This window comes from Ruegeria sp. AK4 (genome assembly GCF_056541025.1).
In genome coordinates this window covers 166,816-221,195 of record NZ_JBQFXS010000003.1, presented here as the reverse complement: position 1 = coordinate 221,195, position 54,380 = coordinate 166,816, and the positions used below count along the sequence as shown (strand labels likewise).

Genomic DNA, 54,380 nt, shown 5'->3' with positions numbered 1-54,380 from the left:
CATTTAAGAACAAAATGAGAACATTTTGATGTCTGCCCGATGCCCAAACGCCGAATACTCTCGTTGTGGTTCCCCCGTCTGGGGGCTGAACGGCTGATCCGCGCCGCGCGGGGCCTGCAGGACGGGCCGTTGGCCGTGGTGGCCGAGCAGGCGAACATGCAGGTCGTGAGCTCGCTGAACGCGCAAGCCCAGGCCGCTGGTCTGCGGGTCGGCCAGCCGGTGCGCGACGCCCATGCCATGTGCGCGGCGCTTGTCACCCGCCCCCGCAACGCCCCGGCCGAGGCCGCGTTTCTGACCGCACTGCGCCGCTGGGTGGGCAAGTTCAGCCCCTGGGTCGCCGAAGAAGCGCCGGACGGGCTGATCATCGATCTGTCGGGCTGCGCGCATCTGTTCGGCGGGGAAGAGGCCTTGCTGAACGTGATTGAGGCCGACTGCGCCGATATGGGGCTGAGCGTGCAGATGGGCATCGCCGACACGCTGGGTGCCGCCTGGGCGCTGGCGCGTTATGCGGGGCAAGAGGCGACCTCGGACCGTACCGGAGACGCCATCAGCCAGGAGGCGCGCGCCACCCGCGCCCGCGCCACCAAGCGGCGGCACTGGACCAAGGGCGGGGCCGCGCCGCAGGTGATGGCGCTGGGCGGCGGTGCCCGGATCGCCGCGCCGGGGCAATCTTATGGCGCGCTCAGCCCGCTGCCCATCGCGGCGCTGCGGCTTGAGGATCAGGTGGTGACCCAACTGAACCGTCTGGGCCTGCGCCGGATCGGCGATCTGCTGGGCCAGCCGCGCGCGTCGCTGGCGCGCCGCTTCGGACGCGGATTGGTGCTGCGGCTGGATCAGGCGATGGGCAGCGCGCCGGAACCGGTCTCACCCGCCCGCCCGCCGCATCACTTTGCGGTGCGGATGACCCTGCCCAACCCGATCGGTCTGGTCGAGGATGTGATGGCCGCCATCGACCGGGTGCTGCCGACACTCTGCGCCAGGCTCGAGGAAAAGAGCCGCGGCGTGCGGGTGTTGCGGCTCGAGGCCCATCGCGCCGATCAGGCGGCTGAGGTCATCGAGGTCGGTCTGGCCCGCCCGACCTATGACAAACACCGCATTCGCCCTTTGTTAGAGATGAAAATCGATCAGATCGACGCAGGTTACGGCATCGACATGCTGCGGCTCGAAGCAATCCGGACCGAGCCCATCCACGCCCGCACCATGGCCGGCCATGCCGAGGCCCGCCGGGCCGTCCAGGACCGGCTGGAAGGCAACACCGCCGTCGAGGACCTTACAGCCAAGCTGGGCGCGCGGGTCGGGCTGGACGCGATCACACGGCGGCATCCCGCAGCCTCGCATATCCCCGAGAAGACCGCGCAGGTTCTGGCGGCGGCATGGTCGGAACCGGCGCGCGACTGGCCTGCGCCGCCGCGCCCCCGGCCTTTGCAAATGTGGCAGCCCGAACCGGTGATGGCCCCGGAAAGTCCGGATGTGCCCAGCGCCTTTCGCTGGCGCGGCCGCGACTGGCAGTTGGCGCAGGCCACCGGGCCGGAACGGATCGCGCCGGAATGGTGGCTGGACGACCCCAACTGGCGCAGCGGCGTGCGCGATTACTGGGTGGTGGTGACGGAACAGGGCGAGCGGCTGTGGCTGTTCTACGGCCATGGCGGCACGATGTCGGCGGGCTGGTTCTGTCAGGGGCAGTTTGGCTGAAAGCCCCTTATCAGAGTCTATTTTCCGCGATAGACCAGCCAATCCGGCAGATAGTCGATCAGCCGGACCACCCATGAAAACGGGGCCGGGAAATCGGTGCGAAAGCGGCGGCGCGTCATGGCTCTGACGACCCGATCCGCCGCATCCTCGGCGCTCATCAGCATCGGCATCTTGAACGTATTCTTCTCGGTCAGCCGGGTCTTGATGAAGCCCGGATTGACGATCCGCACGGTCACGCCCGAGCCTGCAAGATCATGCCGCATGGTCTCGGCCAGCGAGATCAGCGCCGCCTTGCTGGCCCCGTAGCCAACCGCCGCAGGCAGACCGTGATACCCCGACAGCGATCCGATCAGGGTGATATCCCCCCGCCCCACACGGATAAATCCGGGCACGGTTTCCCCCAGAACCCGCAGCGCGCCGGTGTAATTCACGTCGGTCATGGTCAGAACGGCCTGCGCATCCCACTCCGCCGTCCGCATCGGCTCGTAGGCGCCGGCATTGTAGACCAGCCCGTCGACCTCTCCGGCCTCGGCCACGGCGCGGCGCACCGCCTCTGTGTCGGTGACGTCAAAGGGAACGGCGCGGGCGTCGGGCAAATCGGCACACAGCTCGGCCAGCCGCTCGGAATTGCGGGCAGACAGGATCAGACGCGCGCCCTGAGCGCCAAGCGCCTGCGCCAAAGCGCGGCCCAGCCCTTCGCTGGCGCCGATGATCCAATAGGTTTTTCCGTCAAAGCTGCTCATGATCCGACCGTTTCAATCTGTTTAGTGTTTTACGGCCCCGCAATTGCGTTGGATCACGCCCCGAAACGATGAACGGGTCGTGACGCGAAGTCACAATATAGTGCAACGCCGAAAAACTTCTAATCCGATTGATCCACCGCCGCCTATCCTGCGTATCCTATTGTAAAATGTCACATAACGAGGCTGGAATGTTTGACGAAACCCGGGGCGTACGGAAGAAAATCGCAATAGTAGGTGCAGGCATTTCGGGTCTTTCCGCCGCGTATTACCTGTCAGAAGACCACGATATCACCCTGTTCGAGGCCGAACCCCGGCTGGGCGGCCATGCCCGCACCGTGATGGCGGGCAAGAACGGGGACCAGCCGGTCGATACCGGGTTCATCGTCTTCAACTACGCCACCTATCCTTATCTGACGACGCTGTTCGACGAGTTGAATGTGCCCGTGGTCAAGTCCGAGATGAGCTTTGGTGCCACCATCGACAATGGCCGCATCGAATACGGGCTGAACAACCTGCGCACGCTGACCGCGCAAAAGCGCAATCTGGCGCGCCCCGCCTATTACAAGATGATCGCCGACATCCTGCGGTTTTCCAAGGAAGCCCCAGACGCCGCGCGCGACGATGACACCACGATCGGTGAGCTGGTGGATCAGATGCGTCTGGGCCACTGGTTCCGCCACAACTACCTGATGCCCATGTGCGGCGCGATCTGGTCCACGCCGGTCGAGTTCGTGGATCAGTTCCCGGCCCGATCCTTGGTGCAGTTCTTCCGCAACCACGCGCTGCTGGCCTCGGGCCGCGCCAAGCAGCATCAATGGTGGACGGTCAAGGGCGGCAGCATCGAATATGTCCGCCGCATCGACGCCGCCCTGAGCGCCCGGGGCTGCGAAATCCGCCTTGGCGCGCCGGTCGATCACATCCGCCGTGACGATGCTGGCGTGACCCTTCACAGCCAGGGTCAGGCCGATCTGTATGATGAGGTCATTCTGGCCACCCATTCCGACCAGTCGCTGGCCATCCTGGGTGAGGCCGCAACGCCTGCGGAAAAATCCGCCCTTGGCGCGATCAAGTATCAGCCCAACACCGCCATCCTGCATTGCGACCCGAACCAGATGCCCCGGCGGCGCGCGTGCTGGTCCAGCTGGACCTATCGCTCGCAAGCCGGGAATGTGGGTGTGACCTACTGGATGAACCGGCTCCAGAACATACCCGACAGCGATCCGCTGTTTGTCACGCTGAACGCATCATCGGAAATTCCTCAGGATAGGGTCTTTGATCAGGTCGAATTCGCCCATCCGGTGTTCGACAAGGCGGCGCTGCGGGCGCAGGGGCATATCCGGGCGATGCAGGGGCAGAACCGGACCTGGTTTGCCGGGGCCTATAACCGGCACGGATTTCATGAAGACGGGATTACCAGCGCGATGCATGTCGTCGACCGGATCAAAGGCACCCCGCACACCATCGGAGCTGACAATGGCCGTTCTGAAACAGACCCGTCCATATCTGTTGCGGCGGAATAGCGGGTTTTTCCACGCCGCGCTGCTGTCGCTGGCGCTGCTGGTCCCCGGCGGAGTGGCGGCCTCGCCACTGTCCAACTGGCTGAGTAATCCCAAGCAGCTCGGCAGCTCGACCTTCCGCTTTCTGGGCCTGCCGGTCTATGACGCCAAGCTGTTCACCCCGAACGGCGCGGCTTTCAGCTGGGCCGAGGATTTCGGTCTGCAAATCACCTACCGCAAGAATATCTCGCAACAGACACTGGTGAACTCGACGCTGGACGAGATGGCGCGGCAGGGCAACCCTGCCCCAACGCAAGCCCAGCTTGAGGCCTGTTTTCGCTCCATCTCCAAGGGCGACACCTATCTGGCCATCTCGGAAGGACCGAACAAGGTCGGGTTCTGGCTGAACGGGGCTCAGACCTGCACCCTGACGAACACAGGCATCAAACGCTCGTTCATGTCGGTCTTTCTGGGCGACAACACTCGTTCTGCCAGCTTTACGCGGCAGTTGAAGGGGCAATGATGCTGTACCCGCGTGTCAGCCTCTATGCGCTGATGCTCGCTGCGGCGGGTATTCCGCTTTATATTCACCTGCCCCGGTTTGCGGCGGTGAATCTGGGGATCGGTCTGGGCGTGATCGGAACCGTCTTGCTGGTGATCCGGCTGGTGGATCTGGTGCAGGACCCGGCGATTGGCTGGGCGATTGACCGCTGGCCCGGTGCTCAGATGCTGTTCGCCGCATTGGCGGCCATCGGTCTGGCCATCGGGTTCCCCTTGTTGTTTTCCCTGCCCCAAGGGGCAAGCGTCGCGGCGCTGGTTGCCATTCTGGTGCTGCTGTTTTCGGCCTATAGCCTCGGGACGATCCTGCTTTATGGCCGCAGCGCCACGCTGGCGAAACATCCCGCCCCGAAAGAGCTGATGACACTGGCCGCCTATCGCGAAGGCGGGCAACTGACCGGTGTGATCATCGCGGCCAGCGCCCCCGCCCTGTTCGTGGCCTTTGGCGCGCAGGCGCAGGGCTATCCGGCCTTTGGACTGTTTCTGGGCCTGCTGGCGGTTCTGACCCTGGCCCTGACCCTGCCGATGTGGCGGCGCACGCCGATCACCGGGCATGGCCTGTCCTTTTCCGAACTCGGTCAGGCCGGGGCGCTGCGCCTGCTGGCGCTGGCGCTGGTCAACAGCCTGCCCGTGGCGATCACATCGACCCTGTTCCTGTTCTTTGTCGAAGACCGGCTGCAACTGCCCGGCAAGGCAGGCCCATTGCTGATCCTGTTCTTCCTCAGCGCCGGGGCCAGCGTGCCGCTCTGGGCGCGGCTGAGCAACCGGATTGGCCCGAAACAGACTCTGATCATCGCCATGCCGCTGTCGATTGCGGGCTTTATCGGCGCCGCCACCCTGTCTGCCGGAAACCTCGGCGGATTTGCTCTGATCTGTCTTGCGTCCGGAGCGGCGCTTGGGGCGGATATGGTGGTTCTGCCCGCCATGTTCTCGGTGGTGCTGACGCGCGCGGGGCTGAATGCCTCGGCCGCGTTTGGCATCTGGTCTTTTGCAGGCAAGCTGGGCCTTGCGCTGGCTGCCTTTTTCACTCTGCCGCTGCTGGAACGCAGCGGCTTCACACCCGGTCAAACCAATTCCGCGCAGGCGCTCGAGACGCTCAACCTGGCCTATGCGGTGCTGCCCTGCATCCTGAAACTCGGGGCGTTCGGAATGGTTCTGACCCTGCCGACAGAGGTCACACGCACATGAACACCATCGTCCTCCTTTTGCTCGCTGTCCTTGCTGCCCTCATCGCGCGCAGCCGCCTGCTGAGCTTTCGCGCCCAGTCGCCGGCGGATTACACCGGCACCGGGCCGGAGTTTTCGCTCAGCACCCATCTGAACGGGGATATCCTGTCCGAAGGGCTGATCTATGGCCCCAATGGCAAGGTGTCGAACAGTTTCGTGGCCCGCATGGTGGGCGAATGGGACGGCAACACAGGCACGCTGGCCGAATATTTCACCTATTCCAACGGCAAGCAGATGACCCGGAAATGGTATCTGACCATGGGGACCGGAAACATATTCACCGCCAAAGCGGACGATATCGTGGGTGAGGGCAAGGGCACGATTTCAGGCTCGACGGTCAAGCTGACCTACCGGATCGTCCTGCCCAAAGATGCGGGCGGACATGTTCTGGATGTCACCGACTGGATGTACCTGACCGAAAACGGCGCGATCATGAACCGGTCCGAGATGCGGAAATTCGGCATCAAGGTCGCCGAGCTGATCGCCACCATGCGCCCGGCACCCGTCCCCCAACCGGCGCATCTGAACGGCGCAAACGGCTATGATGCCGAGGCCGAGCCAAGGCCGCTGCAATGACGGTTTACCGGTCCCTGATAACCCTCCTGGCCATTGCCGGCCTTGCCCTCCTGGCAGCCTGTTCCGCCAAGCCGAAGGTTCCCAAATCCTTTCTGTCCGACCGGCAACTGAACCTGGAAGAGTTCTTTGAGGGTCAAACGGTCGCCTACGGCCAGTTTCAGGACGTCCTGGGCAATGTCCCGCGCCGCTTTACGGTCGAAATCGACGGCACATGGGACGGCGAAACTCTGACGCTGGTCGAGGATTTCGTCTATGACGACGGCGCCACCGAACAGCGTATCTGGACCCTGACCAAAACCGGCGATGACACCTGGACCGGCACCGCCCCCGGCGTTCTGGGCACGGCCACAGGGGTCGAGCGGGGCGATACCTTCAACTGGACATACAAGATCGACCTGCCGGTCAAGGACGGCACCATGCGGGTGAATTTCGACGACTGGATGTGGCTGCTGTCCGATGACCGCCTGCTGAACCGCGCCTATGTCTCGCGCTACGGGATCCGTCTGGGTGAGGTCATTCTGTTCTTTGAAAAGAAATAGACGGTCCTGCGCCACAAACTCAGGCTACCTAAATACAAACTCGTCAATCGCCAGCGGTGGGGTGCCCTCGGCTACCGCAGTGTCGGATTTCGGCGGATCGACCGGATCAGGCTGCCTTGGAAGCCCCAGACGCGCACGCTCAAGCTCGGCCCACAGGAAAAACAGGGCATCCCGTTTGCCCCTGAGGGGTTCGGGCACCGTTGTCCGCACAACGCGCGGCGATCTGAAGGGGCTCTGCTCGATCTTCGCCTCCGGTGGGTTTGCTCTTTTTTCGCACCCTATCAAACCTCGCAAAACTTAACAAATTGATTGAGCCGCGCGTTACTCGCCTTGCAATTGATTTGATTGCACTTTTCGCGCGCGCCGCACAGGCAGATCATTCTGCTTCTCATCCAGCACATTGCGAAACAGTATCGTCAGTTCCGATCTGCGGACCAGCGGGCGCCCGTCGGCGGGCGTGGGGTTATCCTGCGCCGTGCTGCGATCGGGTTTCGCACTGTCAAAGCGTTTCAGGATTGATTTGATTTGCATCTTCATAGTCCTTCAACGTCAGAGTTACGATTTTGCCGCTGCGGATCGGATCCGAACCCGTGGTAAGGGGCTCGAGGATCGAAAAACCGTGAGTGGTAATCCGCAGCGACAGCGCTCATCTAAGAGGTGGTTTCGCCAGCGTAAGGGGGAAGAAACCCGCCAAATACATCATATTTGACCGTGCGGTAAAAATTCCTGAGTGTATTCGGCATCCTAGGGATCAGCCTTAAAGTGTGAACGGTTTTTGGCGACGTAGCGTCACAACGAGACCATCGGCTGAGAGCCCCTGTTTTTCAGGCCGGATGGGGCCGTGCCATAGGGATATGCCTGCCGACCAACAGAGCTGTTTGCGCTCGGAAACATACGCAAACCCGGCCGGTCCGTTTTCTGGACAAGTCTTAATCTTTGTGACGGCTCACGCTCATCTGCGCATCCCATACTGATGTCATGACGTGTTCACCCGACGAACGGAGGTCCTGAAATGTCTTATGCAAACAGCGGCTCTGGCAGCTTTTTTAAAGGTCTGTTTTCGACGGCGGAAGAAAGACGGGCCCGACGCAAACGCAGGGCCGAAGAGCGGCGGAAACAGCGGGAAGCCGACCTTGAATCCGCAAAAGACCTGCGGGACAGTGGCTATTACGACGATCACCTGCCCGACGCCGTTTTCTATCGCCACTACTATTTCTGAGGCAAAGCGACCCGGCGTGAAGGATGCCTTAGCGGCAACGAAAATAGGGCGCGCCACCACCAGCGCGCCCCAGTCACAGGGAGGATAATGAAAATCCGCGCCCAAAAAACCGAACACAGGCGCAAACTAGGTAATGACTGTCATCATGCCATGTCTTGCCGGGCGGGTCAGTGATCCGGATCACATAACTCAAAACCTGCCGACGCTTTTCGCAGCGCGCAGTCCGGGTTGTCCCGCCAGTAGCTTTGGGCCGTGAAACACCCGCCGGACCACCGGCTTGGGCGAAAAAAACTTCACGCTACGGGAAACCCCCAATTTCGCAGGGATGAATTGGCCGGTAGGGTCTGGGTAACGGACCACTCAACTCAATCCGTTGCAACATGATAAGGGGCTGACAAACCTACCCCCTCACTCACGTCAGCCCCTCACATCATCCGATCAGTTCAGGAAAGGCGTGCGCTGGTCGTGACGACGAACCACGAGGAATGACGCTCAGCTTTTAGATCGCGCCCCATTCCAGCCCGAACTTACCCAAGTATTTCCTCAACCGATCCGCATCGTTCTGGGTTTTGCGTTTGCTGCGCGACACGGCGAACAAGGCCCGCCCGGCGGCACTGAGGCTTGCGGAACTGCGACAGACCCGGATCACTTCGGCCAATTGCACAAGATCAAACGGGTCCACGTCAGACACTGCTTCGCCCATCACATCTGCGACCAGCTTGAAGTCATCATCGGACTGGGCCGACTTCCAATCCGATTGGAGCGTCTCGATTTCAGATGCCACCATCGCCCTTGTAATGCGGCCCCTTGGCGCAAGCGTGCACAGCCTGCGGATCGACCCGGAAAAGTCGCGGAAGTTTCCCGGCCATTGGGTTGCAGGGTCCTTGGCAAAACCAAGATACTGTGCGCGCGCGTCGGTGTTGAAACCGACATGCGTGCCCAAATCCCGTTCGCAGCGATCCAGTTCATGCAGAAGATTTGCCTCGATATCCTCGCCGCGGTTGCGCAGCGCGGGCAAGGTGAAACTCCATGTGTTCAAGCGGGCCAACAGATCGGGGCGAAACTGTCCCGAGGCCGTCAAACTGCGCAGATCGCGGTTGGCACCGGCAATCAGGTGGAACCGGCTTGAGATCTCGTGGTCAGACCCCAAAGGATAAAACCGCCCGGTCTCGATCGCGTGCAGCAGAACCGACTGCATGTTGGGGTTCAGTTCGTCCACATCATCCAGAAACAGGACGCCGCCATCCGCTTCGCGCAGCAACCCGCTGCGCTCGGTCCCTGCCGCCCCAAGGTAGGAGCGGCGCTGGCCAAACAGCGTTGCCATGGCGTCTGGCCCGTTCAATGTCGCGCAGTTCACATGGACCAGACGCCCCTTTATGCGGCGCCGATCAAGTTTGAGGCCGTGAATGCGTTCTGCCAGTTCGGTCTTGCCCGTACCCGTTTCACCCAAAAGCAAGACGGGTTCGTCGGAATTGCTTGCGACCAATTCAATCCGGTCGATCAAGGCATTATAGGCCGGATTGCGCGTTTCGATCCCACCCTTCAGTTGGTCGCTGTATTCGCGTGACAATTGGTCGAACCGTTGCTGCAAGGCGTTGTAACGGCTGAGGTCCAGATCGATGATATCGAATTTCGGCCCGTCATCATTCGGGCCCGGTGGGCCAGTCTGGATCAGCCGGGCCGGAACATGTCTGCTTTCGGTCAGCAGGAACCAGCAGATCTGCGCCACATGGGTGCCTGTGGTCAGGTGGACGTGATATTGCTCGCGCTCTTCGTCGAACCCATAGGCGCGGGCAAAGTCGAACAGCTTCCCATAAACCTCCTGAAAATCCCACGGGTCGGACAGGTCCATTCGGTGCAGCAACACCTCGGTCTGGGGTGACAGTTCTTCGATCTCGCGTTTGACCTGATGGGCGAGGCGATTGAATTTGTGGTCGTGCAGCAGCTCAAGCCGGTCGACCTTGAAATGGTCATGAATGGTCAGACTGGGCGTGGGTTTCCAGCGCCGTTTCTTGCCCATATCCAGTTGCGTTCCGAGGAATCCGATGACGACGTTTTGCATGATCTATCTAGATTTATATTTCACGATCCAACTGTATCGTATTGCAGGGCATGAATTTCATCAATAGTGGAAAAATATAAAACAAATCATATACTTACGCCGACCTCAGGTTTTTCTCTGATCGCAGGCTTAACCATGGCAAAACATCCTCACAAACAAACGAGGACAAGGAAATGGCGAACAAATCCGTGTTTGCATCGATCAAAGGCCGGTTGCTGCCGAAGGCAACAGCGAAGAACGCCCATGGCGCGCCGGCCTACGCTTATTCCGATGCCCATGCTCTGGCTCAGGTCGCCGTGACCGGCACCTTCGGGGGCATGTTCTATCAGTCGCCGCAGGAGGAACTGGAATACGTTCTGGATGTGGCCGAAGCCGTCGTGCCGCACTTTCTGGCACAGGCGGCGATCTATGCCCGCCAGTCGGGATACATGAAGGATATGCCTGCGGTTCTGCTGGCCATTCTGGCCCGGCGTGATCCGGTCCTGTTCCGGGCGGCGTTCGCCCAGGTGGTCGATAACGGCAAGATGCTGCGCACGTTTGTGCAGGTCATCCGGTCGGGTCAGACAGGGCGCAAGTCTCTGGGGTCGGCACCGAAAGCGATGGTACAGAACTGGTTGAACACCGCGTCTGACCGGGCGCTGCTGAACGCCAATATCGGGAATGACCCGTCTTTGGCGGACGTGATCAGGATGGTGCACCCGAAACCGGCCTCGGCCGAGCGGGAGGCGTTGTTCGCCTGGATCGTCGGGCGGCCGTGCAATCTGGCACGGCTGCCACGGGCCCTGAGGGACTGGATCGCGTTTCGCGAGACCGGCAAGGGTCCGGTGCCGGATGTGCCGTTCCAGATGCTGACGCAGCTGGAGCTGTCGCCGGAACACTGGGCGCGGATCGCGCGTAAAAGTTCGTGGCAGATGGCGCGGCAGAACCTGAACACATTCCAGCGCCACGGCGTTTTCAACGTGGCCAGGAACGTGGATCATGTGGCGGCCTTGCTGCGCGACCCGCAGGCGATCGCCAGGGCACGTGCGTTTCCGTACCAGTTGATGGTGGCGGCACAGAACGTGACCGGCGATATGCCGCCTCAGATCGTGGACGCGCTGCACGATGCGATGGAAATCGCGGTGCAGAACGTGCCGAAGTTTGCGGGTCAGGTTGTCGTGTGCCCGGACGTTTCGGGTTCGATGACCTGGGCCGTGACCGGGTATCGCCCGGGGGCGACCTCGGTAGTGCGTCACGTGGATGTGGCGGCGCTGGTCGCAGCGTCCTTCCAGCGCGTGAACCGCGGATGTCAGGTGCTGCCGTTCGACTTCGACGTGCGTGATGTACGTCTGAGGCCGCGCGACACGATCCTGACCAATGCCGAGCGTCTGGCGGCCTTGGCCGGAGGCGGAACAAACTGTTCCGCACCGCTGGCCTGGCTGAACAATCGCGGCCGCGCGCCGGATCTGGTGGTGTTCGTGTCCGATAACCAATCCTGGGTGGATGCCCGGGTCGGTGGACAGGGCACGGCGATGTTGAAGGAATGGGAGGTGATCAAGCGTCGCAACCCGAAGGCCAGACTGGTCTGCATCGATATCGCCCCTTACGGGACCACGCAGGCGCAGACGCGTGAAGACGTGCTGAATGTCGGCGGGTTCTCGGATGCCGTCTTTGACCAGATCGCGGCTTTTGCCGCCGGTCAGACCGGACCGGATCACTGGGTCGGCGAGATCGAGAAAATCGAACTATGAAAACGGGTCAGGCGGAATGCCTGTGGGACTACAGCCTTGAACTCTGTCAGATGTCTCACAAACATCTTGTCCGCCTGACCCAAACAGACAATTCCCGGCGAATGCTGGTGGAACTACAGGTTAGAGCGCCGGTCGGCAGGCCGGAGGTCGCGGGTTCAACTCTCGCCGCGCGTTGCGCGTAGCTCAGTGAAGATGTTTCACCAACCCTTTGTCGCCGGGACCCGAACAACGTCAGGCAGAATGCCGGTGGGACTACATCGCTGTTAACGATCCGCGCCCGACAAAGGGCGCTGTCTCACCACTTCTTGTCTGCTTGACCCGAATTGAAAGGAAACTGTCTCGGCGAATGCCGGTGGAACTACAGATTGTTAATCTCCGTGTCGCGGGCTCGAATCCCGCTCGTCCCAGCCCCCTTGGGGGAGGGACGGTAGCTCAGTCAGGTAGAGCGGGCGTTTCACCCTGGTCGTGCTTTGCACGCAAACATGACCGCTTTGTCGTCGAGACCCAATCAGAAGGAATACCCCGGCGAATGCCGAAGGAACTACATGGCACACCAGGGACAGGTCGAGCGGGTTCAACTCCCCTCCGTGCCGGCGCCCAGACGGCAAACGCATCTGCCCATTCAGATGCGGGGCGGGCCTCCCAACTGTTTCTTCACCCCTTGTCGTCGGGGCCTTGGATCGTTGAGATAGAGTGATGAAAGACTACCGAGAGTACCCACCACAGAACTTGGAATCAGACGTCGACTACGCCCGTCGGCTCGAAAATAGCGGCGCGGAAGAGATGTGGATTCGAAAAGCCTTAAGGTTCCATCGCCAGATGCCCTTGGAAGATATGGGCAATTTCTTCGAGGCGTTTTCCGAAGCTCGTTTGAAACACCTGCAACTGCTCATCAGTGTCCACCCTCAGCGAACCTACGAGTCTTTCGTCAAGAAGGTCTCCAAAAACCTTGGGATATCTGAGGAGCGCGCCGAGTTTTGGGTCAAGAAGTTTGAAGAGATGCAACCGAACAAGACTGATTTTTTGAACGGTAAAGTCAATGACTGAAGAAAACACATTCGACCCCGTAACCGGGGAACATCTGAAAGATTGGGGGCATCGTCCCGGCAAACAATTCCCGGCCCTGCTGGCGCGCGCGAATGATATGCGGGCAGAGGGGTTTGGTCTGGTGCGCATCCGGCAGGAACTGGAGGGCGAGATCCCTCCAATCCCGCCTACGCTGGACCTGCGCGCGCCCGCAGAGGTTGCGTTTCACGAGAACATTGACGCAGTGCATCCGGATGAAGAGGACAACGTCTCGAAGGTGCGCGAGACGATGACGGCGCTGATGCGGACACCGACCATTGAGGCCGGGGCGATCATGCCTGATGCCTGTCCGGCCGGGCCGGTAGGCACGATCCCGGTTGGTGGTGTGGCGGCGACACGGAATGCGATCCATCCGGGGATGCACTCGGCGGATATCTGTTGCTCGGTCATGATCACGGATCTGGGTCACGCTGACCCGAAAGCGGTGCTGGATGCGGCGCAATCCGTAACCCATTTCGGGCCGGGCGGGCGAGCGCAGGGCAAGCGGTTCACAACCTCGCTGAAACTGCTGGATGCGTTCCGCGAGAACCCGTTTCTGGACAACCCCAAATCGCTGCGCATGGCGCAAGAACATATGGGGACGCAGGGCGACGGGAACCATTTCCTGTTTGTCGGGCGTTCGCGCAAAACCGGGCGGACGGCAATTGTGACCCACCATGGCTCGCGCGGGCCGGGGGCGGTTCTGTATAAGAACGGCATGGCTGTGGCCGAACGGTTCCGCAAGGAACTGTCGCCGCAGACATCCAAGCAGAATGCCTGGATTCCGGCGGACACCGAAGAGGGTCGCGATTACTGGGAGGCACTGCAACTGATCCGCAAATGGACCAAGGCCAACCACAACGCGATCCACCAGGCGACGGTCGAAGCCGCGCGTGTCGGCGATGTGGGTGAGCGGTTCTGGAACGAACATAACTTCGTCTTCAAACGGGGTGATCTGTTCTACCACGGCAAGGGCGCGACACCGGCCTGGGGAGACTATGCGGCGGACGCAACAGGTCTGACGCTGATCCCGCTGAACATGTCGGAACCGGTTCTGGTCGTGCGTGGAAAGGATGCGGGCCACGGTCTGGGCTTTAGCCCGCATGGGGCCGGCCGGAACTTTTCCCGCTCCGAGCACAAGCGCCGGATGGGGTCGGTCACGCCGGATGAGATGCTGAAGGCAGAAACCGAAGGTCTGGATATCCGGTTCCACGCCGGTGGGGTCGACGCATCCGAGCTGCCATCCAGCTACAAAAACGCGGACAGCGTTGTGGCGCAGATCAAGTCCTATGATCTGGCCGAGATCGAGGATTACATCGATCCCTACGGCTGCATCATGGCCGGAGATGTGCCGCCGTTCTGGAAAAACAAGAAGAAAGGTCGCCGGTAATTGCCGGCGACCCTGACGGCTTCCAGCTTAGCATCCTGATGATAGCCGTCCTGCAGTCTTGGCTGAGACCGACATGCAGGCGATCAAACCGAGCCGTAGCAGCATGATCTTGTAGCGGTTCCAGCGCGTATTGAAACGCGTGGGCGCTGACCCTGAATCACAGGAAGCGTCCATTTTCTGCGCTTGCGCACAGATGAGTTGAACATTGACGTCAGCCGAGACTCAGCCTTGCCGTCAACCCAATTCGCGCTTGCGCATTGGGTGCGGGGCAGCCTCAGGTCTCGGGGTTTGTTTGTGATAGCTTCATCATCTGCGGGCCATAATTGATCGAAAAATACTCCAACGCCCATCACTCATGGATCGCGAAAGGGGTTAGTTTTCAACGTGTTGGGTTGATTTCCTCTCTATTACTAAAAATTTAGTTTGACAGCGGCGCCGAATATCACCGATGCTGATTGCCATCCGGTCTGCACCGGATCACATAATCTTTGGGAGGAGACAGATGCGGAGACATCTACTTTCCGCCGTGGCGGCAGCGGCCGTCATTGCGGGGCACGGTCCTGCTTGGGCCGACGAAGCCGCAGCACAACGTTGGATCGACGACGAATTCCAGCCATCGACTTTGTCGAAGGACGAACAGTTGTCGGAAATGAAGTGGTTCATCGAAGCTGCACAACCGTATTCGGGCATGGAAATCAATGTCCTGTCCGAGGGTATCCCGACGCATTCCTATGAATCCGAGGTTCTGACCAAGGCGTTCGAGGAAATCACCGGCATCAAGGTCAACCACCAGATCCTCGGCGAAGGCGAAGTCGTTCAGGCCGTTCAGACCCAGCTGCAAACCGGGCGGAACCTCTATGACGGCTATGTTAACGACAGCGACCTGATTGGCACGCATTCGCGCCTGCAACTGGCCTATCCGCTGACCGACATGATGGAAGGCGACTGGGCGGCGACCACCTCGCCGACGCTGGATCTGGATGACTTCATGGGCATTCAGTTCACCACCGGCCCGGACGGCAAGTTGTATCAGCTGCCCGACCAGCAGTTTGCGAACCTTTACTGGTTCCGCAAGGACTGGTTCGATGACGAAGCCAACAAGGCCGCGTTCAAAGAAAAGTACGGCTACGATCTGGGTGTTCCGGTCAACTGGTCGGCATATGAAGACATCGCCGAATTTTTCACCAATGACGTGAAAGAGATCGACGGCGTAACGATCTATGGCCACATGGACTATGGCAAGCGTGCGCCTGATCTGGGCTGGCGCATGACGGACGCCTGGCTGTCGATGGCTGGCGCCGGTGACGTGGGCGAGCCGAACGGTGTTCCGGTCGATGAATGGGGCATCCGCATGGAAGCGGGCACCTGTAACCCAGTTGGCGCGTCCGTTTCGCGCGGTGGTGCTGCGAACGGCCCGGCTGCGGTCTATGCGATCCGCAAGTGGGATGAGTGGCTGCGGGCCTATGCGCCTCCGGGTGCCGCGTCTTACGACTTCTATCAGTCGCTGCCGGCGCTGAGCCAGGGCAACGTGGCCCAGCAGATCTTCTGGTACACCGCCTTTACCGCCGACATGGTGAAGCCGAAGTCCGAAGGCAACAACACCGTGGATGACGAAGGCACGCCGCTGTGGCGGATGGCGCCCAGCCCGCACGGCCCCTATTGGGAAGAAGGCCAGAAAGTTGGCTATCAGGACGTGGGGTCGTGGACCTTCCTGAAATCGACCCCTGCGGATCGTGCTCAGGCGGCCTGGCTCTATGCCCAGTTCGTGACGTCCAAGACTGTTGACGTGAAGAAGTCCCATGTGGGTCTGACCTTCATCCGCGACAGCTCGGTCAATCACGAGTCGTTCACCGAACGCGCACCCAAGCTGGGTGGTCTGGTCGAGTTCTACCGCTCGCCCGACCGTGTGGCCTGGTCGCCGACCGGCATCAACGTGCCGGACTATCCGAAGCTGGCCCAGATCTGGTGGCAGCAGATCGGCGACGTGAACTCGGGCGCATTCACCCCGCAAGAGGCGATGGACCGTCTGGCAGAAGAGATGGACATCACCATGGCCCGGATGCAGGCTGCGGATGAAAGCGCCGGTGTCTACGGTGGCTGTGGACCGCGTCTGAACGAGCCGCAGGATGCCGCCTTCTGGCTGGAAAAGCCGGGCTCGCCCAAGGCCAAGCTCGAGAACGAAAAGCCGCAGGGCCAGACCGTCAACTATGACGAACTGGTTCAGCGCTGGCAGTCTCAGTAAGCAAGCGAAACCGGGGGTGCCGTCTGCGGCATCCCCACCCCAAGGCCAGTGCGACGCACTGAAGGACCGGAACCCACGGACATGATCGAACTTCAAGACGCCACCAAACGGGTTGGCAATGTCATCCATATCAAGCCCACGAACCTGACGCTTGAGACCGGCCATTTCAACGTGCTGCTGGGCGCGACGGGATCTGGCAAGACCTCTCTGATCAAGATGATGGCGGGGCTGGACCCAATCGCCTCGGGCAAGGTCCTGATGGATGGGCAGGACGTCACGCGGCTGAACACGCAAAAGCGGCAGATCAGCCTGGTGCACCAGTTCTTTGTGAACTACCCGCATATGACCGTGTTCGACAACATCGCCTCGCCGCTGCGCGTGGCGGGCATGGCGAAATCCGAGATCGAAGGCCGCGTGGAAGAGGCCGCCGACCTGCTGCAACTGCGCCCGATGCTGCACCGCCGCCCGCATGAGTTGTCGGGCGGGCAGCAGCAGCGCACCGCGCTGGCCCGCGCGATTGCCAAGGAAAGCCGCGCGGTGTTTCTTGACGAGCCACTGGCGAACCTCGATTACAAGCTGCGCGAAGAACTGCGTGAACAGTTGCCCGACCTGTTCGCAGGGCGCGGGGCCGTGGTGGTCTATGCCACCTCGGAACCGGAAGAGGCGTTGCTGCTGGGCGGCTACACCGCGCTGATGGAAGATGGCCGCGTCACCCAATTCGGCCCCACCGCCGATATCTATCGCAACCCCGAAAACCTTGCCGCCGCGCGGGTGTTCTCGGACCCGCCTATCAATGTGGCACGCATCACCGTGTCCGGTGCGCAGGCGCAACTGGCCGGCGGCGGTGGCTGGAACGTCGCCGATATCGCCGATGGCGACTACATGGTCGCCGTGCGTCCGCACCGGGTGACCCCGTTCCGCTCTTCCGACGCCGATGTGGAACTGACCGGGCGTGTCATCGTGACCGAGCTTTCGGGCTCGGATTCCAGCGCGCATTTCCAGCACGGGGACGAAGCGTGGGTATCCCTGGCCTCGGGCGTCCACCCCTATCAGGTGGGCGAGGATCACAGTTTCTACATGAACCCGGCCCATTGCCGGTATTTCGGCCAAGACGGCAAAAGGATCGCCTGACATGGCACAGATCAAACTTGCAAACCTGCGACACAGCTATTTCCCCAATCCCAAGGGGCCACAGGATTACGCCCTGAAGGAAATCGACGTTACATGGCGCGATGGCGGGGCCTATGCGCTGCTGGGGCCGTCGGGCTGCGGCAAGTCCACGCTGCTGAACATCATCTCGGGTCTGCTGACCCCGTCCGAGGGGCAGATCCTGTTCGACGGTCAGGACGTGACCGCCCTGCCCCCCGATCAACGCAACATCGCGCAGGTGTTCCAGTTCCCGGTGATCTACGACACGATGACCGTGGGTGAAAATCTGGCCTTTCCGCTGAAAAACCGCGGGGTTGACCCGGCAACGATCAAACGTCGCGTCGACGAGATTGCCGAGATGCTGGACGTCACCGATATGCTGAACACCCGTGCCAGCGGCCTGAGCCCGGACAACAAGCAGAAAATCTCGATGGGGCGCGGGTTGGTGCGCGATGACGTGAACGCGGTGATGTTCGATGAGCCGCTTACGGTGATCGACCCACATCTGAAATGGAAGCTGCGGTCCAAGCTGAAAGAACTGCACCAGCGCGTCAAAGCGACGATGATATACGTGACCCACGACCAGACCGAGGCGCTGACCTTTGCGGATGAAGTGGTCGTGATGCAGGAGGGCGAGGTGGTGCAGATCGGCACCCCGGTTGAACTGTTCGAGCGTCCTCAGCACACATTTGTCGGCCATTTCATCGGCTCGCCCGGCATGAACGTGCTGCCCTGCGACGCCGAGGGCGACCGCGCCGTATTCGAAGGCCATGAGGTGATGCTGGAAGGCCCAACCCACGGCGACGGGGGCCGCACCGATCTTGGTATTCGCCCCGAATATGTCGGCTTTGGCGACACCGGCATTCCGGCGCATGTGACCAAGGTCTCGGACATTGGCCGCCACTATGTGGTCAGCGCCATGGTCGGCAACACGGCGCTGAAGGCGGTGACCGAACATGAGGTCCCCGAACCCGGCTCGCAGGTCTTCCTGAAATTCAAACCTGAACAATCCCGCGTCTACCGCGACGGCTGGATCGCAACCGAGGAGCGGGCGCAATGAGAACGGAAAACCAAAAGGCGTGGTTCTTTGTCCTGCCCGTACTGGCGCTGGTTGCGTTCAACGCGCTGGTGCCGATGATGACGGTGGTCAACTACTCGGTGCAGGAGACCTTTGGCAACAACCAGTTCTTCTGGGAGGGGCTGGGCTGGTTCGAACAGATCCTGCGCTCTGACCGGTTTCAGGCCGCGCTGGGGCGGCAGTTCCTGTTCACCTTCCTGATCCTGCTGATCGAGGTTCCGCTGGGCATCATCGTGGCGCTTTCCATGCCGCGCAAAGGGTTCTGGGTGCCGGTCTGTCTGGTGCTGATGGCCCTGCCGATGCTGATCCCGTGGAACGTGGTCGGCTCGATGTGGAACATCTTCACGCTGCCCAAGATCGGCCTGCTGGGCTATTTCCTGAATGACGTTCTGGGCATCAACTATGATATGACGCAACAGCCGCTGTCGGCTTGGATCACCGTTGTGGTCATGGATGTCTGGCACTGGACCTCGCTTGTGGTGCTGCTGTGCTATGCGGGCCTCGTGTCGATCCCGGACGCCTATTATCAGGCGGCCAAAATCGATGGCGCCAGCCCCTGGTCGGTGTTCCGCTACATCCAGCTGCCCAAGATGAAAACCGTCCTGACCATCGCCGTTCTGCTGCGCTTCATGGACAGTTTCAACATCTATACCGAACCCTTCGTTCTGACCGGCGGCGGTCCCGGCAACTCGACCACCCTGCTGTCGATCGACCTTGTGAAGATCGCACTGGGGCAGTTCGACCTTGGCCCTGCTGCGGCGATGAGCCTGATCTATTTCGCCATCACGCTGCTGGTCAGCTGGGTCTTCTATACACTGATGACAAAGGATGACGCGCAATGAAGAAGCGGTCCCTGATCCCGATCCTCTATATCGCGTTCCTGATGCTGCCGATCTATTGGCTGGTGGCGATGTCCTTCAAGACCACGAACGAGATCCTGTCGGGCTTTTCCCTGTTCCCCCAAACCTTCACGCTGGAGAATTACATCACCATCTTCACCGATCCGACATGGTACTGGGGCTATATCAACTCGATCATCTATGTGACGATCAACACGGTGCTGTCAGTCTGTGTCGCTCTGCCTGCGGCCTATGCGTTCTCGCGCTACCGGTTTCTGGGTGACAAGCAACTGTTCTTCTGGCTGCTGACCAACCGGATGGCCCCAGCGGCAGTGTTCGCGCTGCCGTTCTTCCAGCTCTATTCCTCGATCCACCTATTCGACACCTATCTGGCCGTAGCGCTGGCGCATACGCTGTTCAACGTGCCGCTGGCGGTGTGGATTCTGGAAGGCTTCATGCGCGGTATCCCCAAGGAGCTGGACGAGACGGCTTATGTTGATGGCTATTCCTTCCCGCGCTTCTTCATAACAATCTTCCTGCCCAACATCAAAGCGGGCGTCGGCGTCGCCGCTTTCTTCTGCTTCATGTTCTCGTGGGTGGAAATGCTGCTGGCCAAGACCCTGACGGCGGTCGAGGCCAAACCCATCGCCGCCGTGATGACCCGCACCGCCTCCAGCGCGGGGTACGAGCTGGGCCTGCTGGCGGCAGCCGGGACGCTCACCATCATACCCGGTGCCATCGTCATCTGGTTTGTCCGCAACTACATCGCGCGCGGTTTCGCGATGGGCCGTGTGTGAGGTTCGATATGCGTAAACTTCTTCTCACCCTTCCCTTCCTGCCTTCGATGGCATTTGCCCAGCAAGCCGGGTGGGGCAATGTCGGCCAGCAGGAGGAAAAAGGATTCTCGTGGACCGCCCCCCTGTGGCCCGATTTCTGGATGGCCTGGACCCCGGCGACGCTGGCCGTATTCGTGGGCATCTTCTCGGCCATCGCTCTGATCGGGGTATTGGAGGGGTTCAAATTCCGCGACGGCCTCGAACGCCGCGGTGTGCTTGGCCTGACCACCACGTTGGGGGATCGGTTGTTCATAACGCTGCTGGGCTCGGCCTACATCTTCCTGGCCTGGCTTGGGCTGGTGGGCCAACCTGTCTGGACGCCCCTTTTTCTGTCCATCGGCTGGGGCGTTTTCGTCTTCTGGAAAGTTTAAGCTTTGCGAAACAGCGAAAGGATGCTTGTCTGTCAGGCATACTAAGAAATGGCGACACCGAGATCGATGCGAAAGAAAAAGACGACAAATCTGCTGACCGAAGTGGAACTTGAGTTCATGAACGAGCTCTGGGCGCTGGGTCGGGGTTCGGTCCGTGATGTCCTTGATCGCCTGCCACCTGATCGCAATCTGGCCTACACATCCGGCGCGACCATTCTGCGTATCCTTGATGAAAAAGGGTTCGTCGAAAGTGAGAAGAACGGCAAGTCGCTGATCTACAGACCCCTGCTGGAAAAGGACAGGTACCAGTCGCGGTCGCTGCAGAATCTGTCCCGGACCCTGTTTGACGACACGCCCGCAACGCTGGTTGCAAGGCTGGTCGACGATGCGGGGCTGACAGAAGATGATCTGGAGGAAATTCGAGCACTGGTAGAGAGGAGACTGCAAAATGACAGCGGTTAAACCGGTTCTCGATGCGTTTCTCGAGTTCAACGTTGTGCTTGGATTGTCAGCGCTGATCTGGCTGGCAATGCGCGGGGCCCTGGCGCTTACGCCCATGCGGTACGGCTTTGTTGCTCAGCTTCGTTCGCTCAAGATACTCTGCATCTGCGTTCTGCTCAGCCCGGTTCTGGCAATGGGTGTCACTGGTTTTGTCAGTCAGCTGTGGCCGGGACGCGTTGTCGCGCTGGGAGATCTCGCCGTGGCGGCCTATCTGCGCGGCGAAATCGCCATGCCGGCTGCGCAGTTCGAAACCCTTCTGAACACGCGCGAACGCTGGGTCGATCATGTCCTGTCAGGCAATTCTGTCTTGGTGACTTGCGCGTTGGTTGCGCTGGCGCTGGTGGCGGCTGTTCTGGCACTTCGGGTTGTCCGCAATGCACTTGCAATTCGCAAGGCTGTTCGGTCCAGCTTTCTTTGGCGGCAGTCGGCCAAGGTGGACATTCGTCTGTCAGATCGCGTAACCGTGCCATTTGCGGTGCGCGGCCTTCGTCGCCGGCACGTCGTTTTGCCCAGCCATCTGCTGAACTCGCCACGCGATTTGCGCTTTGCTCTGGCACATGAATTCCAGCACATCCGCGCGCTGGACGTGGAATGGGAACTGGGATTCGAGCTTCTGCGCCCGCTGCTGTTCTGGAACCCGGCCTATCTGGCCATGAAGCATCAGTTTGACCGGCTTCGCGAATTGGCCTGCGATCAGTCCGTCGTCTCGCGCAAGGGGATTGACGCTACCGACTATACCACCTGCTTGCTGGATTACTGCACCCGGTCGGTCAAGCTGAAAAGCCCTCGTATTCTTCATGTGGCCCTGGTTAACGGACCGAAAGCAAAGCATGCTTTGCGTCAGCGCGTCATTGCCCTGACCGATGCACCCGTGACGACAAGCCAGCTGTCAGCGCTTTTCCTTGGGTTGACGCTTTCGCTGGTTGTTGTGCTTGCGATTGGTTCGGCCTCGGTGCGTCAGACCCAGGATTGGAGCCATGATCGTCTGATGCTTTCGACAGTTGTAAATCTGGAACGGCTGGAAGCGCGCAATCAAGGGAATTGACAGACCGCAATGAACGCCCGCCTTGGGTTGGAGAGGTGGGCTTGCGCGGACTGCGAGCAGGTTTCATCGCAGATTCCGTGCTATGACGCTGTTCGCCGTTGCAGATGCTTGATGGGCACCAGTTGACAAAACCGCCATTCGCGCCATACCGCGCAGCGCTCTGAGATTTCGGTGGTTTTATCAGGCCAATGCGGTCTCTGCCGCCTCTTACAACAAAAGTATCGACTTGACCTGAGATGAATGGCAATAAAGAAAGTCTCCTGTTTATGTGAATTTCTCTCAGGTTGGCATGGCAGACGGTCCGTTTCTCGATTTGCGTCATCTGAAGATGATCCGTGCGATTGCCGAGTACGGGCGTGTCAATGATGCGGCCGAGGCCTTGGGTGTTACCTCGTCCGCCCTGTCGCATCGCATTAAAGAGGCCGAGCGACGGTTGGATCTGGTTCTGTTCACGCGGATACATAAACGTCTGCGCATGACCCCGGCGGCGGAATACCTTGCCGAGGTCGCGGATCGCGTCCTGTCGGATTTGGACCGCGCGGAACGCGACGTGCGGCGGATGGACCGCGGTGTGGAACATGTCGTGCGCATCGCGGTCGAAGCCTACAGCGCATACCATTGGTTGCCCAATTTCAGCCGCTACCTGCACACCCATTTGCCCGGGATCGAACTGCAGGTCATGACGAGCGTGACGCGCGAACCTGTCGCTGCGCTTACAAATCGGGGGGCCGACATTGTTGTGACCTCAGGCGAGGCAAATCTCATCGGGACACATCGAATTCCGCTGTTCCGGGACGAACTGCTGTTCATTTTTGCGCCGGATCATCCCCTTGCCGCAAAGACCTATGTCGAAGGCAGCGACATCGAAGGCGAAGACTTCATCACCTACACGTTGACGCCCGAGCCGGATCGCGAGTTTGCCCGGCTGTTCCGCCCCTCGGGAAGGTATCCGCGCTGGACCACAACGGTTGAGATGCCAGCGGCCATCATCGAATTGGTGGCCGCCGGTCAGGGCAGCAGTGTGCTTGCCGGCTGGGCCGTGCGCCCGGCCATCCAAGCAGGACGCATTGTCGGAGTGCGCGTCGGCAAGGACGGGATAGAGGTGCCCTGGGGTGCCTTGATCCGTTCCGAGGACAAAGGCGCAGGCCCCATTCTGGACGTTGCGCAAGCCCTTGCGCGGTGGTCCTCGGAAAACGGTGGGTTCGGCTAGGACCGCAGTCTTTCATTCGTAGGGTCATAAACATGATGGGAATGGCGTATCGCCGTGCGTAACTCTCCGAAAGCCTGCACCGAACAGGTTTCCCCCATTCCAAGCGCGCCATTTTCCACATAGCCAAGCGCCAACAGCTTTCCCGTTCGATATCCCATCGAAACCGATGTCAGATATCCGATCACCCGGCCCCCTTGGATGATCGGGTCGGATGGCAGGGGTTCCGGCCCGGGATCGGTGATCTCCAGCCCAACAAAGGCCCATGCAGCTTCTTTCGCAGCCTGTTCTTCAACCGCTTTCTGGCCGGTAAATGCTGGCTTCGACATATTCGCGAATTTAGAAAGACCAGCATCGAACAGCGTGTACTCGACACCAAAGTCGGCACCCCAACCATGATACCCTTTCTCGATGCGCATCGCATTGAGCGCGTAAGACCCGAAATTACAGATGCCAAGCGGGGAACCCGCAGTCCAGATCGCATCGTAGAGGGCGACCAGATCTGAAGTGGCGACATGAAGCTCCCACCCCAATTCCCCGACATAGCTGACCCGCAGAGCCGTGACCGGGATGCCGGCGATTTCGATCTCGGCCAGGCTCATCCACGGGGCGCTGGCCGCGCTCAGGTCGGCGGCGGTGAGGCCCTGCAAAAGATCACGGGATTTTGGGCCCATCACCAAAAGCGCACCGTCCCGAGCGTATCCCTTGGTCAGCCGAACATCGGCATCGCCACAGGCGTCGGCAATCCAGTCGTAGTCGCGATCGACAGCCAGAGTCGGCCCGCACAGCAGAAATCTGTCTTCGGCCAGCCGGGCAATTGTAGCCTCGGACCAGATACGCCCCTTGGGTGTCAGCATATAGGACAGACGCACTCGTCCGACCGACGGCAGCGTTCCGCAGACCACTGTGTCGAGCACCTTGGCCGCGTCGCGCCCTTCCAGAGTGAATTTGGTGAAGCCGCCATGGTCCATGATCCCGACGTGGTCGCGGACGGTTTCGCATTCGGCCCGCACGGCATCCTGCCAAGGTTCGTGACCGAAACTCAAAGCATCTGGATCGTTCGTCTGGCCGTGATCGAACCAGAACGCACGTTCCCAGCCGCCGATCTGCCCCATGATCGCACCTTGCGCGACCAGACGCGCATAAAGCGGCGTTTGCTTCAGCGGACGCCCGGACTCCATAAGCCGGTGAGGGTAAGGGATCGCATATTGCAGGTCATAATGCTCGGACGCGCGGGCTGCGGCGTAGTCCTGCGTGGCCCAGGATCCGAAGCGGCGGGGATCCCAGGCGGACAGGTCCCATTCGGTTTCGCCTGTCGTCAGCCATTCAGCGATGGCTTTGCCGATGGCGGCGGAATGCGTGATGCCAATTTGAACGCCTGTCGCGTGATAGAAATTTCGAACCCCCGCGGCGGGCCCGACAAGCGGAAGCGCGTCGGGCGCATAGGGGATCGGGCCATTCACGAACCGCTGGGCACCCGCTTCGGCAAGCAGCGGCACATGCGAAGAGGCGGCCTCGAACACGGCCATCATCCCGTCGATGTCATCCGGGAAAAGCTGGTGGTCAAAATCCTGAGGCACCCCGTTTTGCCAGACCGGGCGACCTTCATGGGCGTAGGACCCAAGCAACAGGGCGTTGCGCTCGCGCCTGAGGTAAAAGCGGATGTCGGGGTCGCGGATCAAAGGAAATGTGGCCGTGTCCTTTTCCAAAGCAGCCAGTGGCGATGTCACCATGTACTGGTGTTCGAGCGTGACGACCGGCACCTGCAAACCCGCCATGACCGCGATCCGTCCGCCGTTTGAACCGGCTGCATTGATTACGCTTTCTGCAACGATTATGCCGGTCGGCGTTTCAACCTCCCATTCCCCGGACGCGCGCTGACGCAAACCTGTGACAGGTGTGAAGCGGCGTATTTCTGCGCCCAGGTCGCGGGCGTGTTTCGCCAACGCCTGGGTCAACTGGCTGGGGTCGATATCGCCTTCGTAGGGATCAAGAATTCCGCCGCGGACGGTATCGTCCGCCTTCCAGTAGGGATGCATCTGTTCGATCTCGGACGGGGTCAGCATCGACAGCTCAAACCCGGCTGATCGGGACACTCCGCACAGATGGTGGAACAGTTGCATACGGTCGGGTGTATGCGCGGGCCAGATGGCGGACGTGTGGCGATAGGTGATCGGCGCGGCTGGGTCTTTGGCCAACCCTTTGTACAGCCGCCAGGCATAGTTTCCGGCGCGCATGCCCAGCCACGAGTTTGCATAGGTGGGAATATTCCCGGCCGCGTGCCAGGTCGACCCTGCGGTCAGTTCGTTCTTTTCCAGAAGAACGGTATCGGTGATGCCCGCCTTGGCGAGATGATACAGAATGGCGGCACCGACCGCGCCACCGCCGATGACAACAACCTGCGCATGGCTTTGCATTCAGTGTGACTCCAGCAGTTTTCCGAAACCTTTGATCGGATCGTTGATCCCGATCGCGCGCAGCGTTCGCCAGTAGACAGCCGCATTGCAGGCCACGATTGGCTTGCCGTGAACCTCTTCCAACTCGCCAATCAGTGCCACCACAGGCAATGCGGTCCCAACCTGAAGAATGACGTCGCAATCCGAGGCCGCGACTGCCGCAAAGACGGCCCGGATGTCGTCCAACGAGGTTTCACAAATCGCCGGAAGCGACGGCGCTTCGGTGCCCTTGACTGCGACCACATCGAAGCCTGCGCTTTCCGTGTTTGCCTTCACAACAGCGTCGATTTCCGCATTGAACGGCGTGACAATACCAACCCGCTTAGCCCCCAGTCGGCGCAATCCCTCATAGTCTGCCTGCGAGGCGCCGATCACCGGTACGTCAACCTGCTTGGATATGTCTTCGCACCGTGCCTTAAGCTTATCCGGGCCGCCGGGCCCGGCATCCGTTGTCAGACCGATGGCAATGGCCGAAGGCGCGCAGTCCATCAATTTGGCCGCCTCGTCGGGCAAGTCTTCCGACACCGCATCGCCGCCCAAGCGAAAGCGCTGCATCTGATTGGTCACACCGGATGGTCGCAGCAATTCCAATTCGGGTTGGACGACGGTGTTCATGGCGGGTGTCATGACGCCGATTACGGCGCGGGGGGCAAGGGTATCAGCCATTTTCTGTCTCCTTCAGGAATTGGTTCAGCCCGTTCATGCCGCCGATATAGATCGCATCACCGACGACCTGCTCCAATTCAGCGGCGTCGCTTGCCGCACATTCAAAGCGGCTTTGCCATATCCCCAAAGTCTGACCTGTATGGGTGATTGGAAGGAATCGGTGCGTTGCCACGTATCCGGTCACGGGCAGCGGGCTTTCGAGGATGTCATAGGTGTAGAAATGATCGGTATCCGAATGCGCCAGCAAGGTTTCCCGGAACACCGTGCCATCGGCGATATCCAGCTGTCGGACTGTGCCGGTGGCGGTCGGTGATCCGTTTTCCAGACTGGCCCCCACCACGCCCGGGTTCCAGTGCACCACACCGTCAAAGGCGCGAACCGTCGCCCAGACTGTGTTGATGTCGGCATCGATGATCATACTTCTGAAAACATGCATGTCGGTACCTTTTTACGGCTGAAGACGGATAGGATAGCGGGCGCGAATACGCGCTTCCGCCTCGGGATCAAGATGTGCCGAAGGCGGTGCGGCCAGATTCTCTGCTACACGTGTTCGCGCCTGATCCCAGATTGAAAGACAGCCTGCGGACACCCAGTCATCGACACTCTGACGATCGGCAAGCGCAGGGTAGTAGTAGTCAGATTTCATGCGTTTCAGCGTTTCGGTTTCACCCAGATAGTGCCCGTCCTGTGTGACGACACGCTCTACCGCGTCCAGATCGAGCGTTTCCGCGTTCACTTCGATCCCCCTGATGCTGCGCAGGATCGCGCCACACATGTCGTCGTCGATGACCATCGCCTCGGGGCTAGCCACCATGATAGAGCCCAGCATCCCCACCGACAGATTGATCATGTCGGCACCGCCATGGCCCGCCAGAGCGACAGTGTAGCCTTTTTCATAGCCGGCTTGCGCATCGACGACCTTGGAATCCGTCATACCCGCCGAGACGGTGGACGGCAGACCGATATGGGCCAGAAGCTGCGCTGCGGCGGCATTTGCGATCGCAGCTTCACCGCTGCCACCGCTCATTGCTCCGGTGCGCAGGTCGGAGATGAAGGGCATCAGCGCATAGATGCAGGGGCTGCCCTTTTGGATCCCGTCAACCACGACCAAGCCCGCAAGGCATTCCGCCAGACCCTGAGCCAGCGCACCCGCCAGGGTCACCGGACTGGTCGCACCGGCCTGCCCCGCCGAACAAATCTGCGGAATCATGCCTGCCGTCACAGCCTTTTCAAGCATCAAAATGCCTTCGGCGGCATAGGTCAGTGGCGGCACCACATGAACGATGACCGCCATGCAGAACGGTCTTTCGCGGAAGGAGTGCGCAGGGCCAAGCGCCATATCGAACATCTCGACAATCGGATTGATATGGTCCGGGTGGCAAAAGCTGATGCCAATGGGTTTCGACGTCGCCTTAAGGCAGGCAAAGGCGGTGTTGATGTCCAACTCGAACGGGTCCGGCACATCCCTGGCAACTACGGGCCGAACTCCGTAGTGGATATTCGGTGATGCCTCCAACACGCGCATCAGATCGTAAAGATCGATCAGCGTGCTGTCCCTGTAAGTGCCGGTTGCGGCATCAAGCGTCTGCACTGCCGCGCCGCCGGTGCCGATGTGAACCCGGCGACCACCGATCTGCAAATCCCTGTCCCGAGTAAACCCCGGCAAAGTGATCTCGCGCGGGGCGCGGGCCAGCGCGCTTTGGATTGTCTCGGCTGAAAAGCACAGGCGTCCATCCGGGCGATGCCACGCCCCCGCATCAACCGCACGCTTGGTGGCCCCTTCCGGCAAGCCGGACATGCCCACGGTCGCAAGAATATCATATGCATGCGCCTCGATGGCGGCCAGTTCGGACGACGATAACGGCCGCAAAGCGCCGCCTACCTGAAAGGCAGGTGACGGGCTCGGACCCGAGCTATCTTCTGTTGTCTCCCGTCTTCGCGTCCGTCTGACCATTTGCGCCCCTCGACAGCTGTAGTAGAGCGCAAATGTTTGGCATTTAGAATTCAATAAACCGGTTCAGATGGTGAATGAAATTCACGATAGACAGGCCTGTCATTCGGCTATCTGAAAGACCTTCGTATGCTCGATTGCCATATCGTACAAAGAGATTGTCACATGCGTGATGATGTCCTGGCCAACAAATGCGCCTTTCAGAATAAAATAATAGTCAACATCATTTGTATCGCCACCCATTAGGATGGCTCGCCGACCGCCCACAAACTCAAACCCGTCAGAGGCGCGAAAAGCCGCTTCTACACTGTCGCCAAGCTGGGCCATGGCGATTTGTGACAGTTCGCCTGAAAAGGACTCGTTTACGAAGCAGGATTGCTCGATTTGGTTACCTATTTTGTCGCTGACAATCCCGTGTATGCGCGTATCCGGGGGAAAGGGTGATGCACTGATCACGAGGTAATCCACATGTGCCCTGTCATCGGTCCTGATCAGCTCAATCTCACGGGACAAACCGAAATCCTCCATCGGATCGGCATGTACGCCCTCGGGTGCTGCGAATGCGCTGCTGCAAAACTGCTGATACTCAGCCCAGAGTGCATAAAACTGGTCAGCACCTTTCGCGTTTGCCAGCTTCGGGAAGACGGGAACCGCCAACGCCATGACTAGGGGCAGGAAAACAAACTTAAAATTCATGTCTTTAATCTCGCGTTCTACTTCAAAATGATGGTTCCGCGTAACTTTTGACAATTATGGGGATTTGGCCAGCCAAAAAGACGAGCCCGCCGGTTTATTCCTGAAGAACACGCCTGCTGATAGCATTTGCTTACGTTCCGGTCGTACCCTGAGCGGGGTATTTCGTTACGGCAGACCGAACAATAATGACGGATCAAGAATACGCGACACTTGGGATCGAAGAACTGGACTGGCTGCAAGCGTATAGAAGTCGAAGGCTTTTCTTAACAGTTCAGCGTCAATGTCATTGGGCGGTTCTCAAGGTGATCAGCCCCTTCGTCCGGCACTTCGATGGACACCACACCGCTTGAATTCGAAAACGCGCCCGTTCCTCCAATCACAGCCCAGTCGATGACTTCCTGTGCGGTGCCAGAACTCATTGTGTCTGTTGCGTCGCTCAGAGACGTGCTGGTCGCCACAAAGATGCTTCCATTGGGCAGGTTGATTGACCCGTCCACTCGAACGTAATGACCCATTTCCGGTGTTCCGCCCAGGACCGTTGTGACAACATCAAAGGACCCAACGTATAGCCCGTTTAGGTCCTCGAGGAACCAGTGCAGAATGCGTCTGTCGCCGACATCAGCTTCGGTTGGATTATCTCCGACGAACCTTATGGAGGTATTGCTGTGCAGCAGTTCAGTAATGCCGCATCCAATGTGCGACTCCTCAGCATGGCTGGTCGATGCCATCGCCAGCATAGCTGTAACGGATAACGCAAGGCACCGGGTCCTACCCATCGTTCCACTCCCGCTTGGACTTACTGAAAGTCGCTGCCCATTTTTGGTCGATGTTTCCATCGCGAAGGTCCAAACGATAGCAGCCAAACATTAAGCGGGGTCCAACTTCTGGTTAAGTTGGAATTTCGCCGTGGTCGATGCACTCTCGGGCGCAAAGCATCGCAAGCAGGCGGCAAAGAAAGGGCGCCTAAAGCAGATCAAACGCTAGTCGCACGTGAACTTGAGGTCGTAGAATCCATCTCCCACGGGGGTTGCGCTTTCAAACGTGGCGGGTCCGCCGCACTGAACTTCAGCGTTGGCTTGTTCTGCTTCGGTCGGTGTGGGGGTCTGAAATCCTTTGATGATTGCTGTCTCTTCGCCGGCATCAATGGCCGTGCCTTCAATGTCGGTCGGAGTGTCGCATGCTGCCAAGGCAGCAATGAAAGGAATAACTGCAAGACGTCTCATGTATTTCTCCAGGCAAAAAATGTAGGTCCAATAAATCACGTTGTTGCTTCAACACAAAGGAAATGCCGCGCGCCGATGGGCGCCAAGCTCCTGAACCCGGTACAACCGTCAGTGGCGGACGCATCCGCTGGCGTTCAACACAGCGGGCAAAAACAGCACAACCGCTAACCGCCGCCGTTTTTTTGCCAAGGTGTCCGACTTCACTGAACGCCCATACGGAATCGGGCACATCTGCCAAACGAAACAACGGAACATATCGGGCCAAGGAGACACAAGGTGAAGATTGAAGTCAAAGACCTAACTAAGCTTGAAAAAGAGGCGGACAAAATTGGGGCGGCAGCCGTCCGGCAGGCCAAGGTAATTGAACAGGCTGAAAAAGCCTCGCCAGTGGCGAAAAAGACATTGGCACCACTCAAGAAGGCCGTTGCCGTGGCTATGAAACAGGGCAAAGTTGCGCAGAAGGCCATCTCTAGCGCCAAAAAGGCGAAAGGCATGGATGCAAAGGCCAACAAAGACCTTCTGGTTCAGGTGTCGAAGGCCGCCAAGACTGCTTCTGCGGCAAAAAAATTGCTCGGGCATGAGGTGGCGCATGTTGTTCAGCAGGCCGCCCCCAAGGTTAAGCCGAAAGAGATGGAGAAGACATTCGATGAAAAGCTGAAGTTTTGGCAAAACCTCGAAAAGAAGGCGAAGTAAAACGCGCGTATCAGCGGTGTGCAATGCTCTGTTCACGCCGCTGATCTACACTTCCTCACAGAGTTCCCCAAATGCTCATCAGGCAGTCATCGTCATTGCCCGTTAGACCGTCGCGGCAAGCCGTGTGCCGAGGTTGGGGGCTCGGCAAACACGCAATCCGCCGCCGTCGTCGCTGAACCCTCGCCATCACAAGCGCATCGCGGCCTTTTACGGCATGTGTGGTTTCCGGATTAAGCAATCTTAATTCCTGCGCAATATTCCCGGCTGGTACCCGTCACCACATGAGGTTCACCTAATGGGAGTGAGTACCATGAAACACATTGCCGCTTTGGGTCTTGTTGCCCTGAACCTGGCCTATCTGAGCACCCCGGCATTCGCGAATTGCTACTTCGGAACCGATGCCGTGACGGGTTCCGAGAAAATTATCTGCGAGACCGACGGTGGTTTTTCCAGTTGGGGAACCATGATCGCCGAAGCCTGACACAGGTTCTGGAAATGCATTGAAAAAGCCATGGGGGAAGTTGCCGTGTTCAAGAGTTCCGTTGCCGCTATTGCCTTGGTAGCCTTGTGTGGGCCTGCTATTTCAGGTCAGTTCTATCCGCCCAACAGTCTCGACAGCGTCACACTGATTGGCCCTCCGGCTGAACCCGGCACGGCGGAGTTCGACAAGGAAATGTTCGCTGTCATGTGGATGCAGGAAAGTCGAACGCAGGAACAGGTTGATTTCGTGCAAAAACCCGTCGATCTGGAACGTTTCGCACCGATCGTTGCACCTGAATTGTTGGATGTAGATACGCAGGCCCTGAGCGGCATGCTGGATCAAATCATCGACGAGGTGCGCGACGACTACAATCTGGTCAAGGCAAACTACGACATTCCGCGCCCTTTCGTTGTCAATGATAAGGTTGAGCCGGTCGCCACTGCGTTCCCGGTGACGTCCTATCCCAGTGGACATACGATCCGGGCCATTGTTTACACCTCGGTTCTTTCGGATCTGTTTCCGCAGCACTCTGACGCGCTAGAGAAGCTCGGGCGCGAAATCGGTTATGGTCGTGTGATTGGCGGCGTGCACTACCCAATGGACGTCGTTTCCGGGCAGCTGTTGGGCGACGCCTACATGGAGGTCATTCGTGAGCAGCCGGCCTACAAGGACGCATTGGACGCCATCCATCACGGCAATGACGATCCCACTGCTTGGTCTGGTTAGGAGTTGATATGCACCAATACTGCACGGGCAGCACCTGATCCGCTGGACCAATTTCAGGCCACGAACCTGCTTATGCTCGAAGTCAATTACTTGCGTAGCGCAGCCAGGTTCAGCGTATTTTTCTTTTTTGAAAAAAGTGGTGAGCCGTGCAGGATTCGAACCTGCGACCCACTGATTAAAAGTCAGTTGCTCTACCAACTGAGCTAACGGCCCACTCTTTTGATGGATCTTGTCGATCCGTGGCGCTGTCTAAGGCATTTTCCCGATCGGGTTCAAGACCTTATTTTGCACCTCGTTTCGCCGGATATTACCTTATGTCCAGCGCCCCGATAGGCGGCCTAATTAGGTGGGTGGCGCGGGGGGGTCAAGACCTTTTTTCCGGAATCTGCGCTACAGGGTGGATTCATTCAAACGGCAGCGTTATATGCCCGCCATGCAACAAATACCGAACTCTGGTTTGCCCTTTATGAAGATGCACGGGCTGGGCAATGACTTTGTCATTGTGGATGCGCGCGCGCAGCCTGTTGCGGTGACGCCCGCCTTGGCACGGGGAATCGGGCACCGGCAGTTCGGGGTCGGGTTCGACCAGCTTGCGGTGATCGAAAACGGCGAATCGGATGCGCATCTGGTGTTTTACAACGCGGACGGGTCGACCTCGGCCGCGTGCGGGAACGCCACGCGCTGCATCGCGCGGTTTCTGATGGACGAGACCCGCAAATCCGACCTGACCCTGACAACCGAACGCGGTACGCTTTATGCGCGCGACGCGGGTGAGGGGCTGACCTCGGTCAATATGGGCCATCCACAGCTGGACTGGCACGAGATCCCGCTGGCGGAAGAGGTCGATACGCTGGAACTGCCCATCGAGGGCGGCCCGACCGCGACCGGCATGGGCAACCCGCATTGCACCTTTTTCGTCGAGGATGCCGAGGCGATCCCGCTGGCCGAGTTCGGTGCGCGGTATGAATATCATCCACTTTATCCGGAACGCACCAATGTGCAGGTGGCTCAGATCATCGGCGCGGATCATATCCGCATGCGCGTCTGGGAGCGCGGCGTGGGGATCACGCTGGCGTCTGGCTCGTCCTCCTGCGCGACCGCTGTGGCCGCCGCGCGGCGCGGGCTGACCGGGCGCAAGGTGCAGATCGAGTTGGATGGCGGCACGATCCGGATCGACTGGGGCGAGGATGGTGTCTGGATGACCGGACCCACGGCGCATGTGTTTTCCGGCACGCTGACGCCGGAATTTCTGGAGTCGCTGGGATGAACCCGCCGAAGTTTACCACGCTGGGCTGCCGCCTGAACGCCTATGAGACCGAGGCGATGAAAGAACTGTCGCAGCAGGCCGGGCTCAGCAATGCGGTCGTGGTCAACACCTGCGCTGTCACCGCCGAGGCTGTGCGCAAGGCCCGGCAGGAGATTCGCAAACTGCGCCGCGAAAACCCCGATGCGCGCCTGATCGTGACCGGCTGCGCCGCCCAGACGGAACCCGAGACCTTTGCCCGGATGGAAGAGGTCGACGCGGTGATCGGCAACACCGAGAAGATGCAGCCCGAGACCTGGAAAGGCATGGCCGCCGATTTCATCGGCCAGACCGAGGCGGTGCAGGTCGATGACATCATGTCCGTCACGGAAACCGCAGGCCATCTGATCGACGGGTTCGGCACCCGCTCGCGCGCCTATGTGCAGGTTCAGAACGGCTGTGACCATCGCTGTACCTTCTGCATCATCCCCTATGGCCGCGGCAACTCGCGCAGTGTGCCTGCGGGCGTTGTGGTGGACCAGATCAAGCGGCTGGTGGACCGGGGCTATAACGAGGTTGTGCTGACCGGTGTGGACCTGACCTCATGGGGCGCGGATTTGCCGGCGCAGCCCAAGCTGGGCGATCTGGTGATGCGGATACTCAAGCTGGTGCCCGACCTGCCGCGCCTGCGGATCAGTTCAATCGACTCGATCGAGGTGGATGAGAACCTGATTCAGGCCATCGCGACCGAGCCGCGCCTGATGCCGCATCTGCACCTGTCGCTGCAACATGGCGATGACCTGATCCTGAAACGGATGAAGCGCCGCCACCTGCGCGACGATGCCATCCGCTTCACCGAAAAGGCGCGCAAACTGCGCCCCGACATGACCTTTGGAGCGGACATCATCGCGGGATTCCCGACCGAGTCCGAGGCGCATTTCGAGAATTCACTGAAGCTGGTCACAGACTGCGACCTGACCTGGCTGCATGTGTTCCCCTATTCCAAGCGCAACGGCACGCCCGCGGCCCGTATCCCGCAGCAGGTCAACGGGATCATCATCAAGGACCGCGCCGCCCGCCTGCGTGCCGTCGGTGAGGCGCAGATCAGCAAACACCTGTCCGCCCAGATCGGCAAAACCCATCATATCCTGATGGAAAACCCGCATATGGGCCGCACCGAACAATTCACCGAAGTCTGTTTCAAAGCCCCTCAGACCGAAGGGCAGATTGTGCAGGCAAAGGTCTCGGGCCACGCAAACGGGCAGTTGCTCGCCTGACCCACGGGTCTTAGCTGACAGCGGCGGCAACGGCGGCGGTGTCGTATAATTCCTCGTATTCGCAGACCAGACCATCCCGGAAGCGGCAAATGACGACCACGCGGGTCTCGGCCAGTTTTCCGGTGGTCTTGTGGGTCCAGGCCGTGGTTCCGATGCCAACCACCCGGTCGCCCTGTTCCACCGTTTCCATCAGGGTCCAGTGCTGCATTTCGAACGCATCGGTCAGGTCTTTGAGATAGGCGTGCATCTGCGCGCGACCCTGTCGGCGGCAGCTGAACTCCAGACCGTAATCCCCCTCGCCCAGCGAGCACATGCACAGATCGTCGGTTGTGTACTGATCCCACATCGTCAGGTCTGCGCCCTTGCTGTCATTCCATTTGGCATAAGCTTCGCGCAGTTTGTCCGCATTCGACTGAACGCTCATAATTCCCCCTCCTGAAAATGTGCTTGCTCAAAACGACCCGACCGCGGGCGGGCCGAGGGCAGTATAGCACCGATTGGGGCAGACAAAAAAAGCCCGGCGCTGGTGGCCGGGCTTTTGCGTTTTGAGAGATGCGGTTCCGTCAGACCGATTTCTTGCCTTTCACAGGGGCCCACAGGCGCTTGTTCACAAGGTACAGGATCACCGACAGGAAGGTCAGAAACAGAACGCCGACAAAGCCTGCGGTCTTGCGCTCCATCATCTTGGGCTCAGCGGCCCACATCAGGAAGGCCGAAACGTCCTCGGACATGGCTTCAACGGTTGCCGGGTGCCCGTCCGCGAAATCGACCTGATCGTCCGACAGCGGCGGAGCCATCGAAATCCAGCCGCCCGGGAAGGCTTTGTTTTCATAAAGGACAGTGCCTGCCTCTTCCTTTTCTTCCCCGGTGTAGCCGTCCATCAGCGAGGCGATGTATTCCGCGCCGCCCATGCCTTTGACCAACTGGTTGATACCCAGACCGTAAGGGCCATGGAAGCCCGCGCGCGCCTTGGCCATCAGGCTCAGGTCCGGTGCGCCGACGCCGGTATTGGCCGGGAAGTGGTCGGTCGGGATCGCCGGGCGGAAATCGTCCAACTCGGGGTCGAAGACTTCGAAGTTGGTCGCCGCATAAGCGATAACTTCTTCTTCGGAATAACCCAGCGCTTCCAGATCACGCAGGGGGACATATTGCAGGCCGTGGCAGGCGGCACAGACCTCGGTATAGATCTGCAGCCCGCGCTGAAGCTGATGCTCGTCCCAGGTCCCAAAGGGGCCTTCGAACGAGAATGCGAAGTCTTCGATGTGCTGCTCGCCGCCACCTGCCGCGAAGGACGCAGCAGGGGTAACGGCCAGGGCAAACGCGGCACCGATTGCAAGTTTCTTGAACATGTTTCCGGTCCCTCTTCTTACTCGGCCGGCGTGGCGTCGGCGTTCGCCTTGCCATAATGCGCGTTGAAGTCTTCTTCGATGGTTTCCGGCGGAAGCTCGGGCTTTTCGATCACTCCCAGGATCGGCAGGATCACGAAGAAATAGGCGAACCAGTAGGCCGATGCGATCAGCGAGAAGGTCGCATAGGGTTCTTCCGCAGGCATCGCCCCCAGCCACATCAGGGCGAAGAAGTCGATGATCAGCAGGTAGAACCACCATTTGAACATCGGGCGGTACTTGCCCGACCGCACGCTGGATGTGTCCAGCCACGGGGCCAGAGCCATCGCCAGGATCGCACCGAACATCGCGATCACACCAAAGAACTTGGCGTCGATGATGCCGCCGGTGATGAAGCTGGCGAATTGCACCACCCAGACCTCACCGGTGAAGGCGCGCAGGATCGCGTAGAAGGGCAGGAAGTACCATTCGGGCACGATGTGGGCGGGTGTGACCAGCGGGTTGGCCTCGATATAGTTGTCGGGGTGGCCCAGATAGTTCGGCATGTAGCCGACGATGGCCCAGAACACGACCAGAATGACGGCCAGCGCGAACAGGTCCTTGATCACGAAATAGGGCCAGAACGGCAGCGTGTCTTTCTCGGCCTCGGCTTTCGAGCCACGGCGCACTTCAACACCTGTCGGGTTGTTGTTGCCGGTGGTGTGGAAGGCCCAGATATGCACGATCACCAGCGCCGCAATCACGAACGGCAGCAGATAGTGCAGCGAGAAAAAGCGGTTCAGCGTAGCATTGTCCACCGCCGGTCCGCCCAGCAGCCAGGTCTGGATCGCCTCACCTACAAACGGGATCGCGCCAAACAGGCCGGTGATCACGGTCGCACCCCAGAAGGACATCTGACCCCAAGGCAGAACGTAGCCCATGAAGGCGGTGCCCATCATCATCAGGTAGATCAGCATCCCGATGATCCACGTGATCTCACGCGGGGCCTTGTACGAACCGTAGAACAGGCCACGGAAGATGTGGATGTAAACCGCGACAAAGAACAGCGACGCGCCGTTCATGTGCAGATAGCGCAGCATATAGCCGCCATTCACGTTGCGCATGATGTGTTCGATGCTGGCAAAGGCCAGATCGACATGCGGGGTGTAATGCATCACCAGAACGATACCGGTGACGATTTGCAGCGCCAGGCAGAACGCCAGAACGATGCCCCAAATCCACCACCAGTTCAGGTTCTTTGGCGTTGGGATCATGAGGGTGTCATACAGAAGGCCGACAATCGGCAGGCGGCTGTTCAGCCACTTTTCGCCATTTGTCTTCGGCTCGTAATGATCGTGGGGAATTCCGGACATCAGGCTCTCCCTTAGCCGAGTTTGATGGTGCTGTTGTCGACCCACTCAGCGGGCGGGACAGGCAGGTTTTCAGGCGCGGGGCCTTTGCGAATACGACCGGCAAGGTCGTAGTGCGAGCCGTGGCAGGGGCAGAACCAGCCGCCAAAGTCGCCAGCATCGCCCAGCGGCACACAGCCCAGGTGGGTGCAAACGCCCATCTGAACGATCCACGCGCCCGGCGCTTCGCCCTCGGGCGAGGGCATCACGCGGTTGGCGTCGGTCGCGGGGGCATCGGCATTCAGGTTGAAGTTCCGCGCCAGCGGATCAGGCAACGCGCCCACACCTTCGGCATCCTGATCCTGCGCTTTCTGGATCTCGGCACCGGTGCGGTGACGGATGAACACCGGCTTGCCCAGCCATTTCACGGTCAGCTGCGTGCCCGGCTCGACCCCGCTTACGTCCACACGGATCGAGGACAGCGCCTGCACATCCGCCGAGGGGTTCATTTGATTCACCAGGGGCCAAACGGCTGCCCCCGTCGCAACGACACCTGCGCCGCCAGCGACGTAGTACAGGAAATCTCTGCGGGTGCCTTCGTGGTCTTCTGCGTGGGACACGAGGTTATCTCCGATTATCTGGCGCCCGCGGACGGGCAAATAGCTCGCGCACCGCACGAATGCGGTGTCTTAACCGCGCTTACTATCGGGGAGAATAGAGTTCGTCTAGCGGTCATAAACGCGCAATACGCCGCATCTGCGCATATTGCCACAACGTGGCGGGCTTTTTTCATGATTCTCGGGCACAAGTTTTACCGATCCCCCCGGATCGGGCCGATTCGATTCGGCCCCCGTGCCGGGACGGCAGACAGCGCGCAAACCCGCCAGCAGGCACGTCTGCACCGCAACGCAACTGATCCGATTGATGCGGGATCGGACAAGAAGCCCGCCGCCCCTGCGCGTTTGTTCACCGATAAATCACGACTGAGAAATAGATTTTTTCTCAACTCAGGTGAAGCCACGTTTCCGGTTGCACTTTTTACGCGAATACCGGAAAGCCCCGATGACACGTACTCCAATCAGGACCCCCCGATGTTCAAGACCCCCCTGGCCGCCACGCTGTTGCTGGCGGCCCTGTCCACCCAAGCCGCCGGCGATCCGGCAAAAGGCGAAAAACTGTATAACCGCTGCTCATCCTGCCACGCGATCATCAAAGATGGCGAGGTGCTGGTAAAGGGCGGAATCACTGGCCCGAATCTCTATGGCGTCGTGGGCCGCGTTGCGGGTTCTGAAAACGACTACCGCTATGGCAGCGAACGCCTGCCCATCGGCCTGTTCACCGACGACATGATCCGCGCGGGCGACGAAGGTCTGATCTGGACCGAAGAGAACATCGCCACCTATTCCAGGGACCCGATCGGTTTCATCCAGACGTTTCTGGATGACGAAACCGCCCGCCCGAACATGAGCATCAAGCTGAAGAAGGGCGCCGAGGATATCGCCGCCTATCTGGCCACATTCACCGCGCCCTAAACCCGGCAATCACGACGGCGGGCGCGTCGCCACCATGCTGGGCCGCGCGTCAAATTCGGCAAACCATGCAGCAAGGGCGTCATTGCCCTTGCGCCAGCCCCGCGCGTCATGGCGCAGGTCGAGATAGCCCAGCGCGCAGCCCACCGCGATCTGCCCCATGTCCAATGATCCGGACAGATGCGCCATCCAGCGCTGATTCAACGCCGCGCAGGCGCGTTCGATCTTGACCCATTGCGCCTCGGTCCAGTCGTCCCACTGCTTGTCCCCGGGTCGCAGCCGGTCCTCGTAGGTCATCAGCAAGGCGGCATCCAGAATGCCATCGGCCAGCGCCTCCAGCGTCAGCACATCCCAGCGCCCGGACCCGTCGGGATACAGCCCCGCCTGCCCACGCGCATCCAGAAAGGCACAGATCACCCGGCTGTCGAACAGGGTTGGCCCATCGGGCCGCTCCAGCGCCGGAACCTTGGTCAGCGGCGCCTTGCTGATCAGCGGTTCCGCCGGTGATACAGGCGTGCTGGCGACGGTCTGCAGTTCGACATCCTGCAACTGATCGGTTTCATGCAGCAAAACCATGACTTTGCGGACATAGGGCGAGGTCGGGCTGTGATAGAGCTTCATATCCGGTCTCCTTGGCTAAGGGGCACAGTACAGAAGCCGGGGCAAAACAAAACCCGTCAGCCGTCCGTCTGACCCGCCGCGCGCATCAAATCCGCGAGCGCATCCAGTTCCGCCCCAATCCCGCCAGCGACCCGCTCTGCCGCGCGCGTCCGAACCGCGTCGGGCTTGTTCTGGTTCAGCTTCCAGGTTCCCCGAATGTCGTCGATATGCATGCGGCAGGGCACGATCATGCGCATCATCCTCGCCAACGCGTCGTCAGACATCTTCGTGGTGGTCCATGGCGGCTTGGGCAGCAACCGAGCCTCATAGAACGCAGACTGCCGGTCCAGCAGGTCCGGCAAAGACTCCTGGGGCAGCCTCTCAAGCTGCCCGGTCAGATGCACGGCCACATAGTTCCACGTGGGCACCTGATCGCCGATCTCATACCAATCAGGCGACACATACCCGTCCGGCCCGGACACGGCGATTGTGGCGCGGCCAGGCTGTTGCAACATCCGAACGATGGGATTCGACCGCACAAGGTGCAGGTCCGCCACAGCTCCATCCTCATCCAACAGAAAAGGCACATGGCTCAAAGCAGGAGCTTCTGCGGTCGACAGTGCCAGAACACCAAAGGCGCGTTCGCGGGCAAAACCGATATGGCGCGCGCGTTCCTCGGCGCGGAAGGCGGGGTTGGGGTGCATGGCGATCCTCCTACGTTCCTCTTGCAGAACCGCCCGCAGCTTGGCAAGGTCACGCCGTTCTCAGGGCGGGGTGAAATTCCCCACCGGCGGTATGCGGGCCATGACCCGTAAGCCCGCGAGCGGCTTCGGATCATCCGGGGTGACAAGCAGATCTGGTGAGAGGCCAGAGCCGACGGTGAAAGTCCGGATGGAAGAGAACGCGCAGCGCGCCGCTGAACCGGCGCGCCTGCTCGTGATCGCCTTGGGTGCCGTGTCTGTAACTCAGGAGGTCCAAATGACACACACCCGCTATGCTTTCATCAAAGCCAACTGGCATTCCGATATCGTCGACCGTGCGCTGGACGGGTTCCAGCAGCTCATCCCAGCCGAGCAGATTGACGTCTTCGACGTACCCGGCGCGTTCGAGATGCCGCTGCTTGCCCGCGATCTCGCCCAAACCGGGCGCTATGCCGCAGTGGCCTGCGCCGCCTTCGTGGTGGATGGCGGCATCTACCGGCACGACTTTGTGGCGCAGGCGGTCGTCGACGGGCTGATGCGCGCTGGCATGGAGACCGGCGTGCCGGTCCTGTCCGTTTCGCTCACCCCGCACCAATATCAGGAAACCGACCACCACAACGCCATTTACCGCGCCCATTTCGTGGAGAAAGGCCGCGAAGCCGCCCAGGCCGCGCTCAGGATCACCGAAACCCGTGAGGCCCTGAAAGTGCCAACCTGATCCGCTTCATCTTTTTCCAAATACTCCGGGGGTGAATTGAGCCGCAGGCTCAAGAGGGGGCTGGCCCCCTCCCCCCCTTTGCCGAAATCCGCTTGAGGCCCAAGGCACTCCCGGCTAATCACGACCGGCAAAGGAGCATGCCCCATGTCGATGAACAGCTTTGGACACCTCTTCCGCGTCACCACTTGGGGCGAAAGCCACGGGCCCGCTCTGGGCGCCACGGTCGATGGCTGCCCTCCGGGTGTGGCCATCGACGAAGCGATGATCCAGCACTGGCTGGACAAGCGCAAACCGGGGCAGAACAAGTTCACCACCCAGCGGCGCGAGCCCGATCAGGTGAGGATCATGTCCGGCGTGTTCGAAGGCCAGACCACCGGCACACCGGTGCAGCTGATGATCGAGAACACCGATCAGCGCTCGAAAGATTACGGCGACATCAAAGACAAGTTCCGCCCAGGCCATGCCGATATCACCTATTGGCAGAAATACGGCATCCGGGATTACCGCGGCGGCGGGCGCAGTTCCGCCCGGGAAACCGCATCCCGCGTCGCCGCTGGCGGGCTAGCGCGCGAAGCGATCAAACAGATCGCGCCAAATGTGCAGATCACCGGCTATATGGTGCAAATGGGGCCGCGCAAAATTGACCGCGCCAATTTCGACTGGTCGCAAATCGAACAGAACCCGTTCTGGACGCCCGACGCGCAGGCGGCCGAGGACTGGGCCACCTATCTGGACGACCTGCGCAAATCCGGAAACTCGGTCGGCGCGGTCGTTGAGGTCGTGGCGCGCGGCGTCCCCGCCGGGATCGGCGCGCCGGTTTATGCCAAGTTAGACACCGATCTGGCCGCTGCGATGATGTCGATCAACGCCGTCAAAGGCGTGGAGATCGGCGAGGGCATGGCCGCCGCCGAACTGACCGGCGAGGCCAATGCCGATGAGATTTTCATGGGTCAGAACGGCCCGCAATTCAGCTCGAACCACGCGGGCGGCATTCTGGGCGGCATCTCGACCGGGCAGGACATCGTGGTTCGTTTTGCGGTCAAACCGACCTCGTCGATCCTGACCACCCGCAAAACCATCACCAAATCCGGCGAAGAGACCGAGATCATCACCAAGGGCCGTCACGACCCCTGCGTCGGCATCCGCGCCGTGCCGGTGGGTGAGGCGATGATGGCCTGCGTGATCCTCGACCACCTGCTGCTGCATCGCGGCCAGATCGGAGAGAACCGTGGACGGATCGGCTGATCTGCGCAGCCGCCTGCGCGGCATCGTCGCGCAGCGGATGGAGACCGACCCCGCCCATGATCTGGCCCATCTGGACCGGGTCTGGGTCAACGCGCGGGCCATCGCCGATGACCGGACCGACATGCCGGTGCTGCTGGCCGCAAGCTATCTGCACGATCTGGTGAACCTGTCGAAAGTCGACCCCGAACGGCACATGGCCTCGCGCAGATCCGCGTCGGAATCAGAGCCTATTCTGCGGGATCTGGGCTATGACCGGGATCGGATTTCCGCCATCCGGCACGCGATCGAAGCCCATAGTTTCTCGGCCAATATCCCGCCCGAGACCGCCGAGGCCCGCATTTTGCGCGATGCCGACAGGCTGGACGCGCTGGGGGCCATCGGGATTGCCCGGAACTTCTCGGTGTCCGGTGCGCTGGGGCGTATGCTTTACGATCCCGCCGACCCGTATGCGCTGAACCGGCCGCTGGACGATCTGCATTTCTCTCTCGACCATTGGAAGGTCAAACTTCTGAATCTTCCGGGCGACATGCTGACCGAGACCGGCAGACAGATCGCGGAACAGCGCACCGCGCGCATGATCCGCTTTCTGGAAGACTTCGCCGAGGAAATCGGCAATCCTCTGCCTCAATCCTGGGTGACCGGCTGACCCCAGCCGTTGATCTTTGCGCCGCAAAAGCGCAGGGTCGCGCCGATGGCAAAATCGTTAACATCGCATCGACCCGTACTGGCCGTGACGCTGAAACTCAGCGCCCTGTTTCTGTTCACGTCGATGTCAGCCCTTGTCAAAGCCCTGTCCGAGGATTTTCCGCCGGGGGAACTGGTGTTCTTCCGCTCGCTCTTTGCCATACCGGTCATCCTCATCTGGCTGATTTCACGTGGGGAACTGGCGCAGGGCTTTGTCGTCAAAAAGCCGATGGGCCATTTCTGGCGGGGCGTTCTGGGCACCGGTGCCATGGCGCTGACCTTCACCGGCCTCAGCCTGCTGCCCCTGCCCGAGGTCACGGCCATCGGCTATGGCACGCCCATCTTCACGCTGATTCTGGCGGCGGTGATGCTGGGCGAACGCATCCGCATGATCCGCATCGGCGCCGTCGCCCTGGGCCTGCTGGGCGTGCTGATCATGATCTGGCCCCGCCTCGGCAGCACCGATATCGAGGTCGCCGCCACCATCGGCGCGCTCTGCGTGCTGGCGGCCACCATCGCCCGCGCCTTTGTGCAGATCCATATCCGGCAACTGGTTCAGGTCGATCACCCGGCGGCCATCGTGTTCTATTTCTGCGTTACGGGAACGCTGCTGTCGGCTCTGACCGCCTTTTGGGGCTGGGCCATGCCGACATGGGAACAGGCGGCGATTCTGGTCGCAATGGGGCTGACGGGGGGCGTGGCGCAGATTCTGATCACTTCGTCCTACCGGTTCGGGCAGGCCTCGATGCTGGCCCCCTATGATTATACCAGCATGCTGTTCGCCATTGTCATCGGCTATGTCTGGTTTGATGAATGGCCGACGCTGGCCATCCTGATCGGGGCCGCGCTGGTCATCGCGGGCAATGTCGTGGTGATCTGGCGCGAGCATCAGCTGGGGCTCGAGCGCGGCAAGGCCCGGTCGGTCACCGACCCCAAGGGGTGACTTTACCTTTCGCCAAACTCCCCTAGTTTGGGCCGGACAGAGAAAGAGGGTGCCCCCATGAGCGACGCGCAGGATCACAAGGAAAAGATGCAGAAGGTGCAGGCCAAGCACCGCAAGAAAGTGTCCGAGGCAGTCGATCCCGGGCGCGGTCTGGTTCTGATCAATACCGGCAAGGGCAAAGGCAAATCCTCGGCCGCATTTGGCGTGGTGATCCGGGCACTGGGCTGGGGGCAGAAAGTTGCCGTGGTGCAGTTCATCAAGGGTAAATGGAAAACCGGCGAGCGGCGTTTCTTTGAAGAGCGCGACCTCGTGACATGGCACACGATGGGCGAAGGCTTCACCTGGGATACGCAGGATCGCGAGCGCGATATTGCCGCGGCCACCTCGGCCTTTGGCAAGGCCTGCGATCTTATGGCCAGCGGAGACTACGATCTGGTGGTGCTGGACGAGATCAACATCGCCCTGCGCTATGAATATCTGTCCGTGGATCAGGTGATCGAAGGGCTGAACGCGCGGTCCGATAAAACCAGCGTCTTCCTGACAGGCCGCGACGCGCCTCAGGCGCTGCGCGACTATGCCGATCTGGTGACGGAAATGACCGAGGAAAAGCACCCGTTCAAGGCCGGGATCAAGGCCCAGCGCGGTGTCGATTTCTGAAAACTCAGGCGCTTGGCGCCATTTGATGTTCAAATTGATAGCGCAGCGACCTGCGTTGGCTCGCTGCGCTTTGGGGCAGCGTTTCCGCTGCCGTTCCGGCCTCTCGCAAGGCCTGCCGTTTCTGCCGTTCGACATAGGCGCAGTAATCGTCGTCGCAGCAATTGCACCCGCAGGCCGTGGCGGCATCATGCCGCGCCATGATTTCGTCCAGCGAGTCGCTCATTTCAGACCTCATCAACCCTGTACCATCCATGCCCGTCTTCGTTTCCGGGGCGGTGGCTGGCCCTCACCTTACCATACGCTAAGCCCGCAGACCGCCCCGAAAGAAAGTGCTGGATGACCTGCATCTGGTGTTGATGTGTATCTGATTATTTTAGTCGGAATTTTCAAGCCTGAAAACGCCCCGAACGTATCCGGGGCGTGATCCGTGGCTTTTGAGGCTCAGATCGCCTGTTTTTGCGGGTCCAGCGTGACCGACCACAGCTCGGTATCGGCGCGGTCCATCAGTCGCACGGTCATCTGCTGCGTGGCCCCGTCGATATCGACCAGGCCAAAGAACTGAAGCCCGGCGCTAGGGGGCAGGTTGGCGCCCTGATCCTCGGTGGGTGCCTTGACGAACTTCACCTCGGGTCCGAACGTGCCATCCAGCGCGTTGGGCCCGAAAGTACCGGCGTGCAGCGGGCCGGACACGAACTCCCAGAACGGTTCGAAATCCTGAAATTGCGCTTTGTTAGGGTCATAGTAGTGCGCGGCCGTGTAATGCACATCCGCCGTGAACCAGACAGTATTAGTAACGCCAGCCGTCCTGATGAAACGCAGCAGATCGGCAATTTCCAGTTCGCGCCCTTTCGCCGGGCCACTGTCGCCGTTGGAAATGGCCTCGGCCCCGGCTTTTTCCTTCCAGTTGTCCCAGACGATCAGGCCGATCGGCATGTCCGAGGCGATCACCTTCCACGTGGCTTTCGAGCCTGCCAGTTCCTGTTTCAGCCAGGCCAGTTGTTCCGCCCCCAGGATGCGGGACTGATCGGTGATCTCATCCTCCATCGACGCACCGTTCGGGCCGCGATAGCTGCGCAGGTCCAGGAAAAACACGTCCAGCATCGGACCGTATGAGATTTTGCGATAGACGCGGCCCGGCTCTGACGGGGTGATCCGCAGCGGCGTCATCTCGTGAAAGGCGCGCCCGGCGCGGGATTGCAGCACATGCACCGATTTCTCGGCATAGCGGTCATCCGAGATCAGGTCCTTGGCGTCGGACCAGTTGTTGACTACCTCATGGTCATCCCACTGGAAGAAGGTCGGGCAGACGGCATTCATCGCGCGCACATGATCGTCCATCAGGTTGTATTTCCATTGGGCGCGGAATTCGTCCAGCGTTTCGGCCACCTTGCGCTTTTCGTCAATCAGCTTGGTGTTTTTCCAGATCACCTGCCCGTCTTTTTCGACCTCGTCCTTCATCGGACCGTCGGCATAGACGGTGTCGCCCGAGTGAATGAAGAAATCGGGCTTGTGCTGCGCCATGGTCGCATAGGTGCGCATGCCCTCGTCGTCGATGCCCCAGCCCTGACCGGCGGTGTCCCCCGACCAGGCAAAGCGGATATTGCGGCGCGAGGTCGGCGCGGTGCGGAATTGGCCCACAACAGGCTCTGATGTGACATTGATGTCGCTCAGATCGGCGGCCACGAAGCGGTAAAAGATATCCTGATCCGAGGGCAGCCCCGCGACCAGCCGCTTGACCGCGAAGTCGCTGTTCGGGATCGCGTCCATCGGCGACAGTTTACGGGCATCAGCAAAGCTTTCGGTGGTCGAGATTTCCATCATCACCCGCGACGGGCGGTCCGTGCGGGTCCAGATCATGCCCGAATTTGCATCGACATCGCCCGACTGCACCCCGTGCGTAAAAACTGGGCGCGAGGACGCGCGGCTGATCGCAGGGACTGAAAGCGAGGCGGCAAATGCCGTGCTTCCGGCCAGAAAGGCGCGGCGGTTGGGGCGAAGGATTCGGGTCATGGGTGCTCTCCTGTCTGGTGGCCATCGCAGGCCACGCGATTGGTGAGCGGTAGTGAGCCGCCCGTTTGTAAAACAGACGGCTCAGTTTCTTGAAGGTATCACGATGATATTGTGACACCTGTGGACAACATGCTCACGCCGCCGCTGTTTGCTCGGGCGCGCTCAGCGAGATGACGGCCACAACCGCCGCGCCGTTCAGCCAGTAGAACCACGCGTCCAGACCCGAGAACCCAAGCAGGCCAGGGGCCAGCAGGAACACGATGCCGACGGTCAGGTCCACCGCCTGGTGGACCTTGTAGGGCAGCACGCGCCAGATCCCGAGATGGTGATCGGTCAGCACGGTCAGACCAAAGGCCGCGACCCCGGTGACGACCGACAGCCACAGCGCCAGCGGGTTGGACTGGCCCAGACCCAGCACGAAGGGCAGCGTCATCAGGGCAATGGCGACGGGGTAGTCGAGATAGGCGTGGATGTTACGGGTGATAAAACGGACAGACATGAGAATTCCTTTCCTTGCTTGGCATAGCTCTAAGCTAGGAGAAGGTTGCCGAACGTATCAGCCCGGATCGTTCGCAATACCTTGCAGATCGTTCAGATCATCCACCGGATCAGTGCATCGCCCGATACGCCGCTGGGGACAGCCCGATCTGTTTCTTGAACACGCGGGAAAACGCGGCCTCGGATGCATATCCGACCTCGGCGGCGGCATCGGCGACGTTCCAGCGGCTTTCGGTCAGCCCGTGACAGGCGATCTGCATCCGCCAGTCGGTGAGGTATTGCATCGGCGTGGTGCCCATCTTCTCGGCAAAGAGCTGGGCGAAAGCGGTGCGGGACATGCCCGCCTCACGCGCCAGCGCCTCGACGCTCCAGTCATTCGCCGGGGCTTGGTGAAAAGCGGTCAGGGCGCGCGACACGCGCGGGTCGGCAAATCCGGCCAGCGCGGATTCGCTGGGGCTTTGATGCTCCAGATGCGCGCGGATGGCCTGCGCGAACAGCACCTCGGACAGTTTCAGGGCGATCAGATCACCCCCGATCCGCGCGCCGCGCACCTCGGACCCGATCATGCGCAGGGTGGATTCGATCCAGGCCCCGGCCTCTTCGCCGTAATTCTCGATCAGGATATAGGGCGGCAGCCGGTCGATCAGCATATGCCCGGTGCCCTGCCGCCCCGGAGGACCGGTGAACGAGAAATGGCCGCAGATCACCTGCGTGTCGCGGCTTTTATCCTCGCCACCATAGATCAGAACGCCATCCCCTTTGTATCCGGCCTCGTCCAGCACCTGTTCCAGCGGCAGCGCGTCCAGCGGTTTGACCTCATTGCACAGCAGCGCGTGGGCGGCGCCATGCGGGATCAGGATCAGATCGCCCTGCTTCAGACGCAGCGTTTCGCCTGTGTTAGAGACTGATACCTTCAGTTCTCCCCGCTGAACGAAGTGAAACCGGGCCACGTTTTCAAAGGCCGGAACCTGAATGCCAAAGGGCGGCGTGAACGATGTGCGGAAATAGAACGTCCCGCGCAGGGACAGGCGGGTCAGGATATCGCTGAGAAGGTCTAACATGGCTGTAATCTACACCCGTGCGCGCGCCCGTCCACCAGTCTGAACGATCTGCAAGGTCTTGCGGACGTTCGGCACAAAAAAACCCCCGCGAAAATGCGGGGGTTTCCTGTAGCGTGTTCCGCTGGATCAGGCGCGCACCAGCGCCTCATATTCTTCGGCGATGTCGCGGGTGATGTCGCCGACCTCGAACGTGTAGTCACCGATCTGCCCGACCGGCGTGACCTCGGCGGCGGTGCCGGTCAGCCAGCATTGTTCGAAATCGGCCATTTCCTCGGGCATGATATGGCGCTCGATCACGTTGATACCCTTGTCTTTCAGCATCTGAATCACCGTCTGGCGGGTGATGCCGTTCAGGAAGCAATCGGCCAGCGGCGTATGCACCTCACCATCCTTGACGAAGAACACGTTCGCGCCGGTCGCCTCGGCCACATAGCCGCGATAGTCCATGAACAGCGCGTCCGAGCAGCCCTTGGCCTCGGCCTTGTGCTTCGAGATGGTGCAGATCATGTACAGACCCGCCGCCTTGGCATGGACCGGGATGGTTTCCGGGCTGGGGCGCTTCCACTCGGCGATGTCCAGCTTGGCGCCCTGCATCTTGGCGTCGCCATAGTAAGCGCCCCAGGGCCAGACCGCGACAGCCATGCGCACTGGGTTCTTGGCCGAGGCCACGCCCATATCCTCGCCCGAACCGCGCCAGACCAGCACGCGCACATAGGCGTCCTGCAGCCCGCTGGCTGTCAGCGCCTCTTCCTTTGCCGCCTCGATCTCGTCAATCGAATAGGGCATCGGCATGTCCAGCGCCTCGGCCGAGGCGATCAGGCGTTCGGAATGTGCCCGGCTTTTGAAGATCTTGCCGTTATAGGCGCGCTCGCCCTCGAACACCGACGAGGCATAGTGCATCGCGTGCGACAGAATATGCACATTGGCCTCGCGCCAGGGCACCAGCTTGCCGTCCAACCAGATGACACCATCACGATCGTCATACCCAGCCATGCGAAACCTCCTGATCCGGGTTGATTTTCCGATTGTTGCGCTAGTTAGGTCCGAAGCGGACATAATGTTGCGCAAAAACTGAGAATCGATACCTGTCCGCCCTTGGAATGTCAATAACGCTGACATAAACTCGGCCCGGTGTAATGAATGAGGCATGATATGTCCGAAATCCGCCCCGCCCCGCTGTTTGGCGGCGAGAGCCTGTTGTTTCTAACCGATGAGCAGTTGCGACAAGGAATCGAGGCCATGTTTTTCGCCTATCGCGGCTTCACCGCCGACCCGGACCGCATCCTGTCGGAAATGGCCTATGGGCGGGCGCATCACCGGGCGATCCACTTCATCAACCGCGCGCCCGGCACCACGGTGAACAACCTGCTGGCCATTCTGGGGGTGACGAAACAGTCTCTGAACCGGGTGCTTCGGACATTGATCGACGATGGTCTGGTGCAAAGCCGCGTCGGCACCGCGGACAAGCGCGAGCGGCATCTGTTTCTGACCGAACAGGGCCGCGCGCTTGAGGCGAAACTGTCTGACGCCCAGCGCTCGCGCATGCGGGCGGCGTACAAGGATGCGGGCCCCGAGGCGGTGGCGGGGTTTCGTAAAGTGCTTGAAGCGATGATGGATGCTGATATGCGTCATGCCTACACCAAACTGCGGGACAGCACCTCATGAGCGATATGGACGCCCATCTTCTGATTGTCGACGATGACGAGCGCATTCGCGATCTGCTCAAGAAGTTCCTGATGCGCAACGGATTTCTTGTGACCTCGGCCCGCGATGCGGCGCATGCGCGGCGGGTGCTGTCGGGTCTGGATTTCGACCTGATCGTGCTCGATGTGATGATGCCGGGCGAGGACGGGGTCAGCCTGACCCGCGCGCTGCGGGAAACGCACAGCACACCGATCCTGCTGCTGACCGCCCGGGGCGAGACCGAGCATCGGATTGCCGGGCTTGAGGCCGGGGCGGATGATTATCTGGCCAAGCCGTTCGAGCCCAAGGAATTGCTGCTGCGCATCAACGCGATTCTGCGGCGGATGCCGGAAACACCGGCGCAGGATACGGCGGCGAAAATCCTGACCCTCGGACCGATCCGCTATGATATCGAACGTGGAGAGATGTGGCAGGGCGAGGACCCGGTGCGCCTGACCGCCACCGAAAGCCAGTTGATGAAAATTTTCTCGGCCCAGCCGGGAGAACCGATCAGCCGCGCGAAACTGGTCGAGGATCTGGGCCGCGACAAGGGGCAGGCGCAGGAGCGCGCGGTGGACGTGCAGATCACCCGACTGCGCCGCAAGATCGAACAGGACCCGAAGCAGCCGCGGTATTTGCAGACCGTGCGCGGCGCGGGCTATATGCTGGCGCCGGATTGATTTTGCCGCTGCGCGGCGGTTTTGTGCCTTCGGCGAGGATATTTTTAGACAGATGAAGATGGGATCCCGATGAAGACTGCGCTTTTGACCCATGCCGACTGTCTTGGTCATGTGACGCCGGACGGGCATCCGGAACGGGTGGCGCGGCTGGAGCATATCCTGCATGCGCTTGAAGCTCTGGACCTTAACCGGGTGACAGCCCCACTGGCTGCGGATGATGATCTGTTGCGGGTTCATCCGGACAGCTACATTCGGGACATCAAGGCCACGCGACCTGCGGACGGGTTTGCGCAGATTGACGGGGACACTTTCATGTCCCCCGGTTCCGTCGATGCCGCTTACCGCGCCGCTGGCGCTGTCGTGCGCGCGGTGGATCTGGTGCTGGGGGGCGAGGCCCCGAACGCGTTCTGCGCTGTGCGCCCGCCGGGTCACCATGCGGAAACAGACACTGCAATGGGGTTTTGCCTGTTCGGCAATGCGGCATTGGCCGCGAAACACGCGCTGGATCATCATGGGCTCAGCCGCGTGGCGGTGGTGGATTTCGATGTGCATCACGGCAATGGCACGCAGGACCTGCTGTGGGATGAGAAGCGCGCGCTGGTGATCACCAGCCAGCAGATGCCCTTGTGGCCCGGCTCGGGCCGCCCGGATGAGACCGGGGCTTACGACACTGTTCTGAACATACCGCTGTCGCCGGGCACCGGCGGGGCCGAGATGCGGGCCGTGTATGAAAGCCAGGCCTTTCCGCGATTGCGGGCGTTCCGGCCCGAGTTGATCATCATATCCGCCGGATTCGACGCGCATCAGGACGACCCGCTGGCCAATCTGAACTGGTCCACCGGCGATTTCGCCTGGATCACGGCTGAGCTGTGCGGGATCGCCGATGAGGTGTGTGAGGGCCGTATCGTCTCGACTCTGGAAGGCGGGTATGATCTGAACGCACTGGCCGATGCTACGCGTGCCCATGTGGAAGAACTGATGAAGGCAGCCCGATGACTGACACTCCCGTTGACCAGATGACATTCGAACAGGCGATGAAAGAGCTTGAGGCCGTAGTCGGCCAGCTGGAACGCGGCGACGTGGCGCTGGATCAGTCCATTGCACTTTACGAACGCGGGGCGGCGCTGAAGAAACGCTGCGAGGATGAGTTGAAGCGGGCCGAGGAAAAAGTGGCCGCCATCACTCTGGATGCCAATGGTCAGCCGACCGGGACCACGCCTGTCGAAGGGCTGTAGATGTTTCGCGAAAAGCTTGCGCAGGATGCGGCGCGGATTCAGGCCCGGTTCGATCTGGTTCTGGGCGCGCTGGACGATCTGGATGTGACCCGTGCGATGGCCTATGCCACCGAAGGCGGCAAGCGGCTGCGCGGGTTTCTGGTGCTGGAAAGCGCCCGTCTGCATGATGTCGATCCGGCCCGCGCGATCTGGCCCGCCACCGCGATTGAGGCGCTGCACGCCTATTCGCTGGTGCATGATGACTTGCCCTGCATGGATGACGACGACCTGCGCCGGGGGCGTCCGACGGTTCATGTGAAATGGGATCAGGGCACCGCTGTGCTGGCCGGGGATGCGTTGCAGACTCTGGCTTTTGAGCTCTGCGCCCGGCCCGAGGTCGGGGATGCGGGAATCCGGGCGGAATTGACTCTAACATTGGCAAAAGCCAGCGGCGCACAGGGCATGGTGCTGGGTCAGGCGCTGGATATCGCGGCAGAGACCAAAGGCCCTCTGACTCTGGCCGAAATCACCCGGCTGCAGGCGGGCAAGACTGGGGCGCTGATCGAATGGTCGGCTTGTGCCGGTGCGCGTCTGGCGCAGGCGGACCCGGGCCCGTCGCGCCAATATGCCCAAGCCCTTGGCCTTGCTTTTCAGATCGCCGATGACATTCTGGATGTTGAGGGGGATGCCGAAAAGGCCGGTAAACGCCTGCAAAAGGATGCCGATGCGGGCAAGGCCACCTTTGTCTCGCTGCTGGGTCTGGATGCCGCCCGCACCCGCGCTGCCGAACTGGTGGATCAGGCTTGTGCCGCGCTGGACGGGTACGGCACACAGGCGGAAACCTTGAAGGACGCCGCCCGCTTCGTTATTGCCCGGGACAGCTAAGCCAGGAACGCGCCACATGTCTGACCGCCCGAACACGCCCTTGCTGGACCTTGTGAACCGCCCCGCGGACCTGCGGCAGTTCTCGGACGCGCAACTGCATCAGGTGGCGCAGGAATTGCGGGCCGAGACGATCTCGGCCGTGTCCGTCACCGGCGGGCATCTGGGCGCGGGTCTGGGTGTGGTGGAACTGACCACCGCTTTGCATGCTGTCTTTGACACCCCGCGCGACAAGATCATCTGGGATGTGGGCCACCAGTGTTACCCGCATAAAATCCTGACCGAACGGCGCGACCGCATTCGCACGTTGCGCATGAAGGATGGCCTGAGCGGCTTCACCAAGCGCAGTGAGAGTCCCTATGACCCGTTTGGGGCCGCACATAGCTCGACCTCGATCAGCGCCGCGCTGGGGTTTGCGGTCGCCCGCGATCTGGGTGGCGTGACGCCCGAGGGGCTGGGTGACGCAATCGCGGTGATCGGCGATGGCTCGATGTCTGCGGGCATGGCGTTCGAGGCGATGAACAACGCGGGCCATCTGAAAAAACGCCTGATCGTCATTCTGAACGACAATGAGATGAGCATCGCGCCGCCCGTGGGTGCCCTGTCGAACTACCTGTCGCGCATCTACGCGGAAGAACCCTTTCACGATCTGAAAGCCGCCGCCAAGGGCGCGGTATCGCTGCTGCCGGAACCGTTCCGCGAAGGCGCCAAGCGCGCCAAGGAAATGCTGAAAGGCATGGCCGTGGGCGGGACATTGTTCGAGGAACTGGGCTTTTCCTATCTCGGCCCCATCGACGGCCACGATCTGGACCAGTTGCTGCCGGTTCTGCGCACGGTCAGGGCGCGGGCGACCGGGCCGATCCTGATCCATGTGCTGACCAAAAAAGGCAAGGGTTACGCCCCCGCCGAGCAAGCCCGCGACAAAGGCCACGCCACGGCGAAATTCGATGTGGTCACGGGCGAGCAGAAAAAGGCGCCGTCAAACGCGCCCTCCTACACCTCGGTCTTTGGCAAAACGCTGGTGGAAGCGGCCGCGCGCGATGACAAGATCGTGGCCGTCACCGCCGCGATGCCCGATGGCACGGGGCTGAACCTGTTTGCGGAACGCTACCCCTCGCGCTGTTTCGACGTGGCAATTGCCGAGCAGCACGGCGTTACGTTTTCCGCCGCGCTGGCGGCGGGCGGGATGAAACCGTTCTGCGCGATGTATTCGACATTCCTGCAGCGCGGTTACGATCAGGTGGTGCATGATGTCGCCATCCAGCGCCTGCCAGTGCGGTTTGCCATCGACCGGGCCGGGTTGGTCGGCGCGGACGGGGCGACCCATGCGGGGTCTTTCGACATCGCATATCTGTCGAACCTGCCCGGCATGGTCGTGATGGCCGCCGCCGATGAGGCCGAGCTGATGCACATGGTCGCCACCGCCGCCGCCCATGACGACGGCCCCATCGCCTTTCGCTATCCGCGCGGCGAAGGCGCGGGCGTCGACCTGCCCGAGCGCGGGGAGGTTCTGGAGATCGGCAAGGGCCGTCTGATCCAGCAAGGGGCTCGCGTGGCGCTGCTGTCCTTCGGCACCCGTCTGGCCGAGGTGCAAAAGGCGGCCGAGGCGCTTTCGGCCAAAGGGA

At 60.6% G+C, this 54,380-nt stretch carries 58 protein-coding genes, 1 tRNA gene and 1 riboswitch (1 of these 60 running past the window's edge); of the genes, 36 read left to right on the top strand and 23 right to left on the bottom strand.

The genetic code is table 11. From position 1 onward, the window contains the following. Window positions 1-39 precede the first annotated feature (39 nt). Window positions 40-1,692: a DUF6504 family protein gene (locus ACR0EZ_RS07490; protein ID WP_480612028.1), complete on the top strand. Its 1,653-nt coding sequence runs from the start codon at window positions 40-42 to the stop codon at window positions 1,690-1,692. A gap of 17 nt (window positions 1,693-1,709) precedes the next feature. Here the strand turns inward: ACR0EZ_RS07490 and ACR0EZ_RS07485 are convergent, their stop codons facing one another. Next, window positions 1,710-2,435 (bottom strand): SDR family NAD(P)-dependent oxidoreductase, encoded by a 726-nt coding sequence (locus ACR0EZ_RS07485; RefSeq protein ID WP_480612027.1) that lies wholly within the window; start codon window positions 2,433-2,435, stop codon window positions 1,710-1,712. A gap of 188 nt (window positions 2,436-2,623) precedes the next feature. Between ACR0EZ_RS07485 and ACR0EZ_RS07480 the strand changes: the two genes are divergently transcribed. From ACR0EZ_RS07480 to ACR0EZ_RS07460, 5 genes are read left to right on the top strand one after another with little or no spacing between them, the layout of a single operon-like run. Then, entirely contained in the window at window positions 2,624-3,955 is a 1,332-nt protein-coding gene (locus ACR0EZ_RS07480) for an NAD(P)/FAD-dependent oxidoreductase (protein WP_480612026.1), read from the top strand. After that, complete coding sequence (locus tag ACR0EZ_RS07475; RefSeq protein WP_480612025.1) at window positions 3,909-4,454, top strand: hypothetical protein; 546 nt, start codon at window positions 3,909-3,911, stop codon at window positions 4,452-4,454. The genes ACR0EZ_RS07480 and ACR0EZ_RS07475 overlap by 47 nt, the downstream gene beginning before the upstream one ends. Further along, window positions 4,454-5,677, top strand: a complete 1,224-nt coding sequence (locus tag ACR0EZ_RS07470) for an MFS transporter (RefSeq protein WP_480612024.1) — start codon at window positions 4,454-4,456, stop codon at window positions 5,675-5,677. The genes ACR0EZ_RS07475 and ACR0EZ_RS07470 overlap by 1 nt, the downstream gene beginning before the upstream one ends. Then, a complete protein-coding gene (locus ACR0EZ_RS07465; protein ID WP_480612023.1) occupies window positions 5,674-6,291 on the top strand; it encodes a DUF3833 domain-containing protein in 618 nt (205 codons plus the stop codon). Before ACR0EZ_RS07470 ends, ACR0EZ_RS07465 begins: the two co-directional genes overlap by 4 nt. After that, a complete protein-coding gene (locus tag ACR0EZ_RS07460; RefSeq protein WP_480612022.1) occupies window positions 6,288-6,830 on the top strand; it encodes a DUF3833 domain-containing protein in 543 nt (180 codons plus the stop codon). Before ACR0EZ_RS07465 ends, ACR0EZ_RS07460 begins: the two co-directional genes overlap by 4 nt. A 24-nt stretch (window positions 6,831-6,854) precedes the next feature. Here the strand turns inward: ACR0EZ_RS07460 and ACR0EZ_RS07455 are convergent, their stop codons facing one another. After that, window positions 6,855-7,028 carry a hypothetical protein gene (locus ACR0EZ_RS07455; protein ID WP_480612021.1) on the bottom strand — a complete coding sequence of 58 codons (174 nt, stop codon included), beginning with the start codon at window positions 7,026-7,028 and terminating at the stop codon, window positions 6,855-6,857. 123 nt (window positions 7,029-7,151) lie between these two features. Continuing rightward, window positions 7,152-7,361 (bottom strand): hypothetical protein, encoded by a 210-nt coding sequence (locus ACR0EZ_RS07450; RefSeq protein ID WP_480612020.1) that lies wholly within the window; start codon window positions 7,359-7,361, stop codon window positions 7,152-7,154. 481 nt (window positions 7,362-7,842) lie between these two features. Here ACR0EZ_RS07450 and ACR0EZ_RS07445 point away from each other — a divergent pair, with 481 nt between their 5' ends. Further along, the gene (locus ACR0EZ_RS07445) at window positions 7,843-8,049 is read left to right on the top strand and encodes a hypothetical protein (RefSeq protein ID WP_480612019.1); all 207 of its coding nucleotides are present in this window, start codon (window positions 7,843-7,845) and stop codon (window positions 8,047-8,049) included. 499 nt (window positions 8,050-8,548) lie between these two features. On the opposite strand, the gene rtcR is transcribed toward ACR0EZ_RS07445, so the two are convergent. Beyond that, window positions 8,549-10,111 (bottom strand): RNA repair transcriptional activator RtcR, encoded by a 1,563-nt coding sequence (gene rtcR / locus ACR0EZ_RS07440; protein ID WP_480612018.1) that lies wholly within the window; start codon window positions 10,109-10,111, stop codon window positions 8,549-8,551. A gap of 173 nt (window positions 10,112-10,284) precedes the next feature. On the opposite strand from rtcR, the gene ACR0EZ_RS07435 reads away from it, so the two are divergent. The 12 genes from ACR0EZ_RS07435 (at window position 10,285) to ACR0EZ_RS07380 (ending at window position 23,567) form a co-directional block, all read left to right on the top strand. Further along, complete coding sequence (locus ACR0EZ_RS07435; RefSeq protein WP_480612017.1) at window positions 10,285-11,841, top strand: RNA-binding protein; 1,557 nt, start codon at window positions 10,285-10,287, stop codon at window positions 11,839-11,841. A gap of 696 nt (window positions 11,842-12,537) precedes the next feature. Beyond that, window positions 12,538-12,888, top strand: coding sequence for a hypothetical protein (locus ACR0EZ_RS07430; protein WP_480612016.1), 351 nt, complete (start codon window positions 12,538-12,540; stop codon window positions 12,886-12,888). After that, window positions 12,881-14,296 carry an RtcB family protein gene (locus tag ACR0EZ_RS07425; protein ID WP_480612015.1) on the top strand — a complete coding sequence of 472 codons (1,416 nt, stop codon included), beginning with the start codon at window positions 12,881-12,883 and terminating at the stop codon, window positions 14,294-14,296. Before ACR0EZ_RS07430 ends, ACR0EZ_RS07425 begins: the two co-directional genes overlap by 8 nt. A 502-nt stretch (window positions 14,297-14,798) precedes the next feature. Then, window positions 14,799-16,538 (top strand): ABC transporter substrate-binding protein, encoded by a 1,740-nt coding sequence (locus tag ACR0EZ_RS07420; protein WP_480612014.1) that lies wholly within the window; start codon window positions 14,799-14,801, stop codon window positions 16,536-16,538. Between the two features lie 81 nt (window positions 16,539-16,619). Further along, window positions 16,620-17,669 (top strand): ABC transporter ATP-binding protein, encoded by a 1,050-nt coding sequence (locus ACR0EZ_RS07415; RefSeq protein WP_480612013.1) that lies wholly within the window; start codon window positions 16,620-16,622, stop codon window positions 17,667-17,669. Window position 17,670: 1 nt separating this feature from the next. Beyond that, complete coding sequence (locus tag ACR0EZ_RS07410) at window positions 17,671-18,747, top strand: ABC transporter ATP-binding protein (RefSeq protein WP_480612012.1); 1,077 nt, start codon at window positions 17,671-17,673, stop codon at window positions 18,745-18,747. Further along, window positions 18,744-19,607, top strand: a complete 864-nt coding sequence (locus ACR0EZ_RS07405) for a carbohydrate ABC transporter permease (RefSeq protein WP_085807799.1) — start codon at window positions 18,744-18,746, stop codon at window positions 19,605-19,607. The genes ACR0EZ_RS07410 and ACR0EZ_RS07405 overlap by 4 nt, the downstream gene beginning before the upstream one ends. After that, a complete protein-coding gene (locus tag ACR0EZ_RS07400; protein WP_480612011.1) occupies window positions 19,604-20,401 on the top strand; it encodes a carbohydrate ABC transporter permease in 798 nt (265 codons plus the stop codon). Before ACR0EZ_RS07405 ends, ACR0EZ_RS07400 begins: the two co-directional genes overlap by 4 nt. Before the next feature lie 8 nt (window positions 20,402-20,409). Continuing rightward, a complete protein-coding gene (locus ACR0EZ_RS07395) occupies window positions 20,410-20,811 on the top strand; it encodes a DUF2160 domain-containing protein (RefSeq protein WP_480612010.1) in 402 nt (133 codons plus the stop codon). A 66-nt stretch (window positions 20,812-20,877) separates the two neighbouring features. Next, window positions 20,878-21,273 (top strand): BlaI/MecI/CopY family transcriptional regulator, encoded by a 396-nt coding sequence (locus ACR0EZ_RS07390; protein WP_480612009.1) that lies wholly within the window; start codon window positions 20,878-20,880, stop codon window positions 21,271-21,273. Then, window positions 21,260-22,357 (top strand): M56 family metallopeptidase, encoded by a 1,098-nt coding sequence (locus ACR0EZ_RS07385; protein ID WP_480612008.1) that lies wholly within the window; start codon window positions 21,260-21,262, stop codon window positions 22,355-22,357. The genes ACR0EZ_RS07390 and ACR0EZ_RS07385 overlap by 14 nt, the downstream gene beginning before the upstream one ends. 289 nt (window positions 22,358-22,646) lie before the next feature. Continuing rightward, complete coding sequence (locus ACR0EZ_RS07380) at window positions 22,647-23,567, top strand: LysR family transcriptional regulator (protein ID WP_480612007.1); 921 nt, start codon at window positions 22,647-22,649, stop codon at window positions 23,565-23,567. Here ACR0EZ_RS07380 and ACR0EZ_RS07375 read toward each other — a convergent pair. From ACR0EZ_RS07375 to ACR0EZ_RS07345, 7 genes are all read right to left on the bottom strand, one after another. Continuing rightward, the gene (locus ACR0EZ_RS07375) at window positions 23,564-25,981 is read right to left on the bottom strand and encodes a GcvT family protein (protein WP_480612006.1); all 2,418 of its coding nucleotides are present in this window, start codon (window positions 25,979-25,981) and stop codon (window positions 23,564-23,566) included. The genes ACR0EZ_RS07380 and ACR0EZ_RS07375 overlap by 4 nt on opposite strands. Then, the gene (locus ACR0EZ_RS07370) at window positions 25,982-26,686 is read right to left on the bottom strand and encodes a maleate cis-trans isomerase family protein (protein ID WP_480612005.1); all 705 of its coding nucleotides are present in this window, start codon (window positions 26,684-26,686) and stop codon (window positions 25,982-25,984) included. Continuing rightward, window positions 26,679-27,104 (bottom strand): SRPBCC family protein, encoded by a 426-nt coding sequence (locus tag ACR0EZ_RS07365; protein ID WP_480612004.1) that lies wholly within the window; start codon window positions 27,102-27,104, stop codon window positions 26,679-26,681. Before ACR0EZ_RS07365 ends, ACR0EZ_RS07370 begins: the two co-directional genes overlap by 8 nt. Window positions 27,105-27,134: 30 nt before the next feature. After that, window positions 27,135-28,640, bottom strand: a complete 1,506-nt coding sequence (locus tag ACR0EZ_RS07360) for a trimethylamine methyltransferase family protein (RefSeq protein WP_480612003.1) — start codon at window positions 28,638-28,640, stop codon at window positions 27,135-27,137. Window positions 28,641-28,739: 99 nt separating this feature from the next. After that, entirely contained in the window at window positions 28,740-29,333 is a 594-nt protein-coding gene (locus ACR0EZ_RS07355; RefSeq protein ID WP_480612002.1) for a hypothetical protein, read from the bottom strand. A gap of 263 nt (window positions 29,334-29,596) precedes the next feature. Next, window positions 29,597-30,070 carry a hypothetical protein gene (locus ACR0EZ_RS07350; protein ID WP_480612001.1) on the bottom strand — a complete coding sequence of 158 codons (474 nt, stop codon included), beginning with the start codon at window positions 30,068-30,070 and terminating at the stop codon, window positions 29,597-29,599. Window positions 30,071-30,313: 243 nt separating this feature from the next. Further along, on the bottom strand, window positions 30,314-30,556 hold the full coding sequence (locus ACR0EZ_RS07345; RefSeq protein WP_480612000.1) for a hypothetical protein: 243 nt from the start codon (window positions 30,554-30,556) through the stop codon (window positions 30,314-30,316). Window positions 30,557-30,832: 276 nt separating this feature from the next. Here ACR0EZ_RS07345 and ACR0EZ_RS07340 point away from each other — a divergent pair, with 276 nt between their 5' ends. The 3 genes from ACR0EZ_RS07340 to ACR0EZ_RS07330 all read left to right on the top strand — a co-directional run bounded on the left by ACR0EZ_RS07340 (window position 30,833) and on the right by ACR0EZ_RS07330 (window position 32,456). Then, the gene (locus tag ACR0EZ_RS07340; RefSeq protein WP_480611999.1) at window positions 30,833-31,249 is read left to right on the top strand and encodes an eCIS core domain-containing protein; all 417 of its coding nucleotides are present in this window, start codon (window positions 30,833-30,835) and stop codon (window positions 31,247-31,249) included. Window positions 31,250-31,559: 310 nt separating this feature from the next. Next, window positions 31,560-31,730, top strand: coding sequence for a hypothetical protein (locus ACR0EZ_RS07335; RefSeq protein WP_480611998.1), 171 nt, complete (start codon window positions 31,560-31,562; stop codon window positions 31,728-31,730). A 30-nt stretch (window positions 31,731-31,760) separates the two neighbouring features. Then, the gene (locus tag ACR0EZ_RS07330; RefSeq protein ID WP_480611997.1) at window positions 31,761-32,456 is read left to right on the top strand and encodes a phosphatase PAP2 family protein; all 696 of its coding nucleotides are present in this window, start codon (window positions 31,761-31,763) and stop codon (window positions 32,454-32,456) included. Window positions 32,457-32,593: 137 nt separating this feature from the next. Here the strand turns inward: ACR0EZ_RS07330 and ACR0EZ_RS07325 are convergent. After that, window positions 32,594-32,669 (bottom strand) — tRNA-Lys (locus ACR0EZ_RS07325). Window positions 32,670-32,880: 211 nt separating this feature from the next. On the opposite strand from ACR0EZ_RS07325, the gene dapF reads away from it, so the two are divergent. Then, window positions 32,881-33,723, top strand: coding sequence for a diaminopimelate epimerase (dapF, locus tag ACR0EZ_RS07320; RefSeq protein ID WP_480611996.1), 843 nt, complete (start codon window positions 32,881-32,883; stop codon window positions 33,721-33,723). Then, the gene (mtaB, locus tag ACR0EZ_RS07315) at window positions 33,720-34,976 is read left to right on the top strand and encodes a tRNA (N(6)-L-threonylcarbamoyladenosine(37)-C(2))-methylthiotransferase MtaB (protein ID WP_480611995.1); all 1,257 of its coding nucleotides are present in this window, start codon (window positions 33,720-33,722) and stop codon (window positions 34,974-34,976) included. The genes dapF and mtaB overlap by 4 nt, the downstream gene beginning before the upstream one ends. A gap of 10 nt (window positions 34,977-34,986) precedes the next feature. Here the strand turns inward: mtaB and ACR0EZ_RS07310 are convergent, their stop codons facing one another. The 4 genes from ACR0EZ_RS07310 to petA all read right to left on the bottom strand — a co-directional run bounded on the left by ACR0EZ_RS07310 (window position 34,987) and on the right by petA (window position 38,270). Next, window positions 34,987-35,400 (bottom strand): nuclear transport factor 2 family protein, encoded by a 414-nt coding sequence (locus ACR0EZ_RS07310; protein ID WP_480611994.1) that lies wholly within the window; start codon window positions 35,398-35,400, stop codon window positions 34,987-34,989. A 139-nt stretch (window positions 35,401-35,539) separates the two neighbouring features. Beyond that, window positions 35,540-36,325 (bottom strand): cytochrome c1, encoded by a 786-nt coding sequence (locus ACR0EZ_RS07305; RefSeq protein WP_480611993.1) that lies wholly within the window; start codon window positions 36,323-36,325, stop codon window positions 35,540-35,542. 17 nt (window positions 36,326-36,342) lie between these two features. Then, window positions 36,343-37,674: a cytochrome b gene (gene petB, locus ACR0EZ_RS07300; RefSeq protein ID WP_480611992.1), complete on the bottom strand. Its 1,332-nt coding sequence runs from the start codon at window positions 37,672-37,674 to the stop codon at window positions 36,343-36,345. Between the two features lie 11 nt (window positions 37,675-37,685). Next, on the bottom strand, window positions 37,686-38,270 hold the full coding sequence (petA, locus tag ACR0EZ_RS07295; RefSeq protein WP_480611991.1) for a ubiquinol-cytochrome c reductase iron-sulfur subunit: 585 nt from the start codon (window positions 38,268-38,270) through the stop codon (window positions 37,686-37,688). A 471-nt stretch (window positions 38,271-38,741) separates the two neighbouring features. On the opposite strand from petA, the gene ACR0EZ_RS07290 reads away from it, so the two are divergent. Further along, window positions 38,742-39,182: a c-type cytochrome gene (locus tag ACR0EZ_RS07290; protein WP_480611990.1), complete on the top strand. Its 441-nt coding sequence runs from the start codon at window positions 38,742-38,744 to the stop codon at window positions 39,180-39,182. A 9-nt stretch (window positions 39,183-39,191) separates the two neighbouring features. Here ACR0EZ_RS07290 and ACR0EZ_RS07285 read toward each other — a convergent pair whose 3' ends face one another. After that, window positions 39,192-39,800 carry a glutathione S-transferase gene (locus ACR0EZ_RS07285; protein ID WP_480611989.1) on the bottom strand — a complete coding sequence of 203 codons (609 nt, stop codon included), beginning with the start codon at window positions 39,798-39,800 and terminating at the stop codon, window positions 39,192-39,194. 56 nt (window positions 39,801-39,856) lie between these two features. Further along, window positions 39,857-40,483, bottom strand: a complete 627-nt coding sequence (locus ACR0EZ_RS07280) for an FMN-binding negative transcriptional regulator (RefSeq protein ID WP_480611988.1) — start codon at window positions 40,481-40,483, stop codon at window positions 39,857-39,859. A gap of 52 nt (window positions 40,484-40,535) precedes the next feature. Further along, window positions 40,536-40,686: riboswitch (FMN riboswitch) on the top strand. A gap of 71 nt (window positions 40,687-40,757) precedes the next feature. On the opposite strand from ACR0EZ_RS07280, the gene ACR0EZ_RS07275 reads away from it, so the two are divergent. The 5 genes from ACR0EZ_RS07275 to cobO all read left to right on the top strand — a co-directional run bounded on the left by ACR0EZ_RS07275 (window position 40,758) and on the right by cobO (window position 44,727). Continuing rightward, window positions 40,758-41,198 carry a 6,7-dimethyl-8-ribityllumazine synthase gene (locus ACR0EZ_RS07275; RefSeq protein ID WP_480611987.1) on the top strand — a complete coding sequence of 147 codons (441 nt, stop codon included), beginning with the start codon at window positions 40,758-40,760 and terminating at the stop codon, window positions 41,196-41,198. Between the two features lie 144 nt (window positions 41,199-41,342). After that, entirely contained in the window at window positions 41,343-42,443 is a 1,101-nt protein-coding gene (aroC, locus tag ACR0EZ_RS07270) for a chorismate synthase (RefSeq protein WP_480611986.1), read from the top strand. Further along, window positions 42,427-43,089, top strand: a complete 663-nt coding sequence (locus ACR0EZ_RS07265; RefSeq protein WP_480611985.1) for an HD domain-containing protein — start codon at window positions 42,427-42,429, stop codon at window positions 43,087-43,089. Before aroC ends, ACR0EZ_RS07265 begins: the two co-directional genes overlap by 17 nt. 45 nt (window positions 43,090-43,134) lie before the next feature. Beyond that, a complete protein-coding gene (locus tag ACR0EZ_RS07260) occupies window positions 43,135-44,070 on the top strand; it encodes a DMT family transporter (RefSeq protein ID WP_480611984.1) in 936 nt (311 codons plus the stop codon). Between the two features lie 57 nt (window positions 44,071-44,127). Further along, the gene (gene cobO / locus ACR0EZ_RS07255) at window positions 44,128-44,727 is read left to right on the top strand and encodes a cob(I)yrinic acid a,c-diamide adenosyltransferase (protein ID WP_480611983.1); all 600 of its coding nucleotides are present in this window, start codon (window positions 44,128-44,130) and stop codon (window positions 44,725-44,727) included. A 4-nt stretch (window positions 44,728-44,731) separates the two neighbouring features. Here the strand turns inward: cobO and ACR0EZ_RS07250 are convergent, their stop codons facing one another. The 5 genes from ACR0EZ_RS07250 to ACR0EZ_RS07230 all read right to left on the bottom strand — a co-directional run bounded on the left by ACR0EZ_RS07250 (window position 44,732) and on the right by ACR0EZ_RS07230 (window position 49,289). Further along, the gene (locus ACR0EZ_RS07250) at window positions 44,732-44,950 is read right to left on the bottom strand and encodes a hypothetical protein (protein ID WP_480611982.1); all 219 of its coding nucleotides are present in this window, start codon (window positions 44,948-44,950) and stop codon (window positions 44,732-44,734) included. 218 nt (window positions 44,951-45,168) lie between these two features. Continuing rightward, window positions 45,169-46,737, bottom strand: coding sequence for an alkaline phosphatase D family protein (locus ACR0EZ_RS07245; protein ID WP_480611981.1), 1,569 nt, complete (start codon window positions 46,735-46,737; stop codon window positions 45,169-45,171). 133 nt (window positions 46,738-46,870) lie between these two features. After that, window positions 46,871-47,236, bottom strand: a complete 366-nt coding sequence (locus ACR0EZ_RS07240) for an SPW repeat domain-containing protein (RefSeq protein ID WP_480611980.1) — start codon at window positions 47,234-47,236, stop codon at window positions 46,871-46,873. 109 nt (window positions 47,237-47,345) lie between these two features. Beyond that, a complete protein-coding gene (locus ACR0EZ_RS07235) occupies window positions 47,346-48,296 on the bottom strand; it encodes an AraC family transcriptional regulator (protein WP_480611979.1) in 951 nt (316 codons plus the stop codon). Between the two features lie 126 nt (window positions 48,297-48,422). Then, window positions 48,423-49,289 carry a branched-chain amino acid aminotransferase gene (locus ACR0EZ_RS07230; protein WP_480611978.1) on the bottom strand — a complete coding sequence of 289 codons (867 nt, stop codon included), beginning with the start codon at window positions 49,287-49,289 and terminating at the stop codon, window positions 48,423-48,425. A gap of 159 nt (window positions 49,290-49,448) precedes the next feature. Between ACR0EZ_RS07230 and ACR0EZ_RS07225 the strand changes: the two genes are divergently transcribed. From ACR0EZ_RS07225 to dxs, 6 genes are all read left to right on the top strand, one after another. Beyond that, window positions 49,449-49,961 (top strand): MarR family winged helix-turn-helix transcriptional regulator, encoded by a 513-nt coding sequence (locus ACR0EZ_RS07225; RefSeq protein ID WP_480611977.1) that lies wholly within the window; start codon window positions 49,449-49,451, stop codon window positions 49,959-49,961. Further along, window positions 49,958-50,659, top strand: coding sequence for a response regulator (locus tag ACR0EZ_RS07220; protein ID WP_480611976.1), 702 nt, complete (start codon window positions 49,958-49,960; stop codon window positions 50,657-50,659). Before ACR0EZ_RS07225 ends, ACR0EZ_RS07220 begins: the two co-directional genes overlap by 4 nt. A gap of 69 nt (window positions 50,660-50,728) precedes the next feature. Continuing rightward, complete coding sequence (locus ACR0EZ_RS07215; RefSeq protein WP_480611975.1) at window positions 50,729-51,655, top strand: histone deacetylase family protein; 927 nt, start codon at window positions 50,729-50,731, stop codon at window positions 51,653-51,655. Continuing rightward, complete coding sequence (locus ACR0EZ_RS07210) at window positions 51,652-51,894, top strand: exodeoxyribonuclease VII small subunit (RefSeq protein WP_155146860.1); 243 nt, start codon at window positions 51,652-51,654, stop codon at window positions 51,892-51,894. Before ACR0EZ_RS07215 ends, ACR0EZ_RS07210 begins: the two co-directional genes overlap by 4 nt. Further along, window positions 51,895-52,758 carry a polyprenyl synthetase family protein gene (locus ACR0EZ_RS07205; RefSeq protein ID WP_480611974.1) on the top strand — a complete coding sequence of 288 codons (864 nt, stop codon included), beginning with the start codon at window positions 51,895-51,897 and terminating at the stop codon, window positions 52,756-52,758. A gap of 16 nt (window positions 52,759-52,774) precedes the next feature. Then, window positions 52,775-54,380 carry the 5' portion of a 1-deoxy-D-xylulose-5-phosphate synthase gene (gene dxs / locus ACR0EZ_RS07200; RefSeq protein WP_480611973.1) on the top strand. 323 nt of this gene lie beyond the right edge of the window, so only the first 1,606 of its 1,929 coding nucleotides appear in the window; it begins with the start codon at window positions 52,775-52,777; the stop codon falls past the right edge of the window.

Excerpts from the sequence above, each read along its gene's own strand:
- ACR0EZ_RS07490 (WP_480612028.1), top strand. The coding sequence starts at position 40 with ATGCCCAAACGCCGAATACTCTCGTTGTGGTTCCCCCGTCTGGGGGCT.
- ACR0EZ_RS07485 (WP_480612027.1), bottom strand. The coding sequence starts at position 2,435 with ATGAGCAGCTTTGACGGAAAAACCTATTGGATCATCGGCGCCAGCGAA.
- ACR0EZ_RS07480 (WP_480612026.1), top strand. The coding sequence starts at position 2,624 with ATGTTTGACGAAACCCGGGGCGTACGGAAGAAAATCGCAATAGTAGGT.
- ACR0EZ_RS07475 (WP_480612025.1), top strand. The coding sequence starts at position 3,909 with ATGGCCGTTCTGAAACAGACCCGTCCATATCTGTTGCGGCGGAATAGC.
- ACR0EZ_RS07470 (WP_480612024.1), top strand. The coding sequence starts at position 4,454 with ATGCTGTACCCGCGTGTCAGCCTCTATGCGCTGATGCTCGCTGCGGCG.
- ACR0EZ_RS07465 (WP_480612023.1), top strand. The coding sequence starts at position 5,674 with ATGAACACCATCGTCCTCCTTTTGCTCGCTGTCCTTGCTGCCCTCATC.
- ACR0EZ_RS07460 (WP_480612022.1), top strand. The coding sequence starts at position 6,288 with ATGACGGTTTACCGGTCCCTGATAACCCTCCTGGCCATTGCCGGCCTT.
- ACR0EZ_RS07450 (WP_480612020.1), bottom strand. The coding sequence starts at position 7,361 with ATGCAAATCAAATCAATCCTGAAACGCTTTGACAGTGCGAAACCCGAT.
- ACR0EZ_RS07445 (WP_480612019.1), top strand. The coding sequence starts at position 7,843 with ATGTCTTATGCAAACAGCGGCTCTGGCAGCTTTTTTAAAGGTCTGTTT.
- rtcR (WP_480612018.1), bottom strand. The coding sequence starts at position 10,111 with ATGCAAAACGTCGTCATCGGATTCCTCGGAACGCAACTGGATATGGGC.
- ACR0EZ_RS07435 (WP_480612017.1), top strand. The coding sequence starts at position 10,285 with ATGGCGAACAAATCCGTGTTTGCATCGATCAAAGGCCGGTTGCTGCCG.
- ACR0EZ_RS07430 (WP_480612016.1), top strand. The coding sequence starts at position 12,538 with ATGAAAGACTACCGAGAGTACCCACCACAGAACTTGGAATCAGACGTC.
- ACR0EZ_RS07425 (WP_480612015.1), top strand. The coding sequence starts at position 12,881 with ATGACTGAAGAAAACACATTCGACCCCGTAACCGGGGAACATCTGAAA.
- ACR0EZ_RS07420 (WP_480612014.1), top strand. The coding sequence starts at position 14,799 with ATGCGGAGACATCTACTTTCCGCCGTGGCGGCAGCGGCCGTCATTGCG.
- ACR0EZ_RS07415 (WP_480612013.1), top strand. The coding sequence starts at position 16,620 with ATGATCGAACTTCAAGACGCCACCAAACGGGTTGGCAATGTCATCCAT.
- ACR0EZ_RS07410 (WP_480612012.1), top strand. The coding sequence starts at position 17,671 with ATGGCACAGATCAAACTTGCAAACCTGCGACACAGCTATTTCCCCAAT.
- ACR0EZ_RS07405 (WP_085807799.1), top strand. The coding sequence starts at position 18,744 with ATGAGAACGGAAAACCAAAAGGCGTGGTTCTTTGTCCTGCCCGTACTG.
- ACR0EZ_RS07400 (WP_480612011.1), top strand. The coding sequence starts at position 19,604 with ATGAAGAAGCGGTCCCTGATCCCGATCCTCTATATCGCGTTCCTGATG.
- ACR0EZ_RS07395 (WP_480612010.1), top strand. The coding sequence starts at position 20,410 with ATGCGTAAACTTCTTCTCACCCTTCCCTTCCTGCCTTCGATGGCATTT.
- ACR0EZ_RS07390 (WP_480612009.1), top strand. The coding sequence starts at position 20,878 with ATGCGAAAGAAAAAGACGACAAATCTGCTGACCGAAGTGGAACTTGAG.
- ACR0EZ_RS07385 (WP_480612008.1), top strand. The coding sequence starts at position 21,260 with ATGACAGCGGTTAAACCGGTTCTCGATGCGTTTCTCGAGTTCAACGTT.
- ACR0EZ_RS07380 (WP_480612007.1), top strand. The coding sequence starts at position 22,647 with ATGGCAGACGGTCCGTTTCTCGATTTGCGTCATCTGAAGATGATCCGT.
- ACR0EZ_RS07375 (WP_480612006.1), bottom strand. The coding sequence starts at position 25,981 with ATGCAAAGCCATGCGCAGGTTGTTGTCATCGGCGGTGGCGCGGTCGGT.
- ACR0EZ_RS07370 (WP_480612005.1), bottom strand. The coding sequence starts at position 26,686 with ATGGCTGATACCCTTGCCCCCCGCGCCGTAATCGGCGTCATGACACCC.
- ACR0EZ_RS07365 (WP_480612004.1), bottom strand. The coding sequence starts at position 27,104 with ATGATCATCGATGCCGACATCAACACAGTCTGGGCGACGGTTCGCGCC.
- ACR0EZ_RS07360 (WP_480612003.1), bottom strand. The coding sequence starts at position 28,640 with ATGGTCAGACGGACGCGAAGACGGGAGACAACAGAAGATAGCTCGGGT.
- ACR0EZ_RS07355 (WP_480612002.1), bottom strand. The coding sequence starts at position 29,333 with ATGAATTTTAAGTTTGTTTTCCTGCCCCTAGTCATGGCGTTGGCGGTT.
- ACR0EZ_RS07350 (WP_480612001.1), bottom strand. The coding sequence starts at position 30,070 with ATGCTGGCGATGGCATCGACCAGCCATGCTGAGGAGTCGCACATTGGA.
- ACR0EZ_RS07345 (WP_480612000.1), bottom strand. The coding sequence starts at position 30,556 with ATGAGACGTCTTGCAGTTATTCCTTTCATTGCTGCCTTGGCAGCATGC.
- ACR0EZ_RS07335 (WP_480611998.1), top strand. The coding sequence starts at position 31,560 with ATGAAACACATTGCCGCTTTGGGTCTTGTTGCCCTGAACCTGGCCTAT.
- ACR0EZ_RS07330 (WP_480611997.1), top strand. The coding sequence starts at position 31,761 with ATGGGGGAAGTTGCCGTGTTCAAGAGTTCCGTTGCCGCTATTGCCTTG.
- dapF (WP_480611996.1), top strand. The coding sequence starts at position 32,881 with ATGCCCGCCATGCAACAAATACCGAACTCTGGTTTGCCCTTTATGAAG.
- mtaB (WP_480611995.1), top strand. The coding sequence starts at position 33,720 with ATGAACCCGCCGAAGTTTACCACGCTGGGCTGCCGCCTGAACGCCTAT.
- ACR0EZ_RS07310 (WP_480611994.1), bottom strand. The coding sequence starts at position 35,400 with ATGAGCGTTCAGTCGAATGCGGACAAACTGCGCGAAGCTTATGCCAAA.
- ACR0EZ_RS07305 (WP_480611993.1), bottom strand. The coding sequence starts at position 36,325 with ATGTTCAAGAAACTTGCAATCGGTGCCGCGTTTGCCCTGGCCGTTACC.
- petB (WP_480611992.1), bottom strand. The coding sequence starts at position 37,674 with ATGTCCGGAATTCCCCACGATCATTACGAGCCGAAGACAAATGGCGAA.
- ACR0EZ_RS07290 (WP_480611990.1), top strand. The coding sequence starts at position 38,742 with ATGTTCAAGACCCCCCTGGCCGCCACGCTGTTGCTGGCGGCCCTGTCC.
- ACR0EZ_RS07285 (WP_480611989.1), bottom strand. The coding sequence starts at position 39,800 with ATGAAGCTCTATCACAGCCCGACCTCGCCCTATGTCCGCAAAGTCATG.
- ACR0EZ_RS07280 (WP_480611988.1), bottom strand. The coding sequence starts at position 40,483 with ATGCACCCCAACCCCGCCTTCCGCGCCGAGGAACGCGCGCGCCATATC.
- ACR0EZ_RS07275 (WP_480611987.1), top strand. The coding sequence starts at position 40,758 with ATGACACACACCCGCTATGCTTTCATCAAAGCCAACTGGCATTCCGAT.
- aroC (WP_480611986.1), top strand. The coding sequence starts at position 41,343 with ATGTCGATGAACAGCTTTGGACACCTCTTCCGCGTCACCACTTGGGGC.
- ACR0EZ_RS07260 (WP_480611984.1), top strand. The coding sequence starts at position 43,135 with ATGGCAAAATCGTTAACATCGCATCGACCCGTACTGGCCGTGACGCTG.
- cobO (WP_480611983.1), top strand. The coding sequence starts at position 44,128 with ATGAGCGACGCGCAGGATCACAAGGAAAAGATGCAGAAGGTGCAGGCC.
- ACR0EZ_RS07250 (WP_480611982.1), bottom strand. The coding sequence starts at position 44,950 with ATGAGCGACTCGCTGGACGAAATCATGGCGCGGCATGATGCCGCCACG.
- ACR0EZ_RS07245 (WP_480611981.1), bottom strand. The coding sequence starts at position 46,737 with ATGACCCGAATCCTTCGCCCCAACCGCCGCGCCTTTCTGGCCGGAAGC.
- ACR0EZ_RS07240 (WP_480611980.1), bottom strand. The coding sequence starts at position 47,236 with ATGTCTGTCCGTTTTATCACCCGTAACATCCACGCCTATCTCGACTAC.
- ACR0EZ_RS07235 (WP_480611979.1), bottom strand. The coding sequence starts at position 48,296 with ATGTTAGACCTTCTCAGCGATATCCTGACCCGCCTGTCCCTGCGCGGG.
- ACR0EZ_RS07230 (WP_480611978.1), bottom strand. The coding sequence starts at position 49,289 with ATGGCTGGGTATGACGATCGTGATGGTGTCATCTGGTTGGACGGCAAG.
- ACR0EZ_RS07225 (WP_480611977.1), top strand. The coding sequence starts at position 49,449 with ATGTCCGAAATCCGCCCCGCCCCGCTGTTTGGCGGCGAGAGCCTGTTG.
- ACR0EZ_RS07220 (WP_480611976.1), top strand. The coding sequence starts at position 49,958 with ATGAGCGATATGGACGCCCATCTTCTGATTGTCGACGATGACGAGCGC.
- ACR0EZ_RS07215 (WP_480611975.1), top strand. The coding sequence starts at position 50,729 with ATGAAGACTGCGCTTTTGACCCATGCCGACTGTCTTGGTCATGTGACG.
- ACR0EZ_RS07210 (WP_155146860.1), top strand. The coding sequence starts at position 51,652 with ATGACTGACACTCCCGTTGACCAGATGACATTCGAACAGGCGATGAAA.
- ACR0EZ_RS07205 (WP_480611974.1), top strand. The coding sequence starts at position 51,895 with ATGTTTCGCGAAAAGCTTGCGCAGGATGCGGCGCGGATTCAGGCCCGG.